We start from the raw sequence: 49,583 nt of genomic DNA, 5'->3' as shown, positions 1-49,583 counted from the left end.
GCTGGACATCGTCCCGCTCCCCGGAGTTGCATCGGCGTTCGAAGGACCTGGTGCAGGGAGTGGCGCCGGTTTCGGATACCTTTCCGGCGGATCTACCTTTGAATCGACTGGAGATTGGGGTTCAGGCAATTCAGCTTTCGCCGTATCGCGCGGGTCTCGCGGCGCACCGTCCCTGATATCTGGACCCGGTCACCGCTTCACTGGCATGCTACGGTCCCCTTAGTCTTTCGACGCCAGGTAAGCCATTGAACCCAGGAATAACCTCCGAATTCCTCCCGGCTATGCCGGGGATACAACCAGGCGCTTTCAGGGCGCACTCGAACCAGACGGACTTGCCGGTCTTGCGGGGCTCCGTGCCGAAACGGTGGGTGAGCGAGCGAACGAGGTGCAGGCCCCTGCCGGAGACGGCGAACGGGTCGGAGTCCTCGCGCGGGGAGGGGAGGACGGGGCTCCCGTCACTGACCGAGACGCGGAGCACCTCCCCGATGATGAGGACCACCACGATGGGCGCCGCACTGCCGCCGTGGCGCCAGGCGTTGACGAAGAGTTCGAGGAGCGCGAGCTCGGCGTCGGCGACCAGGCCGGGCTTCCACCCGGCGCGCGAGGTGGCCTCGCGCAACTCCTCGCGCGGGGCCGACCAGTCAGGGGGGAGTTCGAGGGAGAACACGAAGATACCTCCGTGGGAGTCGAGAGATACCTCCGAGCGGTTGATGGTCAATCAGAAGAGACCGCTCGGAGCGTGATCGTGATGCGAGAGCACAGCGAGACACCTGGCGATTGCCGTCTGTGTGCAGCTTGTCACGCTCAGCATGGAGCCAAAGGCTTGCTCTTGGCAACTCGTCTCAGAACTTTGGATATATCCAAATCGAACGCCAACCCAGGCTCCTACAGTGGTAGTTGCCGGTGGCGAATCTGACCGCCGGGAAGGCAGACTGATCCGCGAGGCTCAGAGAGGGCGGGGATGGCCGGAACAACAGGTCCAACGGTTCGACGGAGGCAACTCGGAGCCGAACTGCGCCGCAGGAGAGAGGAAGCCGGCCTCTCGCACGAGGAAGTCGCCGAAGCCCTGGGCGGCATGAGCCAGCCGAAGCTGTCCCGCATCGAGAATGGCCGTGGCGCCACCAAGGTCGATGACGTCAAGCGACTCCTCGCGCTGTACAAGTGCGAGGACCACGAGCTGATCTCCGCCCTCGTGGAGCTGGCCAAACGTGGATCACAGCGCGGGACCTGGTGGCAGAGCTACAGCGCTGACATCGGCGAGCCGCTCGGCAATCTCATCTCGCTGGAGGCAAGCGCCGCATCCATGCGGTCCTACGAGGGCTTCTTCATTCCCGGCCTTCTCCAGACGCCCGCCTACGCGCGCGAGATCATCAAGAAGCTCACTCTTCGCCCCGGAGTCAATGTCGAGGCGCTCGTCGACGTCCGCATGGCACGCCAGAGTGCGCTGACCAGGGCAGAACCACTCACGCTCTGGGCAGTGATCCACGAGGCGGCGATCCGGTCCGGAGTCGGCGGACCGAAGGTCATGGCGGAGCAACTTTCGAGGATCGCCGACCGCGCCAGTCAGCCCAACATCAACATCCAGGTGATGCCCATCGGCGCGCCTGCGCATCACGGCATGGGCGGCGCCTTCTCCATCCTCGGATTTCCGCAGCGGCAGGATCTCGATGTCGTCCTCGTAGAAGGAGCGTTGAACGACCTCTGGGTCGAAGATGCTGCCGCTGTGGCGCTCTACACGGCGAAGTTCGACGCCATTCGAGCAGACGCTCTGGGCCTCGACGACTCCCTCGCCCTGATCATCGAACAGAGAGACAAGCTCACATGACGCCCATCTGGCAGAAGTCATCCCATAGCAACGAGTCGACGAACTGCGTCGAGTTCGCGATCGACAATGGTCCGGTCACACTCGTCCGTGACAGCAAGGACCCTTCCGGCCCGGCCCTGGCCTTCGACCGGGCGGCACATGAGGCCTTCATCAGGGCCATCTCCGCCGGGGAGTTCGACTTCGGTCTCCTCTGAGCGCCCATGATCGCGGTGCCTCGCCCTTCCCGGGCGAGGCACCGCTCTCATCATCATTCCTCCCCGACCTCCACGATCAGCAGGGTTCCCCGGCTGCCCGCGCGCACCGCGTGCCGGGTGCCCGCCGGGACTCGACACAGCTCCCCTGCGCCGACCGTCAGCTCCTCGCCACCCAACTCCAGCTCCAGGACGCCGTCGGCGACCACCAACACCTCCGCCGTCCCGTGCACCTCCTCCGGCAGCTCCCGGCCGTCCATCCGCAGCACCTTCACCGCCGCCGTCCCGACCTGCGCCAGCACCACCGATCGCCACGCGTCCGGAAGTTGGGCTGCCTGCTCCTTCACGTCCACCAAGCTCATGACCAGGGACGTTACCCGCGCCGACCCTCATTTTGGTTGACCGTTCGGCAAAACCTGCCAGGATCGCCGGGGTGAACGCTCGCGCGCTGTACGAGGCGCTACTCGACACCGACGGCCCCTACGACGAGGTCATCGCGCCCTGGCTCGACCAGGCCGCCACCGCCGACTACCGCGCCCGCCTCCACCTCGCCGCCACCCCTGACACCCACTGGTGGACCGAGGACAAGGACCTCCTCCAGGAGCTCTACGCCCTCAGCCGGGTCAGCGACTACCTGCTCCTCGACCCCCAACTCCCACCCCACCTCCACCTCTTCACCACCCTCGGCATGACCCCGGTCGCCGAACAACACCCCTTCGACCCGTTCCTGCACGAGATCACCGAGGTCGAGCAGGCCGAGGACCGCGACTCCCCCATCGAGATCCTCGAGGTCCGTCACCCCGGCCTGATGCTCGGCGAGCTGCTGTTCAGCCGCGCCGGCGTACGGGTCCGGGCCGGCGCCGCGCACGCGGAACGCGGGGTGGCCGACCGCTGGCCGCTGTTCTGGACGCACCGCCGCGCCCACCGCCCCACCCGGGATCTCTCCCAGGGCTGGGGCGGCAACTCCCAGTGGCGCACCGACTTCCGTCTCGACTACCGCACCGCCGACGGCGACCTGCTCAACGTCGCCGAGGACGCCCCGATCGACGGCCGCCCCGACCTCGACCCCAACGCCTACGGCAACCTCGGCCCGGACGAGCGCCTGCTCACCCCCGCCGAGCGCCGCGAACTCCTCCGTCACCGCACCCTGCTGCGCACCCCCGCGACCCCCGCCGCAGCCGACCCCGCCTGGGCGGCCGAGCTATGGCCCTTCGAGTGGCGGCTGCCGCCGACCCCAGGTCAGGCCGGGTGAGTGCTGGATCACTGCACATGATCAAACCGCTTGATAGGTAGGGACCCATGGAAGAACTCATACGTCTCGACGACGTCGAGGAAGCCGCAGCCGGAGACGGGCACCTGCTGTGGGCAGCCCAGGGGCAGCACGACGGCCGACTCGGCCCGGGAGTGCGGGCCTGGCGCCACGGGACGGCCCTCGCGGTGGCGAGCCCCGACCTCTCCGCGCGGGACCGGCTGGCGGTCAAGGGCAGTGCCGATGACGCCGCACGGCTGGTGCGGCGCGTGCTGACCGAGGTTGGACCGACCTACCGCCCCGTCGGCCAGGCGTCGTTGATCGAGTCGCTGGCCGACGCGATCCCCGGTCTGTCGCTGTTCCCCCGGTTCTACTGGATGGAGACCTCGACCGTACCCGCCCCGCCCGCCATCGCGGTGGAGTGGCTGGACGAGGTGACGGTGAAGGAGGCGACCTCGCTGTTCGACCGCTTCTTCCCCGACTCGTTCGCGCAGCCGGGGGACGGCGGCGCGCACCGTTGGGCCGGGATCGTCGACTCCCTCGACAGCCGCACCCCACCGGAGCCCCTGGCCGTGGCAGCGGACGTCTGGTCGGCGGCCGGTTGCGGGTTCATGGCCGGCGTGTGCACCCACCCCGCCGCCCGTGGGCGCGGGCTGGCGCAGGCCGTCTGCGGTTTCGTCCTCGGGGAGTTGGTGCGCCGGCACGGGCGGGCCGCCCTCATGGTGTACGGAGGGAATCAGTCGGCGATAGCCGTGTACGAGCGCCTGGGCATGGCCAAGCGGCCCCTTGCGGGGGCTCAGGTCACCGCCTCCCCGTCGTAGCAGCCCGTCAAGCGTCCCCTCAGGCCGCCTCAGCGCTTCTCAGGGCTCCTCGGCGTTCCTCAGGGCCCCTCAGGCCTCCCCGCCGTGGTCGGCGAGCAGTTCGCCGAGCACGTGCCGGGCGGTGCGCGCCATCCGGGGGTTGCTAACGCGGTAGTAGTCCAGCTCCGCCAGCGCCACGGACAGCGCCCAGCCCCTCCCCCGCTCCCAGGCCGCGTCATCGGCGCCGACGGCCGTCCGGAAGGCGTCACGCGCCGAAGCCGGGAGCACGTACCAGGCGGGGAGCAGGTCCACGGCCGGGTCGCCGAGGCCGGCGCAGCCGAAGTCGATGACGGCGCTGAGCCGGCCGAGCTCGTCGACCAGCAGGTTGCCGGGCTGGAGGTCGGCGTGGATCCAGACCGGCGGCCCGGGGTGCTCGGGCGCGCCGAGTACCGCCTCCCACAGCCCGGTTGCCGCCGCCGCGTCCACCACGCCCGCCAGCGCCGCGATCGCCCGCCGGACCGCCGCGTCCCGCGCCGCCAGCGGCTCGCTGCGGTAGGAGGCCGGGGCGCCCGCCGGGTCGGCCCGGTGCAGCGCGGTCACGAACGCGGCCAAGTCGGCGGCCAGCAGGCCAGGTTGAGGGACGTCCCCGGCAGCCGGGTTGGCGCCGTCCAGCCAGCGCAGCACCGACCACTCCCACGGGCAGCCGTCGAGCGGCTCACCCAGGGCCACCGGAACCGGTACGGCGACGGGCAGTTCGGGTGCCAGTCGGCGCAGCCAGGTGTACTCCCTGCCGATGTCCTCGGCCGCCCCGGGGATGCGCGGGATCCGCACCACCAGCTCGGCGCCGAGCCGGAACATCGCGTTGCTGGTCCCGGCCGAGTCCACCCGCTCGACCGGCAGGCCGGCCCACTGCGGGAACCGTACGGCCACCATCCGGCGGACCAGCGCCTCGTCGAGGTCCACTTCGTCCGCGTGCATCTTCTGGGGCATGGCGCCCGACCCTGCCAGCGCCGCGAGCCCCCGGCAAGCGAATAACCAGGACACGACCTGCCCCAGGTGGTCCACGAAGTGCAGGCCGCCCTTGCCCCGGTGCCGCTCGATGGTCTCCGCCACCTTCGGGCCCCACCCCCGCCTCAGGCCCCGCCGCGCCAGACGCCGGTGCGGATCCACCGCCGGCTGACGCCACCCGCCACGAAGGGGCCGACCAGCATGGACAGCATCCACAGCCCCACGCTGGCGGGCGAGTAGATGTAGTAGTGCCACTGATCCGGAAGCAGCACCGGCAGCAGGAGCGACGTGACGAGCGCCCCCCAGGTCGCCATCCAGACGATCACCGCGCGCGCCACGACGTCCATGCGCCCGTGCCTCCTTGCCCCACCGACTACATTTGAACGCGTTCAATATAGCCGAGGGCGCGCCCGCTCAACCCCGCACCGCGAGATCCTGACCGCCCAGCACCTTGAGCAGCCGCAGCGCCGAGTGCGAGGGCGTGCCGGGCGCGGCGGTGAAGAAGATCGTCCACTGGTCCCGGTGCGGGTCGTGCAGCGCCTCGCAGTCGAGGTCGAGCGGACCGACCACCGGGTGCAGGATGCGCTTGTGGGTCGAGCTGCGGATCTCGACGTCCTGCTGCGCCCACAGCTCGCGGAACTCGGCGCTGGCCGCGAGCAGCCGCTCGACCAGGCGCCGCACGCCGCTGTCGGCGGGGTAGCGGGCGGCGGCGGCCCGCAGGTCGGCGACCACCCGGCGGGCGAACCGGGCCGCGCCGTCCGGTTCGTGGCGGGCACGGGACTCCGGGTCGGTGAAGAAGCGCCAGATGAGGTTGCGCTCGCCGGGCGGCTGGGCGGAGAAGTCGCCGAGCAACGCGGCCGCCATGGCGTTCCAGGCCAGGACGTCACGGGCGGCGCTGCAGACCATCGCCGGGGTGTCGTCCAGCCGGTCGAGCAGGTGCAGGATGCCGGGCCGCACGTCGCGGGACATGCCACTGGGCGGCAGCGGCGGTTCGCCGACCAGGTGGTGCAGGTGGGCCGTCTCGTCGTCGGACAGCCGCAGCGCCCGGCCGATCGCCCCGATCATCTGCCGGGACGGGCGCGGCCCCCGGCCCTGTTCGAGCCGGATGTAGTACTCCACCGACATGCCCGCCAGCTGCGCGACCTCCTGGCGGCGCAGGCCCGGGGTACGGCGCCGCCCACCGGCCGGCAGGCCGACGTCGGCGGGCTGGATGCGGGCGCGCCAGCGCCGCAGGAAGGCGGCCAGCTCCGCCCGGTCCACGTGTTCCACGCCCCCAGTCTGGCCCCGCCCCCGCACGCCGACCATGGCACTCCCGGTACCACCCTCGACAGTGCTCTCCCGGCCCGGCCGCCGCCCGGCCAGGGTCGAGGCATGACCACGAACCGCATCGTCCTGATCACCGGCGCCAACAAGGGCATCGGCCTCGCCACCGCCACCGAACTCGCCCGCGCCGGGCACACCCTGCTGCTCGGCGCCCGCGACCCCGAGCGCGGCGCCGCGGCCGCCGCCACCCTCACCGCCGAGGGCCTAACCGCCCGCGCCGTCCGCCTGGACGTCACCGACCCGGTAAGCGTCACCGCCGCGGCCGCACTGGTCGACGCCGAGTACGGCCGACTGGACACCCTCGTCAACAACGCCGGCATCACCCGGGACCTCGGCACCACCCCGGAGAGCCTGCCCCTGGACGACCTGCGCGCGACCTACGAGACCAACGTCTTCGGCGCCGTCACCGTCATCAACGCGATGCTGCCGCTGCTGCGCCGCTCCCCGGCCGCGCTGATCGGCAACGTCTCCAGCGGCCTCGGCAGCTCCTCCGTCCTCGCCGACCCGGACACCCCGGCCGGCCAGTACGCGGCGCTGCTCGGCTACAACACCTCCAAGGCCGCGCTCAACGCCGTCACCCTGGTCTACGCCCGCACCCTGCGCGCCGAGGGGATCAAGGTCAGCGCCCTGGAACCGGGCCACTGCGCGACCGACCTCAACCACCGCTCCGGCCCGTCCGACGTCCAGGAGGGCGGCCGCCGGATCGCCCACCAGCTCGGCGCGGCCCTGACCGGGCCGACCGGCCGGTTCTTCCACCCCGACGGCGGCTTCTACCCCTGGTGAACCGCCCCGGCGGCGATCAGCTCGGGCAGCTCCCGCATGTCCCGGAACACCACCGTGCCCGGCCCGGCCAGCCGCTCCGCCGCCGTGACGCCGCCCGCGTAGCCGAGCGCCCGCATCCCGGCGGCGCGGGCGGCCGTCACCCCGGGGCCGCTGTCCTCGACCACCACGCAGCGGGCCGGGTCGACGCCCATGCTGCGCGCGGCGTGCAGGAACAGGTCGGGCGCGGGCTTGCCGCGGTCGACCTCGGTGGCGCTGAAAATCCGGCCCTCGAAGCGCCCGTACAGCCCGGTCCGGCCCAGGGTGTGCCGCATCTTCTCGTGCGTACCGCTGGACGCCACGCACATCGGCAGCCCGAGCCCCGCCAGGGCGTCCAGCGCCTCCGGCAACCCGTCCACCGGCGTCAGCCCGGCATCCACGGCCTCGGCGTGCAGCTCACGGAACCGCTTGTCGAACAGCGTCGCGGCCTCCTCCCCGAACCGCTCCGCCACCATCGCGTGGTTGGCCGCCTCCGACCGCCCGACGAACCTCTCGACCACCTCGGCCTCGCCGAGCGGCCACCCAAGTTCGGCGGTCAGCCGCCCGACCACGCGCACGGCGATCACCTCGCTGTCCACCAGGACGCCGTCGCAGTCGAATATCACCAGGTCTATCGGCTCGATCATCCACTCAGCATAGGGCGGGCCAGGAACGGTCAGGGGCCCGGCGGCCGTGGCCGCCGGGCCCGTTCACGATTAACCGTCAGCTGGTCTGGACGGAGGTGTCGTCGATCACGAAGCTCGTCTGCAGCGAGGAGTCCTCGGTGCCGGTGAACTTCACGGTGACGCTCTGGCCCGCGTAGGCCGAGAGGTCGAAGGTGCGCTGCTGGTAGCCCGCCGCGGCGTCCACGTTCGAGTAGGTCTTGAGCGTGGTGCCGTTGACCGACACGGTCAGCTTGTCGTACGCGGTGCTGCCGGTCTCGGCGGTGTCGATGTGCAGCCAGAAGCTCAGCGTCGCCTTGCAGCCGGCCGGAATGCTCACCGTCTGGGACAGCGTGTCGGTGTGGGTGCTGCCGTAGCCGTCCAGGTACGCCTTCCAGCTACCGCCGTGGGACGGCTCCGAGGAGCCGTTGTCGATCACGCCGCTGGACGCGGTCCACGGCGAGGCCGTGCCGGTCTCGAAGCCCGGGTTGCCGAGCAGCTGGGCCGGGGTGCAGGAGCCGCCGCCACCACCCGTGACCGTCCAGGTGAAGCTGGCGGAGGCTGTCTTGCCGGCCGAGTCCTTCACCGTGACCGTCACGTTGGAGCTGCCTGCGGCGGAGACGGTGCCGGAGATCAGGCCGGTCGAGGAGTTGATCGACAGGCCGGCCGGCAGCCCGGTGGCCGAGTAGGACAGCGGGGCGGTGCCGCCCGAGGCGTTGATCTGGAGGTTGACCGAGCCGCCCACCGCGGTGGACTGGTTGCCCGGGTTGGCCACCGAGATGGCGGCGCCGGCCGGCTTGGTGAGCAGGCAGCCGGGCACGGTGAGGTCGACGGTCCGGGCGGAGTTGACGCAGGTGGTGAACCAGTAGGTCTCCTCGCCGTAACTCTGGCCCTTGAAGGCCTTGGTGGAGCCGTCGGCGGCGACCTCACAGGGGTTGTTGAGGGTGCACATCGCACCGTCGTCGTTGCCGGTGTTGTTGATGCCGACGATCCGCCCGCTCGCGGAGTCGATGATCGGCGAACCGGAGGTGCCGTGGGTGGTGTTGCAGCCGGAGCTGTAGCGCAGCGAGTCGTGCCAGGTCCACTCGTCCTCGCGCAGGGTGGGCACGAACCCGTTGACGGAGCAGTTCCACACCTGCTTCCAGTACGAGGACGGGATGTACATCGAGGAGCCGTCGACCGGGTGGGCGTCGTTGATGGTGAGGGCGGTGGCGCCGTACCGGGAGCTGATCGAGGCGAAGGTGTCGGTGAGTTCGTAGAGGGCGACGTCCGTGCCGGTCATCGTCGCGTAGATCACCTTGTCGGCCTGGACGGTGCCGAGGCTGTTGCCCGCGCCGTCCAGCAGGGTGCCGCTACGGCTGGCGCTGACGTTCTGGATGACCTGGCCGTAGGGGGGCATGGTCGGCAGGCAGTGCCCGTTGGTGAGCATCATGGCCCGGTCGCCGGAGGCCGAGGTGGGGAACCGGACCAGCGAGGCGGAGCAGTCGTCCAGGGCGATGGTCGACGTCAGGTCGGCGGCCTGGACGGCGTGGGCGGGGGCGGCGGCGAGGACCAGCCCTCCGGCGACGACGGCGCTCGCACCGGCCATCGCGACAAGTCTCTTGAACATGGCTCTCCTTGTGGGGGATCGCGGGCCGCCCGGCTGGTCGCCGAGGCCCACGCCCGCACGAAAGTGCCATGGTCACTTCAAACGGTCAACAGTTCCCGCACAACTCGCCACTGTGCAGGACGGGTTGTGCCACCGAATGGCAACAACCCGTCCTGGTATGCCCGTTACGGGCGGAAGCGGCGAAGGCTACGGCTGCGCGAGCGGATCGACGTTCATCCACTCGATGTCGCGCCGCTCCTTGTCGTCCGGCGCAAGGATGGTGAGGGTCCGGATCGTGCCGCCCCCGTCCGGCGTGAACTCGTGCGTACCGGTGAACCTGGCGAACGCGCAGCCCTGGGTGAATGCCTTCGCCCCGGAGTCCCAGTCCGCGCCGCTGGTGAAGTAGAACTCGTACACGCCGTCCGCGATGCCCTCGATGGTGGCCTGCTGCCCCTTGGCCGCGTACACCGAGGCCACCGCGGTGCCGTTGGCGGCGATCGTGAGGACCGCGTCCGTCGGCCCGGCGTTGTCGACCTTCACCACGCCCTTGCCGCCCTTGCCGCCCTCCCGGACCACGGTGCCGTTGTCCAGGCTGCGCGACCGCGTCTGCGGCTTGGGCAGCTCCGGTACCGCGAAGGCGGTCCGGTAGCCGGCCGCCCTCAGCTTGGCGAGCGCCGCCGAGACCCCGGCCACCCCCTGGCCGTCGCCGAACTGCGCCAGTCCGCCGTCGACGGAGCACACCCTGTGCTCCGAGATGTCCTTCCCGACGGCCTCGGTGTCGGTGGCGAGCGTGGTCAGGGCGGTCGCCAGGTCGGCCCGCGCCGCCGTGGCGCCGGCGGGCGCGGTGGCGGCGTTCACGTTCCGCGCGGCCCGGTTGGCGTCGGACGCCAGGTGGGTGAGCACGGTGTCGAGGTCGAAGGCGCTCTTGGCGGAGGTCGCCTTGTCGAAGTCGGCGCCGACCGGCGCCAGGGCCTGGTCGAGCGCCGTCCCGAACGGCGTCGCCCCGGCGGACGGCGCGGCCCCGCCGCCACCCCCGCCCGAGCAGGCCGCGAGCAGCAGCGCCGAACCAACAGCCAGACCGGCCTTGCCGATGGACTTCATGACCCCACCCCGAGGAAACCGTGCGCACACCCCGTACACACCACGCGACATGGTCCCGAGTACGAACCACCCCGGTCAATCCCTTTCCGGCGATCACCCGCAGGGGCCGCCCCGGTCCGCCCGTCGGGGTCAACTACGATCGGGCACGTGCTCAGCCTCACCGGACTCCCCCTCCAGATCATCACGTCGGTCATCGCGATCGTCGTCTTCGCCGCCACCATGTGGTTCTGGCCCAAGTTCGGCGGCAAGGGCTGGAAGTCCTGGCTGGGCCGGATCGGCGCCTTCCTGGCCACCCAGCTGTCGGTGCTGGCCGCGATGGGCCTGATCGCCAACAGCTACTTCGGGTTCTACAGCTCCTGGACCGACCTGCTCGGCACCAGCGGCGGCCTCGGCACGGTGGTCGACCACCAGCCGAACGCCTCCGGGGTGTCCGTCACCGGCGAGCAGAGGTTCTACTCGTCCCAGGGTTCGGAGCCGGACCGCTCCGGGCTGATCCAGAAGGTCGACGTCAAAGGGGCCGGCACCGGCCTGAGCACCGAGGCGTACGTCTACCTGCCGCCGCAGTACTTCCAGCCGGGCTTCGCCAAGCAGCGCTTCCCGATGGCTGTGGTGCTGACCGGCTACCCGGGCACCCCGGAGAAGCTGATCTCGCTGATGCAGTACCCGGCGTCCACCCTCGACGCCATCGAGCAGAAGAAGCTGCCGCCGACCATCCTGGTGATGACCCGCCCCACCCTCGTCGACAACCGGGACACCGAGTGCGTCGACGTGCCGAACGGCCCCCAGGTCGAGACCTTCTTCACCAGCGACCTGCCCAAGGCCCTCGCCACCACCTACCGGATCGGCACCGACCCGGCCAACCGGGCCGTGATCGGCAACTCCACCGGCGGCTACTGCGCGCTCAAGTTCGCCCTGCGCAAGCCCGACTCCTACCCGGCCGCGGTCGCGCTCTCCGGCTACTACAGCGCCGCCCACGACCCGACCACCGGCGACCTGTTCGGCGGCAGCGACAAGCTCAAGCAGGAGAACGACCTGCTGTGGCGGCTCAAGAACCAGCCGCCCGCCCCGGTCTCGCTGCTGCTGACCACCGCGTTCGACGAGAACAACTACGACGAGACCAAGGCCATGGTCGCCGCCTTCAAGGCGCCCACCAAGATGTCCACGATCACCCTGGACACGGCCGGCCACAACTTCCACACCTGGACCCGGGAGATCCCCCCGGCCCTGGAGTGGCTGGGCAAGCACATCACCATGCCGGCCGCCGCCTGAGCGACCCGACCGGAGGAGAGCCCCCTGAACCCGCCCGCCGCACAGGCGGAACCGGGCAGGCGGAACCGGGCAGATCACACCCGCCTCACAGCCGTATCTCACGGTTCTCTCAGCCGCACCACGCACGGTATGGCGCATGACCACGAGCAGCTACTCCCCTCCGGCCGGCGATCCGTGGCCCGAGGACGCGAACTACCCGCCGCCGGAGGTGCCGCACCCTGAGGCCGGACGGCCGGACCCGGCCCCGCTCTTCCCCGAGCAGCCCCTGCCGCCGACCGGCCCCAAGGGCCCGGCCTCCTGGTCCGGACGACTGCGCACCCTCCCGGCCCGCGCCTGGCGCGGGCGCGCGGACGACCCGCACTGGGTGCGCCCGGCCCTGCTGGCGCTGATGGCCGCGACGGTCGTGCTCTACCTGTGGGGCCTGGGCGCCTCCGGCTGGGCCAACGCCTTCTACTCGGCGGCCGTGCAGGCCGGCAGCCAGAGCTGGAAGGCCTTCTTCTTCGGCTCCTCCGACGCCGGCAACTTCATCACCGTCGACAAGCCCCCGGCGTCCCTGTGGCCGATGGCGCTGTCGGTACGGCTGTTCGGTCTCTCCTCCTGGTCGATCCTGGCCCCGCAGGCGCTGATGGGCGCGGCCACCGTGGGCGCGCTGTACGCGACGGTGCGCCGCCGCTTCTCCCCGCTCGGCGGCCTGCTGGCGGGCGCGGCGCTGGCGCTCACCCCGGTCGCGGCGCTGATGTTCCGCTTCAACAACCCGGACGCCCTGCTGGTGCTGCTGCTGACCCTGGCCGCGTACGGGATGGTGCGGGCGGTCGAGACGGCGAGCACCAGGTGGCTGCTGTTCACCGGCGCGATGTTCGGCTTCGCCTTCCTCACCAAGACGCTGGCGGCTTTCCTGATCCTGCCCGCGTTCGCGGTGATCTACCTGGTCGTGGCGCCCACCGGCTTCCGCCGGCGGCTGTGGCAGACCCTGCTCGCGGGCGTGGCCGTGGTGGTCTCCGGCGGCTGGTGGGTGGCGATCGTGGAACTGCTGCCCGCCTCGGCCCGACCGTACGTCGGCGGCTCGCAGGACAACGACTTCCTGTCACTGACCTTCGGCTACAACGGCCTCGGCCGGGTCGACGGCAACGAGCGCGGCAGCGTGGGCGGCGGCGGCCGGATGCCCGCCGGGCTCGACCTGCCGGGCGGCGCCGGACACAACCGCGGCTGGGGCCAGACCGGCATCACCCGGCTGTTCGGCAGCGACATCGGCGGGCAGATCGCCTGGCTGCTGCCGGCCGCGCTGATCCTGCTGGTGGTCGGCCTGTGGGCGACCCGCCGCTACGCCCGTCCGGACACGGCCCGCGCGGCCTTCCTGGTCTGGGGCGGCTGGCTGGTCTCGACCGCGCTGATCTTCAGCTTCATGTCCGGGATCTTCCACCAGTACTACACGGTGGCGCTGGCCCCGGCCGTCGCGGCCCTGTTCGGCATGGGCGTGGACGGCCTGTGGCGGGCCCGGCACCGGCTGCCGTACGCGCTGCTGCTGGCCGGCGTGCTCGCAGTGACGGCCGGGTGGGCGTTCGTCCTGCTCGGGCGCAGCTCCGACTTCCTGCCCTGGCTGCGCTGGGCGGTACTGGTCGGCGGACTGGCGGCCGCGGGGGCGCTGGTCGCCGGGCAGGTGGCGGGCCGGGTCTCCGGACGGACGGGCGCGCGGATCGCCTCGGTGGCGGGCCTGGTGGGCCTGGCGGCGGCGCTCGGCGGTCCGGCCGCGTACGCGGTGGACACCGTGGGCACCGCGCACAACGGCTCGATCATCACGGCCGGTCCGTCCGTGAAGGGCGCGGGCTTCGGGCCGGGCTCCTTCGGCAAGGGCGGCAAGGGCGGCCGGGGCTTCCCGGGCGGCTTCGGCGGCGGCCAGGGCGGTCAGGGTAGCCAGCCCGGCCAGGGCGGCTTCGGCGGCGGCCAGGGCGGCTTCGGCGGGCGGGGTGGTCAGGGCGGCCACGGCTTCCCGGGCGGTCAGAACGGCCAGAACGGCCAGGGCGGCTTCAACGGCGGCTCCGGCGGGGGCTCCGGCCGGAGCGCCGACGGCACCGCCCCCGGCGGCCGCCACGAGCGCGGCGCGGGCGGGTCCACCGGCTCCGGCGGCACCTCCGGCGCGCCCGGCTTCCCCGGGTTCCCGGGCGGCGGCCAGGACCCCGAGGGCGCGGGCGGCCCCGGCGGCTTCGGTGGCGGCATGGGCGGCATGGGCGGCCTGCTCGGCGGCACCAAGGTGAGCGAGGAGGCGAAGTCCCTGCTCTCGCAGGACGCCGGCCGGTACACCTGGATGGCTGCCACCACCGGTTCGCAGAACGCCGCGAGCTACCAACTCGCCACCGGCAAGCCGGTGATGGCGCTCGGCGGCTTCAACGGCACGGACCCCTCGCTCAGCCTGGCGGGCTTCCAGAAGTACGTCCAGGAGGGCAAGGTGCACTGGTTCATCGGCGGCGGCTCGCACCGCGGCTTCGGCGGCGCGGGCGGGGCCGGCGGGGCGGTCGGCGAGGGCGCCGAGGAGGGCCAGCAGACCGAGGCGGCGCAGATCGAGGCCTGGGTGACCGGCCACTTCACCGCCAAGACGGTCGGCGGCGCCACCTTCTACGACCTGACGGCCCCGAAGGCCTGATCCGGTCGGCCCGACCCGGGCTCCGGGAACCCTGATCCCGGAGCCCGAACTCCGAAGGGGGCGTGCCGCGTTCGCGCGGCACGCCCCCTGTACGCAGGCCCCTTCCGCGGGCCCCTTCGCAGGCCCCGTCCCGCGCCCCGTCAGTCGGAGCCGCAGCGCGCCCCGGCGGCCGGCAGCACCCCGTCCACCAGGTAGGCCTCGGCGGCGGCGCGCGCGCAGGAGCTGTGGTACCAGGACATGTGCCCGTCGCCGTCGCGAGTGAGCAGCACGCCGTGCTGCAACCCGGCCGCCATCCGCTGCGCCCAGACGTACGGGGTGATCGGGTCCTCCGTCCCGCCGATCACCAGGATCGGGGCGCTGCCGGGCGCCGTCACGGTGTGCGGCCGCTCGGTGGAGCGGTACGGCCAGGCACGGCAGTCGGGTTCGAGCAGGGCGAGCCGGGTGTCGTGGCGGCTGGTGAGCGGGGCCCGGGCGGCGAGGTCGGCGAGCGCGGTGCGCAGGTCGGCGTCGGTGGGGGCGAGCGGGGCGTCGGCGCAGTGGATGGCCGCGAAGGCGTCCGCGGAGTTCTCGTAGTGGCCGTCGTCGTCGCGGCCGGCGCTGCCGTCGGAGAAGCGGAGCAGTTCGTCGCCCTCGCCGCGGGTGAGGGCGGGATCGAGGGCGGAGCGCAGCCGGGACCAGCTGCCGTGGCCGTCGGCGAGCGTGTCGATGACGACGCCCCAGCCGAGGGCGGCGGTGACGGTGCGGCCGTCGCGGGTGGGCAGCGGGTGGTCCTTGAGGCCGTCGAGGAAGTCGGCGAGCCGCCCCGGAGCGGCGCCCGGGTCGGTACCGAGCGGGCAGTCGGCGCCCTCGGCGGAGCAGGCGGCGGCGAAGGCCCGGAAGCCGGCCTCGGTGGCGGCGGCCTGTTCGAGGTCGAGGTGCATCAGGTCCGTGCTGCGTTCGACGGCGCCGTCGAGGACGAGCCGGCCGGTGCGGTCGGGGAACTCCTCGGCGTACAGGGCGCCGAGGTAGGTGCCGTAGGAGAGGCCGAGGAAGTCGAGCTTGCGCTCGCCGAGGGCGCTGCGCAGCACGTCCATGTCGCGGGCGCTGTCGCGGGTGCCGAGGAACGGCAGGACGTCGGCGTACTTGGCCCGGCAGGCGTCGGCGAGGACCCGGCCGCGGTCGTAGGCCGGGTCGTCGGTGCGCATCCACTGCTCGCGGGTGCGGTCGTCCAGGCAGTCGACGGGCAGGGTGGCGCCGGAGCCGCGCGGGTCGAAGCCGACCACGTCGAAGCGGTCGCGGAGCGGGCCCTGGCCGTCCTTCCAGCCGCGGGCCATGTTGGCACCGGAGTTGCCGGGCCCACCGGGGTTGACCAGCAGGGCGCCGATCCGGTGGGCGGGGTCGGCGGCGGGCACCCGGACGACGGCGACGTCGATGCCGCGGCCGCCGGGGTCGGCGTAGTCCAACGGGGCCTTGAGGGTGGCGCACTGGACGACCGGTGCGGCCGCCGCCGCGCCGTCGGTGCCCGTGTCGCCGCCCCCGCCGTCGCAGGGTGCCCAGGTGAGCCGCTGGTCGTAGTACGCCCGCAGGGCCGGGGAGGCGCTGGCGGGCACCTGCTCGGCGAGCGGCGGGCGGCCGGTCGGCGCGGCCGCGGGGCGTGCGCCGCCGGGGCCGGAGCAGCCGGCGGCCAGGGTGAGGAGCAGGGCGGCGAGGGCGGGCAGGGCGCGTCGCCGCAGGCGGGGGGTCGTCGGGGGCACTGCCCACGAATACCATCCGGCGCACTGCCGGGGCACCTCGCCCTCTGCTCCCCGCCGTCTCCTTGTCACTTCCCTAGCGCGGCCGCGCAGCGCGGCCACTCGGTACGGGCCGCGCGGAAGAATCGTTTCCTCACCCACCGCACTGCTGGAGCATCACCTTCTTGTCCGCCTCGGTGACCGGCAGCTGGTACTTGAGCGAGACCTGGGCGAAGCGCACCGCGTACGAGCAGCGGATCTCGGTGGCGGCGGGCAGCCAGTCGGCCGGGCCGGAGTCGCCCTTGGAGGCGTTCTGCGAGCCGTCGGCGGGGATCAGGTTGAGCGGGTCGTTGGCGATCCGGACCCGCTTGGCCTTGTCCCACGTGGCGGCGCCCATCTGCCAGTCGTAGGAGAGCGGCATCACGTGGTCGATCTGGATCTTCGACGCCTGCTGCTTGGTCCACTCGACGGTCCGGCCGGTGTACGGGTCGTGGATGGTCATCGCGGTGACCACGCAGTCCGAGCCGTCCTTGCGCTCGACACCGCTGCCGTCGCGGGCCAGCAGGTCGTTGCGGGTGTCGCACTTGTTGCCGCCGTACGGGACGCCGTCGACGCTGTCCGTCCAGGCCGGGCCGAACTCGTTGCGATCGTAGCCGTCCTTGGGGCCGGTACGGGCGGTGGCCACCTTGGCGATCAGCTCCCGGCCCGCCTTCCGCTCCTCCGGGGTGGTCAGCGGTGCCAGGCCGGGCTTGGTGCCGTCCGGGTTCTCCAGCGGACTGGTGCCGGTCCCGGCGGCGGACGGTCCGGCCCCGCCCGGCGACTTCCCGCCGCGGCCCTCGACCAGCCAGCCGACCAGGGCGAGCAGGCATATCAGGAACACGGTGGCGGCGGACAGCCAGGTACGGCGGGCGGGCACGGAGAACTCCGGTGGTCAGGGGCGGGTTGACGGCGCACCAGCAGACCAGCCGCCCCAAGAGGAGGTCAAGCCGACGCCACGGGGAGCCCAAGAGCATGTCGAAGCTCACACTCCGTCGACTCCCTCGGCTCCGGCGACTCCCTCAGCCCGTCGGCTCCGTCGGCTCCGTCGGCTCCGTCGGCCTCTCCCCCCTCCCGCCCGCAGCCCGGCCCGGGAGTTCAGCCCCCGATCGCCGACATCGGCCGGTCCGGCCGGACGAACCCGGCGCTCCCGATGGCGTGCCCGGGCCCCTTGCCCGCCACCGAGGCCCGCCAGGCCTCCTCGATCCGCCCGTCGTCCGCGCCCCCGCGCAGCAGCGCGCGCAGGTCCGACTCCTCGGTCGCGAACAGGCAGTTGCGCAACTGCCCGTCGGCCGTCAGCCGGACCCGGTCGCAGCCCCCGCAGAACGGCCGGGTGACGGAGGCGATCACCCCGATCACCGTGTCCGTCCCGGCGACCCGCCACTCCTCCGCCGGGGCGTTGCCGCTGCGCCCCACCGGCACCAGGTCGAAGCGCTCGCCGAGCCGGGCCAGCACCTCCTCGGCCGTCACCATCGCGGCTCGGTCCCAACTCCCCTGCGCGTCAAGGGGCATGGACTCGATGAAGCGCATCCGGTAACCGTGCTCGACGGCGAAGGCCGCCAACTCCGGTATCTCGTCGTCGTTCACGCCGCGCACCGGCACGGCGTTGACCTTCACCGGGTCCAGCCCGGCCGCCTTCGCCGCCGCCAGGCCCGCGAACACGTCGGCGATCCGGTCCCGCCGGGTGAGCGCCGCGAACCGGTCCGCACGCAGCGTGTCCAGGCTGACGTTCACCCGCCCCAGCCCGGCCTCCCGCAGCGCGACCGCCGTCCGCGCCAGGCCGATCCCGTTGGTGGTCAGCGACAGCTCCACGCCCAGCGCGGCCAGCCGCCCGACCAGGCCCGGCAGCCCCCGCCGCAGCAGCGGCTCCCCGCCGGTCAGCCGCACCGAGCGCACCCCCAGGCGCTGCGCCGCGATCCGCACCAGCCGCACCACCTCGTCGTCCCCGAGCGCGTCCGCCCGGGGCAGCCAGTCCAGCCCCTCCGCCGGCATGCAGTACGTGCAGCGCAGGTTGCAGCGATCGGTCAGGGAGACCCGCAGATCGGTGTGGACCCGCCCGAAGCGGTCCACCAGCGGGCGCGGTGCGGTGTTCATCGCCCCAGTACAGGGGCAAGCGGGCCGCGGGACCAGCGGCCGAACCGCCGGGGACCACCCACGACCTGCGCCTTCGCCTTGTGGATTCGTACAAGCGCCGAACCGCTGCGCGACCGGGCCCGGACCGGGCAGGCTGGGCGCATGCAGACCACACCGCCCGCCGTCCCGGCCCTCGTCCTCGCCGCCGGGGGCGGGCGCCGGCTCGGCGGGCGGCCCAAGGCGCTGATCCGGTACGCGGGCCGGCCGCTGGTGGAGCACGCGGTGGCCACCGTCCGGGCCGGCGGCTGCCCGGACGTCACCGTGGTGCTGGGCGCGGACCGCGAGCGGGTGCGCTCCACCGCGCACCTGCCGGGCTGCCGGCTGGTCGCCAACCCGGACTGGGCCGAGGGCATGGGCTCCTCGCTGCGGGCCGGACTGGCCGCGCTGCCACCGCGGGCCCCGGCGGTGCTGGTGATGCTGGTGGACACCCCGGGCGTCACCCCGGCCGCGGTCGCCCGGCTGCTGACCGCGCACCGGGCCGGCGCCGAGCTGGCCGCCGCGGCGTACGGCGGGCGGCGCGGACACCCGGTGCTGATCGGCGCGCGGCACTTCACCGAGGCCGCCGAGGGCGCGGCCGGGGACGCCGGGGCCCGCGCCCTGCTGGCGGCGCACGCCGGGGAGCTCGTCCTGGTCGAGTGCGCGGACATCGCCGTCCCCGACGACCTGGACACCCCCGCCGACCTGGCCCGCTGGTCCGCGGACCGACCACCCCCCGGACGCAGGCCGCGCATCCTCCCCGAGGAGGGGCCGGGCCTCGCCCCTGGCGGCGACCGCTCCCTCAACCGTCCCTGATCCGTCCCTGATCCGTCCCTAAGGATTGCCCCATTCCGCGCCCGGAGCCGGAGGTTTCGGGGAGCATGGGAACCATCCACCCCGACCCGACACCGACGGACGGAGCCCGCGATGGCAGGACTGCCCGACGACTTCACCGGACACGACCCCGCGCGGTCGGGGCCCGGGGCGGGGGCGGGCGGTGGCGCCCGGGCGATCCGCTGCCCCGCCTGCCGCCGCGAGCACCTGTACGAGCCGCCGTCGCTGCCGTGTCCGTGCGGCGCCTCGCTGAAGGTCCCGCTGCTGCGCGGCGGGGTGCCGGTACAGGTGCGCTTCCGCTCCTGGGAGGACTCCTGGCTGAGCATGCGCTGCCCGCACTGCGGCCGCTCCGACCAGTGGCCGCAGCCCGAGTTCACCTGCAACTGCGGCGCCACCGTCCGCCTCCCGGTGGACCGCACCACCCGGCTGGGCAGCGGCACCGCCGGCCCGCTCGCCGCCCCCGGCCCGCAGGCCGTCCGCCCGCACCCGGCGCACCCGGTGAACGCCCCGGTGCCCGCCCCGCCCGCGCCGAGCGGCGGCTCCGCCGGCCGTCCCCGCCCGTTCCGCCACCGCGCCCCGTTCCGCCCCCACCCGGTGCGCACCTCCCAGGACGCGGTGTTCACCGCCGCCCGCTACCTGGAGTGGCTCGGCTTCGACGACCTGGAACTGACCGAGGCCCAGGAACGCGACGGGGTCACCCTGCTGGGCGGCCGGATGGTCGCCCAGGTCGACACCTGGACCGAGCCCGCCGACGTGAAGTCGGTCGAGTGCCTGTGGCTGCAGACCCTGCACGCCGAGGAGATGGCCGCCGCCATGTTCACCCTGGCCGGCTACTCCCACCAGGCCACCGTGCGCGGCGAACAACTGCTGGTCGCCCTGTTCAGCCTGGACCTGGCCGGGGTGCCCCAACCCGCCAACGGCGCCGCCGAGGCCCTGATGGAGACCGGCTGGACCTCCTGACCCGACCCGGCCCTGCTCCGGAACCCCGGAACCCCGGAACCTTGGTGCCCCGGTGCCCCGGAGCTCCCGGCACCCCTGGCACTCCAGGCGCCGGCGCCCCACTAGATCATCTCCCCGACAAAAGCAACAACCTCCGCTCGTGATCTGGTGCACAAGCTCACCCCCGTGTTGAATTGCCGCCACAGCGCGGGTCTTTCGCCGTGCCGTCGACCCTGCCGTCGCCATGCGAACGGGTCGTGGCGGCAGGGCTCCAAGGCAGGTCCGCGCCCTTGCTGGATGGCGCACACAAGGAGGTGGCGTTGTCGGAGCACGGATGGAGCCCGAGCGGCCCGGACGAACGGGGGCGGGCGGCAGCGGAGGAACCGGGCGACACCGTGTGGCGGCTGCGGTCCCGGGGGTGCTGGCAGGAGGCCGCCGAACTACTGCGACCCGCCGCCGAACACGACCCGGCCGCGGCCCTCGCACGGGCCGAACTCCTCATCGAACAGTGCCTGTTCACCGCCGCGCACTGGACCCAGGCGGAACAGGCGTTACGACTGGCCGAGGCCCTGGCGGAGGGCACCGAGCAACGCGCGGCCGCCGGCTGCGCCCGCGGCTTCCTCGCCTACCTGGCCAGCGTGCTCGGCCCACGCGACCGCCTCGACGAGGCCCAGGCCGCCCTCGGCCGCACCTCGGCGCTGCTGCCGCCGGACGCACCGGGCCGCCCCCTGCTGGACTTCCGGCGCGGACTGGTCGCCGAGAACCTGCTGGGCGACCGCGGCGCCGCCTGGATCGCCTACCGCCGGGCGCACGAGGGCGCCGGGGAACGCGGGGACGAACTGCTCCGCTCCTACACCTGGCGGCACCTGGCCGCGCTCGCGCTCTCCCGCGGCGACCGCGGCAACGCCCGGGAGGGCTTCGACGCCTCGCTGCGGCTGCGCGAGCAACTCGGCTTCACGGTGGGGGTGGCGCCGGCGCTCGCCGCGCTCGCCGAGGTGTCCGAACCCGCCGAGGCGGTGCGGCTGCGCGCCGAGGCCACCCGCCTGGTGCACGCCCTCGGCGGGGTGCCGGTCTGGCTCGCACGCCAGCTCGGACGTGCGCCGGGGCCTCCCCCGGACGGACGCATCGCCAGCGAGACCCGGGGAACAATCAGCTAAGGTGAGCCTAACCTGTCCGGGGTGAGCAGCGCCTCGGACAGGTCGCCTTGCTGTTCCCCGGGCACCGCCGCGCCCCGGACCGGCCGGGCCCGGCCGCGGCAGTACCGTCCGCGACCGGCCCCGCCGGGCGGTCCACCGGCGGCCCCGGTCGACCCGATGGGGCCCGCCCATGACCGCGAGCAGCACCCGGCCCGGCCCCGCGCCGCGCGCCCCCCGCACCACCCAGGCACACGACCACCCCTCGGCGCACGACCGCACCCAGCCGCACGGCCACGCGTGCGGCCGCGCCCAGGCGCACGACCGCACCCAGCCGCACGGCCACGCGTGCGGCCGCGCCCAGGCGCACGACCACACCGACGCGCCGGGCGCCCCCACTCCCTGCGCCCCCTCGTACCACCGGCTGACCGCGCTCGCCCCGATGCTGGACCTGCACTGCGCCCCGCCCCGGCACGGCGACGGCTGGCTGCCGGTCGACGCGCTCACCACCGACCCGGAGGCGCTGCGCGAACTGGTCGCCCACGACGCCCGGCAGGGCCTGACCCGCTACGGGCGGCCGCTGCGCCCGGACGTGGCGGCCGGTTTCGGACTGCACCGCTTCGTCTGGCCGGTCTCGCTGCTGTTCACCGTGCCGTGGTTCCTGGAGCGGCGCGTCCCGCTGCTCGGCCCCGGCGACGTCTCGGTGCACCGCGCCCCGGCCTCGATGGAGCTGACGGCGCGCCCGGAGGCCTTCGTCTGCCTGCCGGACGACCCGGCGGCCCGCACGGCCGGGGCCCGTACGGTGCCGGACGAGGACGCGCTCGCGGCCGAACTGCGGCGCGCGCTGGGCGAGTTCCTGACCCCGGTGCTGGCCGCCTTCGGACCGCAGGCACGGCGCGGGCCCCGGGTGCTGTGGGCGATGGCCACCGACGCGGTGGTGGAGGGGCTCTGGTACGCGGGCGGGCTGCTCGGGGAGCAGGAGCGGGCGCGCGCCGAACTGTCCGCCCTGCTGGCCCCCGGGGAGCCCGCCGAACCCGGCGAGCCCGCCGGGGCCGGGGCACCTCCCACGCGGTCCTCCCCCGGACCGGCGCGCACGCCCGGCGCGGACCGGGGCCCCGCTCCCGCCCCGGCCCCCTTCACCCCGGGCGCCGGTTTCGCACCCCCGGCGCCCGGGTGCAACGGTGCTTCGGGTACGGACCGGGCCCGGGCCAGCTGTTGCCTCGTCTACACCGTGGAATCGGCGGAAATGTGCAACGGCTGCCCCCGCGTCACGCGACGTTGACGAAAATCCGTACGCCCCGGGATTCGAAAAGCCCGTGATTCCGGGAATGTCCCGCGCCCAATTCATATGACAATGAGATTGGCGACGGGCCAGAAATCCCTCTCCTCAGCGCATTGACGGCGAATCCGCCTTTCCCCCGCCGAGCATCCGTCATGATGGTCCCCGCCGCGCTGCTGAACGCAGTGGGCGGCGCAGGAACGCGACGCAGAAAGCGAGGCTGGTTCCGGCAATGAAATTGTCCGACATACCGCTCGGCTGGGCCGTCACCGGGGTGGTGGGGCTGCTGGTCAGCGCCCTCCTGGTGGCCCTGGCCCGAAGCCGGGGATCCGCCGCCGGCGCGGATTCCTGGGAGCGTTCCGAGGAACGGCGCCGCAACAAGGAATCCCTGTACGGCGCGGCCTCCTACACGCTGCTGTTCTGCTGCGCCGGCGTCGCGGCCGCACTCTCCTTCCACGGCCTGGTCGGCTTCGGCGTGCAGAACCTCGGCCTGTCCGGCGGCTGGGAGTACCTCGTCCCGTTCGGCCTGGACGGCGCCGCGATGTTCTGCTCGGTGCTCGCCGTCCGCGAGGCCAGCCACGGCGACGCGGCGCTCGGCTCCCGCCTGCTGGTCTGGCTCTTCGCCGGTGCCTCGGCCTGGTTCAACTGGGTGCACGCCCCGCGCGGCTTCGGCCACGCCGGCGCCCCGCAGTTCTTCTCCGGCATGTCGCTGTCCGCCGCGATCCTGTTCGACCGCGCGCTCAAGCAGACCCGCCGGGCCGCGCTGCGCGAACAGGGCCTGGTGCCCCGTCCGCTGCCGCAGATCCGCATCGTCCGCTGGCTGCGCGCCCCGCGCGAGACCTACGCGGCCTGGTCGCTGATGCTCCTGGAGGGCGTGCGCAGCCTGGACGAGGCGGTGGACGAGGTCCGCGACGAGAAGCGGGAGCGCGCCATGGAGAAGGAGCGCCGCAAGCTCGCCGGGCGCCGCGAGCGGGCCGAGATCCGGGCGATCAACCGCAGCAGCGGCCACTGGCGCGGACGCGGCGGCGCCGCACGGCAGTTGGAGTCGGCCGCCCCGGAGTCCGCGATAGCCGGCGGGCCCGGGGCGGAACTCCCGGCGGGCGGCCGGGAGGCCGCGGCCGTCGGCTCCGCCGAGGCGGGCGCGCGCGAGGTCGAGGCCGGCACGCGCGGGGCCGAGGCGGCCGCGCGCGGGGTCGAGGCGGCCGGGGGCGCCGTCGTCCAGCCGGGCCTGCCGGCCCGTCCGGAGCGGCGCACCATCGACCTCACCGCCGACGAGGACACCGTCACGCTGCCCCGGCTGGACTCGCTGGAACGCAAACTGAAGGACCTGGAGCAGCAGTTCGGCTGACCCGTCCACGGGCCGGTCAGGCCACGCTCGTCCCGCTGAGCTCGAACCACATCCGCTTGCCGGACCCGCGCGGCTCCACGCCCCAGGCGTCCGCCAGCGCCTCGACCAGCATCAGCCCGCGCCCGGAGGAGGCCTGCTCCCCCGGGGTCCGGCGGGTCGGCCAGAGGTCCGACTCGTCCTCCACCTCGACCCGCAGCCGGGCCCGGCCGCCGTCCGAGACCGTCTCCCGGTAGAGCCGGGCGGTGAACATGGCGTCCCGGTCGGTGTGCCGGATCGCGTTGGTGACCAGCTCGGAGGAGAGCAGTTCGGCGGTGTCGATGAACTCGGCGACGCCCCAGCGGCGCAGCGCGTCGCGCAGCTCGGCGCGCACCTCGGCGACCCTGGCCAGGTCGGCCTGGCCGATCCGGCGGCGCAGCTGCTGGGCGGCCAGGCCGCCCTCGGGGCCGTCCCAGCGCAGCAGCAGGAGCGCTATGTCGTCCTCGCGCTCGCTGGAGTCGGCGGCCTGGGAGGTGATCCGGTCGGCCAGCTCCTCCAGCGGGTCGCGGGCCGCCTCGCCGGCCGTCGGCAGCGGACGGGCCATGGTCCGGGTGAGCCGGTCGATGCCCTCGTCCAGGTCGGTGCCGCGGGCCTCGACCAGGCCGTCGGTGCAGAGCAGCACCGTCTCGCCCGGGTCCAGGCTGAACCTGGTCACCCGGTACTCCTGGTCCGGGTCGATGCCCAGCGGCAGCCCGCCGGCCACCGGCAGCACGGCCGCGGTGCCGTCCGCGCGGCGCACCACCGGGTCCAGATGGCCGGCCCGGACGGCGTAGACCACGCCGTAGTCCACGTTGACCTCGGCGTAGGTGCAGGTCGCGAAGTGGTCGGTGTCCAGGTCGGCGAGGAAGCGGGAGGCGCGGGCCATCACCGCGGCGGGCGGGTGCCCCTCCGCGGCGTAGGCGCGCAGCGCGATCCGCAGCTGGCCCATGATCCCGGCGGCGTGCACGTCGTGGCCCTGGACGTCGCCGATCACCAGGCCGACGTGCCCGCCGGGCAGCGGGACCACGTCGTACCAGTCGCCGCCGATCTGCAGTCCGGAGCCGGCCGCCAGGTAGCGCACCGCGGTGGTCACCCCGGGCACGGACGGGACGGTGCGGGGCAGCATCACCCGTTGGAGGCCGGCCGCCAGCTCGTGCTCGGCGTCGTGCAGCCGGGCCCGGGCCAGCGACTGGGCCACCAGGCCGCCCAGGGTGGACAGCAGGGTGCGCTCGTCCGCGTCCAGCTCGCGCTCGTCGTCGAAGCTGACCACGCAGACGCCGATCGCCCGGCCGCTGGCCACCAGCGGCAGGTACGCCCAGGAGCCGCGGCCGGTGCGGCTGGTCCGCTCCCACGCGTCGGGGTGGCGGTCCCGGAAGTCCTCCCGGCTGGAGATGAAGACCGGGGCGCGGTGCCTGAGCGCCTCGCTGGCCGGGTGCCCGGCGGGCAGCACCGCGCGGTCCCAGACGGCGAGGGCCTGCGAGCGGTAGCCGGAGGCGCCGAGGATCCGGGTCCGGCCGGCTTCGAAGGAGGCCAGCACCAGACCGTCCGGCGGCAGTCCGGGCAGCGGCAGCTCGGTGAACACCCGGGCCACGTCACGCACGGTGACCGCCTCGGAGAGGGCGCGCGCGGCCTCCTTGATGAACCGGGAGCGCTCCTCGCGCAGCTGGGCCATCCGGTCGGCGCGGTCGCGCTTGTGCAGTTCGACGGTGGCGTCCCAGACGAAGCCCACCATCCGGGAGGCCCGGCCGAAGGCGTCCGCGAGCACCCGGCCGCGGAAGCGCACCGCGCGCATCGTGCCGTTCGGCCCGACGGTGCGGTAATAGGCGCCGCACTGGCCCAGCTCGGCCACCGCGCGCTCGACCCGGCGGCGCACCACGGGCGCGTCCTCCGGGTGCAGCAGGGAGAGGAAGGAGGCGGCGGTACGGTCGAACCGTTCCCGCTCGACGCCGTCCAGTCCGATGATCGTGCAGGCCCGCTGGTCGCCCTCCAGGACGTCGCGGCGGATGTCCCAGTCGAAGGAGCCGATGCCGTTGGCGGCCATCGCGGGCTCCAGCCAGTCCGGCATGGAGTCGGCGGAGGAGGGCGGCAGGCCGCCGGACAGCACGGGCGCCAGCCGCCCGGAGGCGAGCACCGGGGGCGTGCGGACGGAGTTACGGCGGGTGGCCTGCGCGGGCGGGCGGGGCGCGGGCGGCTGGGGAGCGGGCGGGTGCGGCTCCACGGCGGGCAGGGGTCGTTCCACGGCGGGCGCGCCGGGAGGAAACGCCGGCCCCGGCGACTCGGGCTCAGTGGGCATGCTGCTCCTGCCGCTGCCGTGGCGGACCGCGCCGACCGTCCGGACGGGCCGCGTGGCGGTGTGATGGGTCGTGCTGGATCGGGCGGTGTCGACGGGCGGTGGTCAGTCGAGGTTCGGTCTCCCCGCTGCTTCCCGCACGTGGACACACATTCCCACCATCCTGTCCAATGTTCGGCCGAGCGGCAATGGCAACGGGCCGGAAATCTTGCACTCAGCCTTGTGTTCAGGGCTTGCTTCGAGAACGGATCAATCGGGGGCGAACAATCGTACAGGTGTCGCGTCCGGATTCGCCGACCGGCCGCGGCGGGCCCGGCGGACCGCGGGTGACGGCCGCGGGTGACGGCCGCGGGCTACGGCCGTCGGTTACGGCAGCGGGCTTCGGCCTCGGGCTACGGCATCGCGGGTTACGGCATCGCGAGCTCGAACCAGGTGACCTTGCCGTCGCCGCGCAGCTGCACGCCCCAGGAGTCCGCCAGCGCCTCCACCAGCAGCAGCCCGCGCCCCGACGTCGCGTACTCGGCCTCCGGATCGCGCCGCCGCCCGGGCAGCCGGCTCGCGCCGTCCTGCACCTCGACCCGCAGCCGGCTGTCCGTGTCCAGCACCGCGTCGAAGACCGCGCCCTTGCCGGTGTGCTGCAACGCGTTGGTGACCAGCTCGGAGGAGAGCAGCTCGGCGGTGTCGGACAGCTCCGGCACCCCCCAGTGGCTCAGCGCCGTGCGCAGCCGGTGCCGCACCGCGCCCACCGCGACCAGGTCGGCCGGTTCGAGCGTCAGGTGCAGCCGGCGGTGCAGCGCGCACCCCGGGGCCGACGCACCCGGTAGGGCCGTTCCGGCGCCGACGACCGGGCCCTGGGCCGGCCCGGACCGGTAGGCGTCGCCCGAACTCGTCCGCTGCCGCGGGAATCGCGACTGACCGTCCATCAACAGATGCCCCCGCCCTCAAATCCGGGCCCCCGCCTCCGGATCCCCCGCCGGCCGGGTGGCCCCCTCGTACTGAACCACCATCCTCATGCCCAGTTGACGGCGTTTGCAACAGTGTGCGTCCGATCACGTGGGGTGAAAGGGGCACGGGGAGGTTCACGTGATCCAACTGCCCGCGCCGGACAGGTTTGCGAAGCGCAGAGGGTGTTTTCGAGACCGCCCCCACCCGATCCCGCGCACACCCGGCGCCCGTACGGACCGTGCGCGGGGCCGCGCGCCCCCACCCTCGCGACCGCCGCGCGCCGCCCGCTGGGGGGTCGGGACAGCCGACCACTCACCCCCGTCGCCCGCCCGGGAAGCCGAAGGCCCCGGGAGCGGCAACGCTGGACATGGAGCCCCGGTGCAGGTTCAATGAGCCGAGATGTTTGAACGTCGTTCTAACATCATCCGGAAGCCCAGGGCCCCGAACCCACCCCTCCCCGGCGACCGCGAGCGAGGAACCGTGCGACTGACCCCCACCGAGCGGGACCGGCTGCTGATCTTCACAGCAGCCGAACTGGCCCGCGCCCGCCGCGCCCGGGGCGTGCGCCTCAACGTCCCCGAGGCGACCGCCCTGATCGCGGACACCGTCTGCGAAGCCGCCCGCGACGGCCGGCGCCTCGCCGAGGCCATCGAGGCCGGCCGCTCCGTCCTCACCGCCGCCGACGTGCTGCCCGGCGTGCCCGACGTGGTCACCGTCGTCCAGGTCGAGGCCGTCTTCGAGGACGGCACCCGGCTCGCCGTCGTCAACGACCCCTTCAAGGGCGCCGGCTCGCTCGGCGACGAGGCCCCCGGCGGCGCGCTGATCGGCGCCGGCGCCGGCTACGACCCGGTCGAGGAGACCCTGCTCATCCCCGTCCACAACACCTCCCGGGTCCCCATCTCGGTCACCTCCCACTTCCACTTCTTCGAGGCCAACCCGCGCCTGGCCTTCGACCGCGCCGCCGCCTACGGCACCCACCTGGCCGTCCCGGCCGGCTCCTCGGTGCGCTTCGACCCCGGCGCCACCGTCGAGGTCGGCCTCGTCCCGATCGGCGGCGCACGCGTCGCGATCGGCTTCGCCGGACTCGTCGACGGCCCCCTGGACGCCCCCGGCGCCAAGGACGCCGCCCTCGCCAAGGCCCGCGCCACCGGCTACCTGACCGAGTTCGACGACCAGGAGGTGCCCTCGTGAGTTCCATCTCCGCCCACGACTACATCTCCGTGCACGGCCCCCGGGCCGGCGACCGGATCCGGCTCGGCGACAGCGGACTGATCGTCCGCGTCGAATCCGACTCCCAGGCCCCCGGCGACGAATTCCTGGCCGGCTTCGGCAAGACCGCCCGCGACGGCCTCCACCTCAAGCCCGCCGCCGTCCGCGACACCTGCGACGTGGTGATCAGCAACGTGCTGGTGATCGACGCCGTCCAGGGCATCCGCAAGACGTCCATCGGCCTGATCGGCGGCCGGATCGCCTCGATCGGACGGGCCGGCAACCCGGACACCCTGGACGGCGTCGACGTGGTCGTCGGCACCGGCACCACCATCGTCTCCGGCGAAGGCCTGATCGCCACCGCCGGCGCCGTCGACACCCACGTGCACCTGCTCTCGCCGCGGATCATGGAGGCCTCGCTCGCCTCCGGCGTCACCACCGTCATCGGCCAGGAGTTCGGCCCGGTCTGGGGCGTCGGCGTCAACTCGCCCTGGGCGCTGCGCCACGCCTTCAACGCCTTCGACGCCTGGCCCGTCAACATCGGCTTCCTGGGCCGCGGTTCGTCCTCCGACGAGGCCCCGCTGGTGGAGGCGCTGGCGGAGGGCGGCGCCTGCGGCTTCAAGGTGCACGAGGACATGGGCGCGCACACCCGCGCACTGGACACCGCGCTGCGCGTCGCCGAACAGTACGACGTCCAAGTCGCCCTGCACACCGACGGATTGAACGAATGTCTGGCGGTCGAGGACACCCTGCGCGTCCTGGAGGGCCGTACCGTCCACGCCTTCCACATCGAAGGCTGCGGCGGCGGACACGTCCCCAACGTGCTCAAGATGGCCGGCGTGCCGAACGTCATCGGCTCCTCCACCAACCCCACCCTGCCCTTCGGCCGGGACGCCCTCGGCGAACACTTCGGCATGATCGTCTCCGCGCACGACCTCAAGACCGACCTGCCCGGCGACGCCGCCATGGCCCGCGACCGCATCCGGGCCGGCACCATGGGCGCCGAGGACGTACTGCACGACCTCGGCGTCATCGGCATCACCTCCTCCGACGCCCAGGGCATGGGCCGGGCCGGCGAGACGGTGCGCCGCACCTTCGCCATGGCCGGCAAGATGAAGGCCGAACGCGGCCCGCTGGACGGCAACGGCTCGTACGGGACCACCGAGAGCGGCGACGACAACGAGCGTGTGCTGCGCTACATCGCCAAGCTCACCATCAACCCCGCCATCGCCCACGGACTCGCCCACGAGGTCGGCTCGATCGAGATCGGCAAGCTCGCCGACATCGTGCTCTGGCGCCCCGACCACTTCGGCGCCAAGCCGCAGCTCGTCCTCAAGGCCGGCTTCCCCGCGTACGGCGTCACCGGCGACCCCAACGCCTCCACCGACCGCTGCGAACCCCTCGTCCTGGGGCCCCAGTTCGGCGCCCACGGCGCCACCGCCGCCGACCTCTCGGTCGCCTTCGTCGCCCAGGCGGCCGCCGACGCGGCCCACCCCGACCGACCCGCCGACGGACTCCCCACCCGCCGACGCCGGGTCGGCGTCCGCGGCACCCGCGGCATCGGGCCGCGCGACCTGGTGCGCAACGCCCGCACCGGCCACGTCGACGTCACCGAAACCGGACTGGTCTCGCTCGACGGCGCACCCCTGCGCTCCGAACCCGCGGACAGCGTCTCGCTCAGCCGCCTCTACTTCCTCTGACTCCCCTGCCCCGCCCTTTCCCCCTCCTTTTCTCTTCCCCCCTCTTCCTCAAGGATCCGATGATGACCACCCCCACGCCCGCCTCCCTCGGCTACCGGATGCCCGCCGAGTGGCACCCCCACGAGCGCACCTGGATGGCCTTCCCCACCACCAACCCCACCTTCGAGACCCCCGAGCAGCTGCACGCCGGCCGCCAGGCCTGGGCCGCCGTCGCCGACACCATCGTCCGGTACGAGCCGGTCACGCTGATCGTCAACACCGGTGAGACCGCCGACGCCCGCCGGTACGTCTCCGAGGCCGTCGAGATCGTCGAACGCCCGCTCGACGACGCCTGGATGCGCGACATCGGCCCCTCGTTCGTGATCGACGGCAAGGGCTCACTGGCCGCCACCGACTGGATCTTCAACGGCTGGGGCGCCCAGTCCTGGGCCCGTTGGGACAAGGACCAGCACGTCGCCGAACACATCAGCGAACTGACCGGCGTCCAGCGCTTCGCCTCCCGGCTGATCAACGAAGGCGGCGGCATCCACGTCGACGGCGAGGGCACCGTCCTCGTCACCGAGACCGTCCAGCTCGGCGAGGGCCGCAACGCCGACTGGACCAAGGAGGACGTCGAGGCCGAACTGCACGCCCACCTCGGCACCACCAAGGCCATCTGGCTGCCCCGCGGACTCACCCGCGACTACGACGAGTTCGGCACCCGCGGCCACATCGACATCGTCGCCTCCTTCGTCCGCCCCGGCGTCGTGGTCGCCCACGTCCAGCCCGACCCGGCCCACCCCGACCACGAGGTCTGCCAGGAGCTCGTCGCCGTGCTGCGCGCCGCCACCGACGCGCAGGGCCGACAGCTGGAGGTCATCGAACTGCCCGCCCCCACCGTGCTGTTCGACGAGGACGGCGAGCCGGTCGACTACTCCTACATCAACCACTACGTGGCCAACGGCGCCGTCGTCCTGTGCGCCTTCGACGACCCGCGCGACCAGGAGGCCGCCGACATCCTCGCCAAGGCCTACCCCGGCCGCACCGTCGAACTCGTCGACGCCCGCGAGATCTTCGCCAACGGGGGCGGCATCCACTGCATCACCCAGCAGCAGCCCAAGGCCTGACGCCGGGGGTGCCGGAGCGGGGGCGACTCCCCCGCTCCGGTACCGTTCGGACCTCCACCACCACCCGTCCCGCCTGTCAGGAAGCAGCCCCCCATGGCCGACCCCCGCCCGCGCCGCCCTGCGCGCCCCCGCGAGGAGGTCTACGCCACCGCCCGGGCCGCGATCGCCGAACACGGACTCGCCAAACTCACCATGGCCGGGCTCGGCAAACAGCTCCAGATGAGCGCCGGACACCTGCTCTACTACTTCGGCAGCAAGGACCAGCTGCTGCTCGAAACCCTCCGCTGGAGCGAGGACCAGCTGGGGGCCCGCCGCCGCGAAGCCCTCGCCGACCCGGCCCTCGACCCCTGGCAGCGCCTCGACGCCTACCTGCGGCTCTACCTGGCCGAAGGCCCCGGCGACCCGCGCTGGATCCTCTGGGTCGAAGTCTGGGGCCGCTCCCCCGCCAGCGCCGAACTCCGCCAGGGGCAGCAGGAGATCGAGGCCCCCTGGCAGGCCGACCTGGTCGCCCTCATCGAGCAGGGCACCAGCACCGGCCACTTCACCCCCGGGCCGGCCGCCGACCGCGCCGGCCAACTCCGCGCCCTCCTCGACGGCCTGGCCGTCCCCATCGCCATCGGCCTCCCCGGCGCCCACCACCCCGCCGCCCTCACCCAGGCCACCGCCGTCGCCACCATCCTGCTCCGCGCCTGACACAGCCAGCCCGCCTGCCACTGCGGCCCACCGGCCTCCCTGCACCGGAAGTCGGCCGGGCCGACTTCCGGTGCAGCACTCGCCGGCCCGCCCGGGCACCCCGCACGGCGCGCGCCCCTTCGGGAAAATATGTAGACCGATCTACTGGTTGGGCGGCCTGCCAAGCCCCCCGTTCCCGCGCAGCACACGCCGCGTGAATCTGCAGATCGGTCTACTGATTCACTGACCTCTCGGCCCCGCCGCCATCCCGCCCGCGGCAAAAGTCGACCCCGCCGACTTCCCATGCAGCACGCCCAGGAATAGACCGACCGGTCTGTAGATTTTTGCCGGCCGCGCTCGCCGCTCCTGCACCGGAAGTCGGCCCAGCCGACTTCTGGTGCCCAGAGCGCCAGGGCCGGGACGAACTGAGCCGCGGCCATCGGCACGACGCTCGCCCGTCGACCCCTCGACCCCTTGGCCCCTTGGCCCCTCGACCCCTCGGCCCCTCGGCCTCTGCCCGACCTGATGTGAGAGGGCTGCGGCATCCGATGCACCGGGGACTACGGAAGTGGTTTGGGGTGGGGGTGAGTCGGCAAATGGCTCGGCTAGCCTGAGGGCGCCTGCGGCCAGGCTGCGGGAACTCTTTGCTACTCGTCTGGGGGACAACCATGTCGGATCCTGCGTCGGTTTCTGCTCGTTGGACGCGCTTGCCCGAGGGGCCAGACGTCTATGTGGCCACGCCACTGGCGCGGGAGCCTCGGGCGACCGTGGTCGTTGGCATGGAACTGTTCGGTGTTACACCCTGGGTGGAGAGGGTGTGCGAGCGGCTGGCAGCAGCCGGTTACTTGGCGATCGCCCCGGACTTCTACTGGCGTCAGTCACGCCGGGCCGAACTCGGCTACGACGATGCCGGGCGCAAGGAGGGTTTCCGGCTGCTCGGTCATCTGACACGCGAGGGTGTCGCGGACGATACCGAAGCGTCCCTCGCGGCTGGTGCGGAATTGGGTGCCGGGGCTGGCCGCGCGTTCGTCGGGTTCTCCCTTGGTGGTCACCTCGGTGTCCTCGCGGCCACGCGTCTGCCGCTGGACGTGGTCGTCAGCTGCTACGGCGGCTGGACCCTGGACGGCGGGATTCCGCTGGCCGAGCCGCAACCGCCTCTGACTCCCCAGGGCGCGGCATCGGTGGCCGCACACGGCACGATGCTGCTCGGTCTCGTGGGTGGACAGGACTTCCTGATCTCCATGGTCGAGTGGCAGCGTATGGGGCAGCGTCTTGAGCAGGCCGGCGTGCGTCATGAGCTGATCGACTATCCGGATGCCCAGCATGGCTTTCTGTGTGAGGACCGTCCCGAGAGCTACGACGCGGACGCGTCCGGCGACGCCTGGAAGCGCATCCTCAAGGCCCTGGCCCAGCTGCCTCACCAGGGCTGATCGTCCGGCGGTGATCACTCTGGCCATCGGCTTCTGCCCTTGTTCGACGGCCAGGTGCGGCTTGGTGGTCAGACCGCCGCGCGAACGGCCCAGACCGTGGTCGTCAGGCTCGATGCCGACCAGGCGGTTCCTGCCCCAGGTGATGAGCCCCTTGTCATCGGCCTGGGCCTGCGGTGCGGCGAAGATCCGCTGCCACGTGGAACCTTATGCCGTCGATCAACTGCCGCCTGGTCCATATGAGCGGCCGCCCCGGCTTCGTACCCTTGGGCAACAACGGTTCCAGCCGGGCCCACTGCGTATCCGTCAGATCTCCACGCGCTACGAAGCAAGATCATCTCACCTTGAGATCCGCTTCCGAAGCGCGCCCCAGCACGGAGCTGGTTGAGCCAGAAGTCGACTGGGTCGACTTCTGGTGCACGGGCGCTGGTCTCTCAGCCCGGCTGCCCGCCGAGAAAGTCATGCCCCCACTGGGCAGCGGGCTCCGTAGGGGGCTGCACTGGAAGTCGGGTGGGCCGACTTTTGGTGCGTCGGGGTTGGTCATTCGGTCCAGATGGCGGCGGCGGTGCGGTCGTCGGCGTAGCCCTTGGCGCGGACCTGGACCTGGCGGAGGAAGTCGACGGTGCCCGGGGGGTGGGGGTGGGCCCAGTGGGAGGAGAGGAAGTGGGCGACGGCCGGTTCGTCGGCGATCGGGCGGGACAGGCCCGGGGTGCAGAGGAGCAGGGTGTCGCCCGGGGTGGCGGGGACGAGGCGGAAGCGGAACGGGCGCGGGTCCGGCTCGGGGGCCTCCGGGACGGGCGGCTGACCGTCCGGGTGGTGGAGCAGCCGGGCCGCGTAGGCGTCGATCCAGTGGCCCGAACGCAGCAGGTAGAGCCCACCGGGACCGACGCCGAAGGCGGCGCGGTAGCCGGCCGCCGGGTCGAGCGACACCAGCAGGCAGTGCAGCGAGGCCGGGGACGGGCTGTCGTCCCCCTCCGCCCGGGGGGCGAGGGCCCGCAGTGGGGCGGCCGCGCCGGTGGCCAGGCGCTGGAGGCCGTAGCGAAGCCGGTCTCGGGCACCGTCGCGCAGGTCGGCGGCGAGGCCGGCCCGGCTGCGCCCGATGGCGGCGGCGAGCTGGCGGCAGGCCTCGCCCGCCCCGGCGGCGACGGCCTGCGGGGTGAGTGACTCGTCCTCGGCGCCGCCGGTGCGCTCGTAGCCGGCGAGGACGGCGACCAGCAGCCCGTCGGGCCCGTCGCCGAACCTGGTGACCAGCAGGCCGTCCCGGCGCGGCTCGCCGCGGTAGCGGGCGGAGTCGCCGCGGACGGAGACCGCGCGCAGCACGGTCGTCCCGTACTGGGCGCCTTCGAGCGCGGTGTCCGGCACGACGGAGTCGAGGGTGTCGGGGTCGGCCTCCGGTACGGCGGTCGGCTCGGGGCCGTAGGTCGGGGGGCGTTCGCCGACGTGGGGGACGGTGGGAGGGGTCTCGGCGAGCGGGGTGCGGATGGCGAGGCGCGGGTCGGGGACGGGGGCGGGGACGGGGGCCACGGGTTCGGGTTCGGGGGCGGGGTCGGGCTGCGGCGCGTGGGCGGGTTCGGGCTCGGGGGTTGGGGCGGGGGCGGGGGCGGGTTCGGGGGCGGGCTTTTCCAGGGAGACCGGGGTGGGCGGTTCCTCGGGCTCGGGCTCGGGCTCGGGCTCCAGCTCGAGCTCCGGCTCGGGTTCCGCCGCGCGGGGCTCGTCGGCCGCGGAGGAGGGCTCGTGGGGCTGCTCGGTCTCGGTCGAGCTGCGCTGGCGCCCGATGCCGCCGGCGCCCTCGATGACGCCGAGCGCGTCGTCGAACCAGTCGTCGATGCTGTCCCGTTCGGCCGCGGGCTCCTCCACGGCTGCTGCCCCGGGTTCCGCCTCCGGTGGTGCGGTGCGCTGCGGCCCGATCAGTCCGGCCGCCGTGTCGAACCAGTCGTCGACGCTGCCGGCGCCCGGGTCGGCGTGCGGGGTGTCGGGGAGGGTGCCCGCCGGACCGTCGTAGACGGTGTCCCACCAGCCGTCGTCGGGCCGGGGCGGCTGTGCGGGTGCACCCTGCTTGCTCATCTGGCGGCTCCTGGTCGGTCCGTGGTCGCGCCGCCCCCGGCGGGGCCGGACTGGCGTCATTGTCTCCAAGTGCAACGACCGTGTCCGGGTTTCGGCGACAACCGGTCACCGATCGGATCTTCCCGGCCACCGCGCTCACCTGCCGGTTCGTGACCGTCCGGGCGGCCGGGCGGGGCGGGTGTCACCGACTCGTTCGCTCCCGTTCCGTCCCTGCTTGCCGGTTGTGCCCCGAGCAGGGCGTTTCCTGGACATTGCGGGGTGTTGGGGGTCGAAAATGAGGGCCGAGGAGGGGCACCGCTTCACCCGTTCGGCTGATTAAATGTGCGCATGACCGCGTCGGCCCCGAGCTCACCCCGACCGGGGAGGGCCGCACCGACGGGCCGCCCGGCGGGTGTGCTGTTGGTCCTGTTGCTGGTCGCGCTGTTGTCCGCGCTGCCGTGTTCGGGCCTGGCGAAGGCGGACGCCCCCGTCCGCTCCGGCCCGGCCCCGGTGAGCGCCGTGTCGCTGGTGAGCGCGGCGGACGCCGTCGCACCGGCGCCGCACGGCCGCGACGCCGTCCGGGCGTCCGACCACCAACGGTTCGGGGAGCCGCAGGAGCACTGGATCCTGTGCACCGCCGACGGCCAGCCGCCGCGCAACAACGGCTGCTCCAGCCACCCGTTCTGCCCGCAGGACGCCCAGTTGCCGAACCCGCCGCCGCATCCGCAGCCCGCCGTGCTGCCGTTGGCGGTGCCGACGCCCGAGGCGCTGCCCCGGGCGGTGCCCGCGGGTCTGCTGGACGGTCCGCGTCCCGCGCCGGATCTGCACGAACTCCAGGTCCACCGGTCCTGAGCGGAACCCACCGCCGACGCTCCCGCCGGCGGGTCCGCCCCTCCCCCACTACAGCCGACCGCCGCCACAGCCGTGCGCGGCGGGGACAAGGACGACCATCATGGGTTCCGCCTCCAAGCAGTCCAACAAGCCCGGTGCCAAGGGCAACGCCGACCGCCGCACCCGGATCGCCGAGCTGCGCGCCGCCGAGCAGCGGCGCGACCGCCGTAACAAGGTGATCGCCTCGGTGGCCGCCGGTGTGCTGGTGATCGGTGCGATCGGCACCGCCACCTGGTTCGTCATGGACCAGAACCAGAAGAAGAAGGACCGCGTGGCCGCCGCCAACGCGGACATCCCCGGCGTGAAGACCTTCGGCGACCTGAGCCGCAACCACGTCAAGGACAAGGTCAACTACCCGATGACCCCGCCGGTCGGCGGCGACCACAACGCGGTCTGGCTGGACTGCATGGGCCACGTCTACGACCAGCCGGTCGAGAACGAGCGCGCCGTCCACTCGCTGGAGCACGGCGCGGTCTGGGTGACGTACAACGGCAAGGCCACCCCGGACGACATCAAGACCCTGTCCGACAAGGTCAAGAACACCCCGTACTCGCTGATGAGCCCGTACCCGGACGAGCAGGGCACCATCACCCTGAACGCCTGGAGCACCCAGCTGGTCGTGGACAGCGCCAGCGACCCGCGGGTCAGCCAGTTCTTCACCAAGTACGTCCAGGGCAAGCAGACCCAGGAGCCCGGTGCCTCCTGCACGATGGGGCAGATGTGACCGCCGAGGGGGCCCGCCCCGAGGACGTCCCGGGGGCGGGGGCCGAACCGGCCGGAACTGCGAACGCGAACGGGGCCGCGGCCGGGGCGGCGGAGACGGCCGCCCGTCCGGGCCGTCGGCGGATGTGGTGGCCGGCCGCGCTGGCCGCCGCGGTGGCGCTGGCGCTCGGGGTGCCGGCCCTGGTGGCGGGTTCGACCACGGCCTCCGGCTCCTCCTCGGTGGCCGTCCCGGCCGACGACTCGCCCGAGGCCGGGTTCGCCCGCGACATGGCGACCCACCACCAGCAGGCGGTCGACCTGTCGTTCATCGTCCGGGACCGCACCAGCGACGAACCGACCCGCACCCTGGCCTTCGACATCATCAACACCCAGGCCAACCAGCGCGGGATGATGATGGGCTGGATCGACCAGTGGGGGCTGTCGCAGCACTCGCCGGCCAAGCCGATGGCGTGGATGGGCCACGACTACCAGGCCCACGACGGTTCGCTGATGCCCGGCATGGCCACCAACACCCAGATGGCGAAGCTGCGTTCGCTCAGCGGGCGGGACGCCGAGGTGTACTACCTGCAGCTGATGATCGAGCACCACAAGGGCGGCGTCGAGATGGCCCAGGGGTACGTCGACATGGCGAAGAACGACGTCGAGAAGCGGCTCGCCCAGTCGATGGTGGTCGCCCAGACCTCCGAGGTGGAGCTGATGACCGGCATGCTCAAGGAGCGCGGCGCCGCCCCCGGCGTTCCCGCGTCCTGACACCTGCTGTTCCGCTGTTCCCGCTGTTCCTGCTGTTCCTGCTGTTCCCCCGTTGTCACGTTCCCCCCGTTCTCCCGGACGGCCGGGGCGCGCGGGCGGTCCCGTACCGACCCGCACCGCGCCCCGGCCGTCCGCCGTTCCACAACACCTGGAGATCCCGGATGACCCCTCAAGCGCCCTGGCTGATCGTCGGGCTGGGCAACCCCGGCCCCTGGTTCCGGACGACCCGGCACAACGCCGGCTTCCTGGCCGTGGACCGGCTGGCCGAACGGCACGGCGCCCGGTTCCGGCGGCGCGGGATCGGCGGCACGGTCGCGGAGATCGAGCTGGACGGGCGGCGGGTGCTGCTGGCCAAGCCGCAGTGGTTCATCAACCTGTCCGGCCGTCCGGTGTCCGGACTGATGCGCCGCTACGGGGTGCCGGTGGAGCACCTGGTGATCGTCCAGGACGACCTGGACTTCGCTTACGGCTCCGGCAAGTTGAAGCGCGGCGGCGGGCCGGGCGGGCACAACGGGGTCCGTTCGGTGGGCGACGTGCTCGGCACCCGGGAGTTCATCCGGCTGCGCTTCGGCATCGGCCGCCCGCCGAAGGGGCAGAGCGTCGGCGACTACGTGCTCAAGAGGTTTACGGACGAGGAACTGGCCGCGATGCCGGGGGTGTTGGAGCGCTGCGCGGACGCCCTGGAGACGCTGGTGCGGCTCGGCCTGAGCCGGGCCCAGGACGCCCTGAACGTCAGCGCGCCCTGAGGCCCTTCGGGCCGCCGCCGAGGCCCGTACGGTCGGGGCCTGATCGATCGGGGCCCGTCCGGTCGGGGCCGTTCCGGCGCCCGGTCGGGCGGCTCAGGGCGATGGCCGCCACCGCGACCGCCGCGAGGGCGACCAGCACCGTCCGCCCACCGGACGCCGCGCCCGCCAGGTGGACACCGAGGACGGACAGCGCCATGCCGAGCGCCGTACCGAGGCTGCGCGCCATGTTCACCATGCCGCCGCCGACGGCCGAGCACTCCGCCGGGACCGCCCGCATCACCAGGGCGTTGTTGGCCGGCAACAGCAGCCCCAGCCCGTACCCGGCGACCAGCAGCGGGACCGCCACCGCCGCGCCCGAGACCGGCAGCACGGCGAACAGCAGCAGTCCGGCGGCGGCGAGGCCGGCCCCGAAGCGGCACCGGGCGACGTCCGACCAGCCCCGGGGCAGCAGCCCGCCGCCGACCGTCGCGGCGACCGCGAACGCGGCGGGCAGCAGGGTGACCACCAGGCCCGCGGCCGCCGTCGAGACGCCCGCGCCGGTGAGCAGCACCGGGCCCAGCACGAGCGGGCAGAACAGCAGCAGGTAGCCGATCAGCGCGACCGTCAGCCCGGACCGCACGCCCGGGGTGTTGACCAGCCCGGGTGCCAGGACCGGCCGGGCCGCCCGCCGCTCCTGGCGCACCAGTGCCAGGGTGAGCAGGGCGGCGGCGGCCAGCAGGACGGCGACGGCCCAACCGGGCAGCGGCAGGCCGGAGGCGGTGGAGAGGGCGAGCAGCAGCGAGGTGGTCGCCCCGGTGAGCAGCAGCATCCCGGGCAGGTCGAAGCGGGGCTCGGAGCGCGTGTGATGCCCGGGCCCGCCGGGTACAGAGCCGTGGCGTGCGGAGCTGCGGGGTGCGGGGACGGCAGCGGGAACGGTGGTCGGCCCGTCGGCCCCGGCCCGGGCCCCGGTCCGGGCGCGGGTGCGCGTGCGGGTGCGGGGCAGCAGGTACCAGCCGGCCACGATGCCGAACACCGCGATCGGCACGTTGACCCAGAACACCCACTGCCAGGAGGCGTGCTCCACCAGCAGCCCGCCGACCGTCGGCCCCAGCGCCAGCCCGAGCCCCTGGGCGGCGGCCTGGATGCCGAGCGCGCGCCGCATCGCGTGCTCGGGGACGCCGCGGGCGACCAGGGCGACGCTGTTGGCCTGCATCATCGCGGCGCCGGCGGCCTGTACGGCGCGGCAGCCGACCAGGATCCAGAGGCTGCCGGCGAGTCCGGCGCCGAGGGAGGAGAGGCCGAAGACGGCGAAGCCGCCGATGTACATGGTCTTGCGGCCGACCAGGTCGGACAGCCAGCCGATCGGGGCCAGCAGGGCGACCAGGACGAGCAGGTAGGCGAGGGCGACCCATTCGACGGCGGCGAAGCCCGCGCCGAAGTGGCGGCCGAGGGCGGGGAAGACCAGGGCGATGACGCTGGCGTCGAGCTGGCCGAGGAAGGCGCCGAGGCAGACCGTGCCGACGGCCAGCCAGTGGGCGTGGCGCCAGCCGGCTATGCCTCGGGGCCGGGGCCGCTCGGTGAGCAGGCGTGCAGTGAGGGCCGTGGCGTTCATGTCACCAATATATCGGATACAGATATGTTCTTTCTACGAGCTGCTCGCCCTGCGATACGAAACATCTCGCGGTGCGCCCGCCCCGCGTCCGAGGACCGGACGGCGCCCCGGGAACGCCCCGTACCAGGCGATACGCTGTCCGCCATGCCGTCGTCACCACACGTTCCCGACTCCGCCACCGAAAGCCCCGACCCGGCGGTCGAGCACGCCCGGCGGCTGACCGACACCGTCACCCGGCTGCGCCGCGCCCTGCGCAGCAGCATCCGCACCGACTACCCCTGGGAGTCCCTGCCGATGGCGCAGGTCGAACTCCTCCAGACGCTCGCCGCCGCCCCGCTCCGGGTCGGCGAACTCGCCGCCCGCCAGCGGCTCGCCCCCAACACCGTGAGCGGACTGGTCGGCAAGCTCCTGGAAGCCGGGTTCGTCGACCGCCAGGCCGACCCGGGCGACCGGCGCACCGCCCGCATCGCCCTCACCCCCGCCGGACGGCGCCAGCTCGACGACTGGCAGCACGCCCACGAACGCCGCATCGCCACCGCCCTCGGCACCCTCGACCCGGCCGACCGCGCGACCGTCGTCCACGCCTTGCCCGCGCTGGAACGGCTCGCCCGCGCGCTCGCCCAGCCGGGAGCCGGACCCGAAGGGCCCGCCGTCGGCTGAAAACCCCTGGAGCACGGGGTGTCGCGGGCGCTAGCGTCCCGGCATGACCATCGCGGAGGTACAGCTCGAACCCTGGACGGACGCCGACCTCGCGCTGCTGCGCCGGGTGAACACCCCGGAGATGAAGAAGCACGTCGGCGGGCCGGAGACGGAGGAGCAGCTGCTCGTCCGGCACGGGCGGTACCTGGACTTCGTCCCGTCCGGACTGGGCTGCATGTACCGGATCGTGCTGCTGCCCGAGGGCGAGGCCGTCGGCACGGTCGGCTACGGCACCCGCGACTGGGCCGGCGGGACGGTGCACGAGATGGGGTGGAACGTGCTGCCCGAGCACCAGGGGCGCGGCATCGCCGTGACCGCCGCCCGGGCCGCCGTCGCCGCCGCCCGGCGCGAGGGGGCGCACCGCTTTCTGCACGCCTTCCCCTCGGTGGACAACCCCGCCTCCAACGCGGTCTGCGCGAAGGCTGGGTTCACGCTGCTCGGTGAGACGGAGTTCGAGTTCCCGCCCGGGCGGTTCATGCGCAGCAACAACTGGCGGGTGGACCTGCGGGGTTGAGGGCCGAGACCTTCGGGCACAGGTGCCTCGGGAACGGGTGCCTCGGGAACGGGTGTCTCGGGCACGGGCGCCTCCTCGGGCACGGGTGCCTCAGAAGAGGGTGCCGCTCTCCAGCTCCAGCAGCCAGCGCTTGCGGTCCACGCCCGCGGCGAAGCCGGTGAGCGCGCCGTTGGCGCCGAGCACCCGGTGGCAGGGGCGCACGATCAGCAGCGGGTTGGCGCCCACCGCGCCGCCGACCGCCCGTACCATCCGCGGCGACTGCCCGGCCAGTTCGGCGAGTTGGCCGTAGGTCACGGTCGTGCCGTACGGGATCTCGTCCAGCGCGGCCCAGATCCGGCGGCGGAACTCGGTGCCCTCGGGAGCGAGCGGGAAGTCGAAGGTGGTGCGGTCACCCTTGAAGTAGGCGGTCAACTGGGCGACCGGCTCGGCCAGGGCCTCGGGGTCGTACTCCCAGTCGTCGGCGGGCTCGGCCAGCGCGTACTTCTGCCCGGGCGCGGTGACCGTGGCCAGGGCCGCGGGGCCGCCGTCCTCGGGCAGCACGCCGCTGAGCAGCAGCGGGCCGAACGGGCTCTCCATGGTGGTGTAGACGGTGGTGCTCATGCCGGGTCGTTCTCCGTTCCGGTGTTTGTCCTGGTGCTCGTGCTGAGGATGGTGCTGCTGGTGCTGCCGGTGTCGGTGCTCGCGGGGCCCGCCCAGAGGCGGTGGACGGCGTAGGAGCGCCACGGGGCCCAGGCCTCGGCGGCGCGGGCGGCGGCCCTGGCGTCACCGGGGGCGCCGAGCCGGAGGAGCCCGTGCTTGACGCCGATGTCGGTCGGGAGGAAGACGTCGGGGTCGGCGAGGGCGCGCATCCGCAGGTAGCCGACCGTCCAGGGACCGATGCCGGGCAGCGCCAGCAGCCGGGCGGCGGCCTCCTCCCGGTCGACCCCGCCGTCCAGGCGCACCACGCCCTCCGCCAGCGCTGCGCACAGGCCGGTGAGCGCCCGGCGGCGGGCCGCGGGCATCGCGAAGTCCTCCGGGTCGGCGGTGGCCAGCACCGCCGCCGAGGGGAAGAGCAGCCGCAGCCCGCCGCTCGGCTCGGGCAGCGCGACGCCGTACTTCTCCGCGAGCCGGCCCGCCAGGGTACGGGCGGCGCCGACGGTGATCTGCTGGCCGAGCACGGCGCGGACGGCGAGCTCGTGCGGCTCCACGTGGCCGGGCGAGCGCAGGCCGGGGCGCTCACGGACCAGCGGGCCCAGCACCGGGTCGGCGCCGAGCTGCTCGTCCACGGTGTCCGGGTCGGCGTCCAGGTCGAAGAGGACGCGCAGCCGCTGGACGGCGGTCGGCAGGTCGCGCAGGTCGGCGAGCAGCAGGCGGCAGTCGAGCCAGCCGCGGGTGCGTGGGTCCTGCGGCGCCAGGCCGTCGACCTCGGCGATGCCGTGCCCGTACGGGAGCGCGAGGGTGCGCCGGTAGGTGCGCACGCCGGGGCGCGCGCCGGGCACCACCTCCTCCACGCCGGGGACGGCGCGCAGCTCCAGGAAGTCGATCAGGTGGTCGCTGTCCAGCGCGCCGCGGTAGGCCAGGCGCAGGGTGAGCCCGCCGGCCGGGGTCGCCGTGCGGCGGCCGGACACCACCTCGGCGCGCAGGCCGCTGGGGGTGCGGTCGTAGACCTCGCGCACGGTGTCGTTGAACTGGCGGACGGAGGCGAAGCCGGCCGCGAACGCGATGTCGGTGACGGGGAGTTCGGTGGTCTGCAGGAGCAGCCGGGCGGTCTGGGCGCGGCGGGCCCGGGCCAGCGCGATCGGGCCGGCGCCGAGCTCGGCGGTGAGCTGGCGCTGGAGCTGCCGGGCGCTGTAGCCGAGGCGGTCGGCCAGGCCCGCGACGCCCTCGCGGTCCACCACGCCGTCGCCGATCAGGCGCATCGCGCGGCCGACCAGGTCGGCGCGGTGGTTCCACTCCGGGGAGCCCGGAACCGAGTCCGGGCGGCAGCGGCGGCAGGCGCGGAAGCCGGCGCCCTGGGCGGCCGCGGCGCTGGGGTAGAAGCGGCAGTTGGCACGTTTGGGGGTCACGGCGGGGCAGCTCGGTCGGCAGTAGATGCCGGTGGAGGTGACCGCCGTGAAGAAGACGCCGTCGAAGCGGGCGTCGCGGCTGTCCACGGCTCGGTACCGGATGTCGTCGTCGATCACGTTGTCCAGTTTGCGGGATGGGACGAGGGGTGACTGGCGGGAATCGGACATTGCCGTCGGGGGCTTCCCCCCTCCCCCTCCCCCCGCCCACCCTCCCGCCTCCACCACCCACCCACCCACCGCCGCGCGCGGCCCACCCACCCACCACCTGCCCACCCACCTGGCGGCCTTCTGCGCCCACCCACCCGCCGCACCCGCCGCGCCCACCCACCTACCCGCCGTGCCTGCTGCACCCGCCGCGCCTGTTGCACGTACCGCAGCCACCGGGCGCCTCGCGCGCACCGCGCCTGTCCAGAGCTCGCTCGGCCTGTGCCGCCAGCGTCATCGCCCTGCCGCGAACCGCATGTCCTCCCTCCTCCGTGCCGGGCCCCGCCCGGCTCCGCCTCGGCCCGCCCCCGCACTGGCCGGCCGCCGGCCGACCGGTCAGTGCGGGTCGTCACACCCGGGCTCCCCGGGCAGACGCTGGGCCATCGAGCTGCTGAACCACTGCGCCGAGGACGGATCCGGTCAGCGCTTCACCGGACCGCCTGCCGCGCGCATCGACTTGGTGATCGCCTTCCACTTGTTCAGCCGGGCCTTGGCGACCCGGGCGTCGGTGCGCGAGGCGATCCACTCGTTCTCGCGCTGGAGCTTGAGATAGCTGTCCATCCGGCGCTGCGGCAGGGTGCCGTCCTCCAGCGCCGCGCGGACCGCGCAGCCGGGCTCGGTGTGGTGGTTGCAGTCGTGGAAGCGGCAACCCTCGGCCAGCTCGGCTATGTCGGCGAAGGCCAGGTCCACCCCCTCGCCACCGTAGAGGCCGACCTCGCGCAGCCCGGGGGTGTCGATGAGCACGCCCCCGCCGGGCAGCGGTATCAGCTCGCGGGTGGTCGTGGTGTGGCGCCCCTTCTGGTCGACCTCGCGGGCCTCCTGGACGGTCATCACGTCGGCGCCGACCAGCGCGTTGGTGAGCGTGGACTTGCCCACGCCGGACTGGCCGATCAGCACCGTGGTGCCGGGGGCGCAGGCGCGGAGCACGTCGATGCCCTCGCCCGTCTCCGCGCTGACCACCAGCACGGTGACGCCCGGTGCGACGGCTTCGACATCGGCCCGGATGAACTCGGCGTCGTCGACCAGGTCGGCCTTGGTGAGGACGACCAGCGGTTCGGCGCCGGACTCCCAGGCCAGGGCCAGGAAGCGCTCGATCCGCCCGAGGTCGGGATCGGCCGCGAGCGAGGCGGTGATCAGCACGGTGTCGACGTTGGCCGCCAGCACCTGACCGTCGGAGCGCTTGCCGGCCACCTTGCGGATGATCGCGGTGGAGCGCGGCAGCAGCGCGGAGACGGCGGCCATCGGCTGGGCGTGCAGGTCGACGGCGGCCCAGTCGCCCGTGCAGGGGCAGTTGATCATGTCGGCGTCACCCACCGGCCGGGTGTCGAGCCGGACGGTGCGCAGCTCGCCCGTCTCCGGGTCGGCCAGGACGGCGTCGCACTGGCCGCGGTCGACCCGGGTGATACGGGCGGGGAGCAGGCCGGCCTCGGCCAGCGGGACGAAGAGCTCGTCGAGCTCGGGCGTCCAGCCGTAGCGGGCCAGCGGGGAGCTCTCGGTGGAGAGGGAGGAGGAGAACAGCGAAGTGGAGGCAGCGTTGAACAACGCAGTGGCCCTTCGGGAGGAGATGGTCCCGGCGGGCTACGGCTGGCGCGGAAGGCTCAGCCGGCGGCCGGGAAGAGGAGGTGAACGCGCATGCTGCCCAGGGCAGCTATCGGGGCGACAACGACCACGGGGTTCACCTCCTGCTCTCTACTCCTCGAGCGGCCCAATGGCCCCCGAACCGATGTGTCACACGCTAGCGGGGCGGGCGGTTGGGGCCAACCTATTTTTGACCTGCGGAAATGCGGTGGGGAGGGGTCGCGGCGGGCCAACATTGGCCCCCACCGAGCGGCGCCGGGCCACACGCCGCCGCGCCAGGGGACGGAACCGCCGCTACCCCCCGTAGCGGTGCTTGAGGTTCGGGTCGTCCAGCCACCACGGCCGCATCCCGCCCTCGTCCTCCTCCGGCCGCCCCGCCACCCTGGCCTCCGCGGCCTGCGCCTCGAAGCGGGCGTCCAACTCGGCGTCCACGGCCTTGATCTCCTCGCGCCCCTGCACCACCATCCGCCGCACCAGCGCGGCCAGGAACGGCAGGCCGACGAGGTCGCCCAGCACCCAGAAGGCGTTGCCGCCCCAGGTCTGGTCCTGCGCCAGGCTCGGCCCCCAGGGCCGCCCGAGCGCCAGGTAGTAGTGCTCGGCGACGAGGTGCCCGCCGTAGATCAGCACGATCCCGAGCCCCGCGTCGAAGATCACCTCGGCGAAGGTGATGAACAGCCCGACCAGGTGCGGGTACTCGTGCCCGACCGGATCGAGCTGCAGCCGCGGCCAGAAGTAGGCGAGGCCCAGCAGCACCAGCGCCAGGTGCAGCACCAGGTTGCCGACACCGCTGGAGACCGACCACTCGTACCAGGGCGTGAAGTAGAGGAGCCACGGCGGCGCCATCAGCAGCACGGTGGAGACCGCGGGGAACATCAGCACCTTGGAGGGCCGGCTGCGCAGCGCCCGCAGGATCCGCTCCCGCCGGCCCTCCGGAGAGGAAAGGACCAGCAGCGAGACGGGGGCGCCGAGCGCGAGCAGCAGCGGGACGACCATGAGCAGCAGCACGACCTGTACGGCCCGGTCGGTGAACAGGACGCGCTCGTACACCCCGAGGCCGGAGCAGGTGCACCAGATCCACAGCAGCAGCCCCCCGAGGAAGGCCGCGGTGCGGGTGGGCTGCCAGCGGGCGCCGTCGCCGCGGTTCACGGTGCGCACCGCGGTCAGGTACCAGCCGCCGAGCAGCAGCGACAGGGCGAGCACCACCGGTTCGAAGGTCCAGGAGGTGGCCAGGTCGGACCACTGCCACGCGGGCGGTCCGCTGTACGCGAGCACCCGGGCCGCGCCGTCCAACGCGCCGTCCACCACGCCGCTCATCCGTCCGCCCACCTCATCCGTACCGCCGTACCGGCCGTGCCGACGTACCCGCCGTGCCGACGTACCGGCTGTGCCGGCGCACCGGCCGTACCGGCGTACCGGCCGTGTGCCCGCCGTACCCACTGTGCCCGCCGGGCGCAGGGGCCGCGGCGCCCGGCCATGATGGCCCTCCCGACGCGGTCCGCCGCAGCCGGGGCCCACCTCTATACCCGGGCCTGAACAAAGCTTTACCAAAGCCGAACAAAGCTTTGCCCAGGCAAAGTTCTGCCCTTGCCGGCCCCGGAGGCGCAACCGGCGCGAGCCCGCTGTCGTCTGGCAGGATGCACCGTCGGCGATACCGGCCACGTGGGTGACAGCAAGGGGACGACAAGAGGTGCAAAGCACTGCACGCGGCGAAGGCCGACGGCTGGCCGCGCGCCACCGCAACATCGAGCTGGGCCTGCTGGCGCTCGCGGTGGCCGTCTGCCTGGCCGGACACATCGACGCCTCGCTGGCGATGACCGACAAGCTGCCGCCCGGGCTCCTCGTCCACGGCCTGTCCCTCGGGGCGCTGGTCGCGGTGGCGCACCTGGCGGTGCGCCGGTTCGCGCCGTACGCGGACCCGCTGATCCTGCCGCTGGGCGTCTTCCTGACCGGCTTCGGGCTGATGCTGCTGGACCGGCTGGACTTCAGCTACAAGGCCGCGCACGCCGCCAAGGGCGACTACCAGAAGCTCCCGGCCGCGCCGGGCCAGCTGATGTGGACGTTCATCGCGGTGGCGGCGGCGCTCGCGCTGATCGTCTTCGTCAAGCACCACCGGTTCTTCCAGCGCTACGTCTACGTGCTGATGGCGGGCGCGCTGATCCTGCTGACCGCGCCGATCTTCTCGCCGACCGACAGCTTCGGCGCCAAGCGCTGGATCAAGCTCCCCGGACTGCCCTCCTTCGAGCCGGACGAGTTCGTGAAGGTCGCGATCACGATCTTCTTCGCGGGCTACCTGATGGCCTCCCGGGACGCCCTGGCCCTGGCCGGGCGGAAGGTCTGGGGGATGACCCTCCCGCGCGGGCGGCACGCCGGACCGGTGCTGGCGATCTGGGCGGTCAGCCTGATGGTGCTGATCTTCGAGCGCGACCTGGGCACCTCGCTGATCTTCTTCGGCGTCTTCGTCGTGATGCTGTACGTGGCGACCGAGCGCACCAGCTGGGTGGTGCTCGGCCTGCTGATGGCGGTCGGCGGCGCGGCCGTGGTCGGCACCGTGGAGCCGCACGTGCACGGGCGCGTCGAGGCCTGGCTGCACCCGCTCGACTACTTCCCTCCGGTCAACAACCAGGCGATCTCCGCGCAGCCCGCCGAGGCCCTGTTCAGCCTCGGCACCGGACACATGACCGGGACCGGCCTGGGCTCCGGCCGGCCGTGGCTGATCGGCTTCGCCGGGCGCAGCGACTTCATCTTCACCACCATCGGCGAGGAACTGGGCCTGGCCGGGGTGACCGCGATCCTGCTGGTGTACGTGCTGCTGATCCAGCGCGGGCTGCGCACCGCGGTCGGACTGACCGACCCGTTCGGCAAGCTGCTGGCCACCGGCCTGTCGGCGGCGCTCGCGCTGCAGGTGTTCGTGGTGGTCGGCGGCGTGAGCGGGCTGGTCCCGCTGACCGGCAAGGCGTTGCCCTTCCTGGCGGCCGGTGGTTCCTCCCTGCTGGCGAACTGGCTGATGGTCGCCCTGCTGATCAAGCTGAGCGACTCCTCGGGGCGCACCGCCCTGGACCCGGCCCCGACCAGCCCGGAGCCGCTCCCGGCGCAGGCCGGCCCGGCCTCCCCCGGCCCGGGCCGGACCCTGGGGGCGGGCGAGCCGCTGGCCGCGGGCCTGGACCCGCTGCCGGGCGCCGGGCCCGACCCGGCGGGCCCGTCAGCCGCGTCGTCCGGCCCCATCCACACGGACCCGGGCGCCCCCACCGAGCTGCGCCCCTCCTTCGGCCACGCGCCCGGCACGCCCCGGCCCGACGGACCGCTGCCCGGCGGCCCCCAGCACGCCGGTCCGCAGCACAGTGGCCCGCAGGCGTCGTACGGCTACCCGCCGAGCAACGACCAGTCCGCCCACGGCTACGGCCCCCCGCAGCAGTCCCGGTACCCGCAGGACCCGACGGTCGGCTGACCCCACCGGCGCACCCCGCCGACCGGCCGTCAACCGACCACCGACCGCCGATCGGTCGTCAACCGACCGCGACCACCCCGGGCCGGGACCCGACACGAACCGCACACGAGTCGACCACCACCCGGCCGGACCCCGACAACGCAGAGGGCCTCCCCCGCACCCGCGAGGGAGGCCCTGTCCGTACAAAGTCACCACCGCCACTACCGCGCCACTACCGCGGCCACCACCGCGCCGCTACCGCTGCTCCCACGGCGGCCGCGGCGGCCTGGGCGGGTACCCCGGCACCTGCTGCCCCGGCCCGACCCCCGGCCCCGGCCCTGCCTCCGGCGGCCCCGGCCGCTCCGGCGGCGGCCCGGCCGGCCGGTCGCTGTCCGGCGGCGGCGGGGACGGCCGGTGGTGCGGCCCGGGCCGGGCGGTGAGCCGCGCGCGCACGTTGTCGGCGGCCAGCACGTCGGCCCACCGCTCGGGGTACTCGGCGGGCACGTCGACGTCGTCGGCGTCCTCCTCGCCCCACTCCTCCTCGACGCCCTCGGCCAGGCCCAGTTCGCGGGCGCGCCGGGCCCGTTCGACGGCCCGGCGGGCGGCGACCTCGCGGACCACCGCGGCGGCCGCCTCCTCGTGGGCGCGCTCGTTCTCGGCCCGGGCGTCGGCGGTCTCCAGGGTGGGCCAGCGGCGGTCTATGGCGGCGTTCATGGCAGCGCCGATGAGCACCGCGAGGGCCACCACGAAGATCCACAGCAGTACGGCCACCGGCGCGGCCAGCGAGCCGTACACCGAGGGGCCCTCGACCGAGCTGACCAGGTAGAGCCGCAGGCCGACACTGCAGAAGACGAGCACCACCAGGGCGACCAGCGCGCCGGGGATGTCCTCGCGCCAGGGCGTGGAGACCGGTACGGCCAGGTGGTAGAGAGTGGTCAGGGAGACGATCAGCAGCAGGATCGCGACCGGCCAGTAGGCGGCGCCGACGAGCCCCGCGATGCCGTGCACGGCGTTCTCGACCAGTCCGGGCCCGGCCATCAGCAGCGGCAGCACCAGCGAGCTGATCACCAGGGCACCCAGGTAGAGGCCGAGTGACATCAGCCGGGTCTTGACGATGCCGCGCTTGCCGTCCAGCCCGTACATGACGGTGATGGTGTCGATGAAGATGTAGA

The 49,583-nt window shown here is 73.6% G+C and carries 44 protein-coding genes and 2 pseudogenes (1 of these 46 running past the window's edge); 24 read left to right on the top strand and 22 right to left on the bottom strand.

Annotation, left to right across the window (positions count from 1 at the left end; genetic code table 11):
* Positions 1-208 precede the first annotated feature (208 nt).
* Positions 209-667 carry an ATP-binding protein gene (locus AB0F71_RS18265; RefSeq protein ID WP_360234879.1) on the bottom strand — a complete coding sequence of 153 codons (459 nt, stop codon included), beginning with the start codon at positions 665-667 and terminating at the stop codon, positions 209-211.
* 294 nt (positions 668-961) lie between these two features.
* Between AB0F71_RS18265 and AB0F71_RS18260 the strand changes: the two genes are divergently transcribed.
* Both AB0F71_RS18260 and AB0F71_RS18255 read left to right on the top strand, forming a co-directional pair.
* A complete protein-coding gene (locus tag AB0F71_RS18260; protein WP_360234877.1) occupies positions 962-1,825 on the top strand; it encodes a helix-turn-helix transcriptional regulator in 864 nt (287 codons plus the stop codon).
* The gene (locus tag AB0F71_RS18255) at positions 1,822-2,019 is read left to right on the top strand and encodes a DUF397 domain-containing protein (RefSeq protein WP_360234874.1); all 198 of its coding nucleotides are present in this window, start codon (positions 1,822-1,824) and stop codon (positions 2,017-2,019) included. The genes AB0F71_RS18260 and AB0F71_RS18255 overlap by 4 nt, the downstream gene beginning before the upstream one ends.
* Before the next feature lie 53 nt (positions 2,020-2,072).
* On the opposite strand, the gene AB0F71_RS18250 is transcribed toward AB0F71_RS18255, so the two are convergent.
* Positions 2,073-2,378, bottom strand: a complete 306-nt coding sequence (locus AB0F71_RS18250; protein WP_360234871.1) for a cupin domain-containing protein — start codon at positions 2,376-2,378, stop codon at positions 2,073-2,075.
* A 71-nt stretch (positions 2,379-2,449) separates the two neighbouring features.
* On the opposite strand from AB0F71_RS18250, the gene AB0F71_RS18245 reads away from it, so the two are divergent.
* Together AB0F71_RS18245 and AB0F71_RS18240 are read left to right on the top strand one after the other, a co-directional pair.
* Complete coding sequence (locus tag AB0F71_RS18245; protein ID WP_360234868.1) at positions 2,450-3,268, top strand: hypothetical protein; 819 nt, start codon at positions 2,450-2,452, stop codon at positions 3,266-3,268.
* Positions 3,269-3,315: 47 nt separating this feature from the next.
* Positions 3,316-4,086, top strand: coding sequence for a GNAT family N-acetyltransferase (locus AB0F71_RS18240; protein ID WP_360234865.1), 771 nt, complete (start codon positions 3,316-3,318; stop codon positions 4,084-4,086).
* Positions 4,087-4,155: 69 nt separating this feature from the next.
* Here AB0F71_RS18240 and AB0F71_RS18235 read toward each other — a convergent pair whose 3' ends face one another.
* The 3 genes from AB0F71_RS18235 to AB0F71_RS18225 form a co-directional block, all read right to left on the bottom strand.
* Positions 4,156-5,043 (bottom strand): aminoglycoside phosphotransferase family protein, encoded by an 888-nt coding sequence (locus AB0F71_RS18235; protein WP_360234919.1) that lies wholly within the window; start codon positions 5,041-5,043, stop codon positions 4,156-4,158.
* A 155-nt stretch (positions 5,044-5,198) separates the two neighbouring features.
* A complete protein-coding gene (locus AB0F71_RS18230) occupies positions 5,199-5,420 on the bottom strand; it encodes a hypothetical protein (protein ID WP_360234862.1) in 222 nt (73 codons plus the stop codon).
* 67 nt (positions 5,421-5,487) lie between these two features.
* Positions 5,488-6,342, bottom strand: a complete 855-nt coding sequence (locus AB0F71_RS18225) for a helix-turn-helix transcriptional regulator (protein ID WP_360234859.1) — start codon at positions 6,340-6,342, stop codon at positions 5,488-5,490.
* A gap of 102 nt (positions 6,343-6,444) precedes the next feature.
* Between AB0F71_RS18225 and AB0F71_RS18220 the strand changes: the two genes are divergently transcribed.
* Entirely contained in the window at positions 6,445-7,179 is a 735-nt protein-coding gene (locus tag AB0F71_RS18220; RefSeq protein WP_360234856.1) for an SDR family NAD(P)-dependent oxidoreductase, read from the top strand.
* On the opposite strand, the gene AB0F71_RS18215 is transcribed toward AB0F71_RS18220, so the two are convergent.
* The 4 genes and pseudogenes from AB0F71_RS18215 to AB0F71_RS18200 all read right to left on the bottom strand — a co-directional run bounded on the left by AB0F71_RS18215 (position 7,167) and on the right by AB0F71_RS18200 (position 10,545).
* Positions 7,167-7,841, bottom strand: a complete 675-nt coding sequence (locus tag AB0F71_RS18215; RefSeq protein WP_360234853.1) for an HAD family hydrolase — start codon at positions 7,839-7,841, stop codon at positions 7,167-7,169. The genes AB0F71_RS18220 and AB0F71_RS18215 overlap by 13 nt on opposite strands.
* Positions 7,842-7,917: 76 nt before the next feature.
* Positions 7,918-8,637: pseudogene (locus AB0F71_RS18210) on the bottom strand (putative Ig domain-containing protein); the annotation flags it as partial.
* Between the two features lie 210 nt (positions 8,638-8,847).
* Positions 8,848-9,285: pseudogene (locus AB0F71_RS18205) on the bottom strand (trypsin-like peptidase domain-containing protein); the annotation flags it as partial.
* A gap of 366 nt (positions 9,286-9,651) precedes the next feature.
* On the bottom strand, positions 9,652-10,545 hold the full coding sequence (locus tag AB0F71_RS18200) for a hypothetical protein (RefSeq protein ID WP_360234850.1): 894 nt from the start codon (positions 10,543-10,545) through the stop codon (positions 9,652-9,654).
* 147 nt (positions 10,546-10,692) lie between these two features.
* Between AB0F71_RS18200 and AB0F71_RS18195 the strand changes: the two genes are divergently transcribed.
* Both AB0F71_RS18195 and AB0F71_RS18190 read left to right on the top strand, forming a co-directional pair.
* Positions 10,693-11,814, top strand: a complete 1,122-nt coding sequence (locus AB0F71_RS18195) for an alpha/beta hydrolase-fold protein (RefSeq protein WP_360234847.1) — start codon at positions 10,693-10,695, stop codon at positions 11,812-11,814.
* Between the two features lie 136 nt (positions 11,815-11,950).
* Positions 11,951-14,452 carry a glycosyltransferase family 39 protein gene (locus AB0F71_RS18190; protein ID WP_360234844.1) on the top strand — a complete coding sequence of 834 codons (2,502 nt, stop codon included), beginning with the start codon at positions 11,951-11,953 and terminating at the stop codon, positions 14,450-14,452.
* A 140-nt stretch (positions 14,453-14,592) separates the two neighbouring features.
* On the opposite strand, the gene AB0F71_RS18185 is transcribed toward AB0F71_RS18190, so the two are convergent.
* The 3 genes from AB0F71_RS18185 to moaA all read right to left on the bottom strand — a co-directional run bounded on the left by AB0F71_RS18185 (position 14,593) and on the right by moaA (position 18,291).
* On the bottom strand, positions 14,593-16,185 hold the full coding sequence (locus AB0F71_RS18185; RefSeq protein ID WP_360234841.1) for an alpha/beta hydrolase: 1,593 nt from the start codon (positions 16,183-16,185) through the stop codon (positions 14,593-14,595).
* 130 nt (positions 16,186-16,315) lie between these two features.
* Positions 16,316-17,005, bottom strand: coding sequence for an HNH endonuclease family protein (locus tag AB0F71_RS18180; protein WP_360234916.1), 690 nt, complete (start codon positions 17,003-17,005; stop codon positions 16,316-16,318).
* Between the two features lie 290 nt (positions 17,006-17,295).
* Entirely contained in the window at positions 17,296-18,291 is a 996-nt protein-coding gene (gene moaA / locus AB0F71_RS18175; RefSeq protein ID WP_360234838.1) for a GTP 3',8-cyclase MoaA, read from the bottom strand.
* A 141-nt stretch (positions 18,292-18,432) separates the two neighbouring features.
* On the opposite strand from moaA, the gene AB0F71_RS18170 reads away from it, so the two are divergent.
* From AB0F71_RS18170 to AB0F71_RS18150, 5 genes are all read left to right on the top strand, one after another.
* On the top strand, positions 18,433-19,122 hold the full coding sequence (locus tag AB0F71_RS18170; protein ID WP_360234835.1) for a nucleotidyltransferase family protein: 690 nt from the start codon (positions 18,433-18,435) through the stop codon (positions 19,120-19,122).
* A 111-nt stretch (positions 19,123-19,233) separates the two neighbouring features.
* Positions 19,234-20,100, top strand: a complete 867-nt coding sequence (locus tag AB0F71_RS18165; protein ID WP_360234832.1) for a hypothetical protein — start codon at positions 19,234-19,236, stop codon at positions 20,098-20,100.
* Between the two features lie 374 nt (positions 20,101-20,474).
* On the top strand, positions 20,475-21,236 hold the full coding sequence (locus AB0F71_RS18160; RefSeq protein WP_360234913.1) for a hypothetical protein: 762 nt from the start codon (positions 20,475-20,477) through the stop codon (positions 21,234-21,236).
* 169 nt (positions 21,237-21,405) lie between these two features.
* Complete coding sequence (locus AB0F71_RS18155; RefSeq protein ID WP_360234829.1) at positions 21,406-22,494, top strand: (2Fe-2S)-binding protein; 1,089 nt, start codon at positions 21,406-21,408, stop codon at positions 22,492-22,494.
* A 229-nt stretch (positions 22,495-22,723) separates the two neighbouring features.
* Positions 22,724-23,839, top strand: coding sequence for a DUF2637 domain-containing protein (locus AB0F71_RS18150; RefSeq protein WP_360234826.1), 1,116 nt, complete (start codon positions 22,724-22,726; stop codon positions 23,837-23,839).
* A gap of 16 nt (positions 23,840-23,855) precedes the next feature.
* On the opposite strand, the gene AB0F71_RS18145 is transcribed toward AB0F71_RS18150, so the two are convergent.
* The gene (locus AB0F71_RS18145; protein WP_360234823.1) at positions 23,856-26,147 is read right to left on the bottom strand and encodes a SpoIIE family protein phosphatase; all 2,292 of its coding nucleotides are present in this window, start codon (positions 26,145-26,147) and stop codon (positions 23,856-23,858) included.
* A 404-nt stretch (positions 26,148-26,551) separates the two neighbouring features.
* A complete protein-coding gene (locus tag AB0F71_RS18140; RefSeq protein ID WP_360234820.1) occupies positions 26,552-27,067 on the bottom strand; it encodes an ATP-binding protein in 516 nt (171 codons plus the stop codon).
* Between the two features lie 502 nt (positions 27,068-27,569).
* Here AB0F71_RS18140 and ureA point away from each other — a divergent pair.
* The 5 genes from ureA to AB0F71_RS18115 all read left to right on the top strand — a co-directional run bounded on the left by ureA (position 27,570) and on the right by AB0F71_RS18115 (position 33,206).
* Complete coding sequence (gene ureA, locus AB0F71_RS18135) at positions 27,570-28,280, top strand: urease subunit gamma (RefSeq protein WP_360234817.1); 711 nt, start codon at positions 27,570-27,572, stop codon at positions 28,278-28,280.
* 5 nt (positions 28,281-28,285) lie between these two features.
* A complete protein-coding gene (locus tag AB0F71_RS18130) occupies positions 28,286-29,998 on the top strand; it encodes an urease subunit alpha (protein ID WP_360234910.1) in 1,713 nt (570 codons plus the stop codon).
* Between the two features lie 59 nt (positions 29,999-30,057).
* A complete protein-coding gene (locus tag AB0F71_RS18125; protein WP_360234814.1) occupies positions 30,058-31,104 on the top strand; it encodes an agmatine deiminase family protein in 1,047 nt (348 codons plus the stop codon).
* Positions 31,105-31,197: 93 nt separating this feature from the next.
* Positions 31,198-31,797 carry a TetR/AcrR family transcriptional regulator gene (locus AB0F71_RS18120; RefSeq protein ID WP_360234811.1) on the top strand — a complete coding sequence of 200 codons (600 nt, stop codon included), beginning with the start codon at positions 31,198-31,200 and terminating at the stop codon, positions 31,795-31,797.
* 647 nt (positions 31,798-32,444) lie between these two features.
* A complete protein-coding gene (locus tag AB0F71_RS18115; protein ID WP_360234808.1) occupies positions 32,445-33,206 on the top strand; it encodes a dienelactone hydrolase family protein in 762 nt (253 codons plus the stop codon).
* Positions 33,207-33,360: 154 nt separating this feature from the next.
* On the opposite strand, the gene AB0F71_RS18110 is transcribed toward AB0F71_RS18115, so the two are convergent.
* Complete coding sequence (locus tag AB0F71_RS18110) at positions 33,361-33,477, bottom strand: hypothetical protein (RefSeq protein WP_360234805.1); 117 nt, start codon at positions 33,475-33,477, stop codon at positions 33,361-33,363.
* A gap of 266 nt (positions 33,478-33,743) precedes the next feature.
* Positions 33,744-35,267, bottom strand: coding sequence for a hypothetical protein (locus tag AB0F71_RS18105; protein ID WP_360234802.1), 1,524 nt, complete (start codon positions 35,265-35,267; stop codon positions 33,744-33,746).
* A 399-nt stretch (positions 35,268-35,666) separates the two neighbouring features.
* On the opposite strand from AB0F71_RS18105, the gene AB0F71_RS18100 reads away from it, so the two are divergent.
* The 4 genes from AB0F71_RS18100 (at position 35,667) to pth (ending at position 38,356) form a co-directional block, all read left to right on the top strand.
* Positions 35,667-36,098: a hypothetical protein gene (locus tag AB0F71_RS18100; protein WP_360234799.1), complete on the top strand. Its 432-nt coding sequence runs from the start codon at positions 35,667-35,669 to the stop codon at positions 36,096-36,098.
* Positions 36,099-36,198: 100 nt separating this feature from the next.
* Positions 36,199-36,861, top strand: coding sequence for a DUF3105 domain-containing protein (locus tag AB0F71_RS18095; RefSeq protein ID WP_360234796.1), 663 nt, complete (start codon positions 36,199-36,201; stop codon positions 36,859-36,861).
* 122 nt (positions 36,862-36,983) lie between these two features.
* Positions 36,984-37,610, top strand: a complete 627-nt coding sequence (locus AB0F71_RS18090) for a DUF305 domain-containing protein (RefSeq protein ID WP_360234906.1) — start codon at positions 36,984-36,986, stop codon at positions 37,608-37,610.
* 161 nt (positions 37,611-37,771) lie between these two features.
* The gene (gene pth / locus AB0F71_RS18085) at positions 37,772-38,356 is read left to right on the top strand and encodes an aminoacyl-tRNA hydrolase (protein ID WP_360234793.1); all 585 of its coding nucleotides are present in this window, start codon (positions 37,772-37,774) and stop codon (positions 38,354-38,356) included.
* Here the strand turns inward: pth and AB0F71_RS18080 are convergent.
* A complete protein-coding gene (locus tag AB0F71_RS18080; RefSeq protein ID WP_360234790.1) occupies positions 38,343-39,947 on the bottom strand; it encodes an MFS transporter in 1,605 nt (534 codons plus the stop codon). The two genes, pth and AB0F71_RS18080, sit on opposite strands and share 14 nt — an antisense overlap.
* 144 nt (positions 39,948-40,091) lie before the next feature.
* Here AB0F71_RS18080 and AB0F71_RS18075 point away from each other — a divergent pair, with 144 nt between their 5' ends.
* Positions 40,092-40,607: a MarR family winged helix-turn-helix transcriptional regulator gene (locus AB0F71_RS18075; RefSeq protein ID WP_360234787.1), complete on the top strand. Its 516-nt coding sequence runs from the start codon at positions 40,092-40,094 to the stop codon at positions 40,605-40,607.
* Between the two features lie 43 nt (positions 40,608-40,650).
* A complete protein-coding gene (locus AB0F71_RS18070; protein WP_360234784.1) occupies positions 40,651-41,160 on the top strand; it encodes a GNAT family N-acetyltransferase in 510 nt (169 codons plus the stop codon).
* Positions 41,161-41,250: 90 nt separating this feature from the next.
* Here AB0F71_RS18070 and AB0F71_RS18065 read toward each other — a convergent pair whose 3' ends face one another.
* From AB0F71_RS18065 to AB0F71_RS18050, 4 genes are all read right to left on the bottom strand, one after another.
* The gene (locus tag AB0F71_RS18065; RefSeq protein ID WP_360234782.1) at positions 41,251-41,760 is read right to left on the bottom strand and encodes a methylated-DNA--[protein]-cysteine S-methyltransferase; all 510 of its coding nucleotides are present in this window, start codon (positions 41,758-41,760) and stop codon (positions 41,251-41,253) included.
* Positions 41,757-43,373, bottom strand: coding sequence for an AlkA N-terminal domain-containing protein (locus AB0F71_RS18060; protein ID WP_360234779.1), 1,617 nt, complete (start codon positions 43,371-43,373; stop codon positions 41,757-41,759). The genes AB0F71_RS18065 and AB0F71_RS18060 overlap by 4 nt, the downstream gene beginning before the upstream one ends.
* A gap of 456 nt (positions 43,374-43,829) precedes the next feature.
* Positions 43,830-44,951 carry a ribosome small subunit-dependent GTPase A gene (gene rsgA / locus AB0F71_RS18055; RefSeq protein ID WP_360234776.1) on the bottom strand — a complete coding sequence of 374 codons (1,122 nt, stop codon included), beginning with the start codon at positions 44,949-44,951 and terminating at the stop codon, positions 43,830-43,832.
* 330 nt (positions 44,952-45,281) lie between these two features.
* The gene (locus tag AB0F71_RS18050; RefSeq protein ID WP_360234773.1) at positions 45,282-46,301 is read right to left on the bottom strand and encodes a cytochrome c oxidase assembly protein; all 1,020 of its coding nucleotides are present in this window, start codon (positions 46,299-46,301) and stop codon (positions 45,282-45,284) included.
* 373 nt (positions 46,302-46,674) lie between these two features.
* Between AB0F71_RS18050 and AB0F71_RS18045 the strand changes: the two genes are divergently transcribed.
* Positions 46,675-48,432 carry an FtsW/RodA/SpoVE family cell cycle protein gene (locus tag AB0F71_RS18045; protein WP_360234770.1) on the top strand — a complete coding sequence of 586 codons (1,758 nt, stop codon included), beginning with the start codon at positions 46,675-46,677 and terminating at the stop codon, positions 48,430-48,432.
* Positions 48,433-48,666: 234 nt separating this feature from the next.
* Here AB0F71_RS18045 and AB0F71_RS18040 read toward each other — a convergent pair whose 3' ends face one another.
* Positions 48,667-49,583, bottom strand: the 3' portion of a protein-coding gene (locus tag AB0F71_RS18040) for a YihY/virulence factor BrkB family protein (RefSeq protein ID WP_360234767.1). Its footprint extends 433 nt past the window's final position; only the last 917 of its 1,350 coding nucleotides appear in the window; its start codon lies off the right edge, out of view; it ends in the stop codon at positions 48,667-48,669.

The organism is Kitasatospora sp. NPDC028055, from assembly GCF_040637885.1.
In the GTDB taxonomy this organism is placed as follows: Bacteria; Actinomycetota; Actinomycetes; order Streptomycetales; family Streptomycetaceae; genus Kitasatospora.
This window is presented reverse-complemented; position numbering and strand designations above follow the sequence as displayed.

Excerpts from the sequence above, each read along its gene's own strand:
- AB0F71_RS18260 (WP_360234877.1), top strand. The coding sequence starts at position 962 with ATGGCCGGAACAACAGGTCCAACGGTTCGACGGAGGCAACTCGGAGCC.
- AB0F71_RS18255 (WP_360234874.1), top strand. The coding sequence starts at position 1,822 with ATGACGCCCATCTGGCAGAAGTCATCCCATAGCAACGAGTCGACGAAC.
- AB0F71_RS18250 (WP_360234871.1), bottom strand. The coding sequence starts at position 2,378 with ATGAGCTTGGTGGACGTGAAGGAGCAGGCAGCCCAACTTCCGGACGCG.
- AB0F71_RS18240 (WP_360234865.1), top strand. The coding sequence starts at position 3,316 with ATGGAAGAACTCATACGTCTCGACGACGTCGAGGAAGCCGCAGCCGGA.
- AB0F71_RS18235 (WP_360234919.1), bottom strand. The coding sequence starts at position 5,043 with ATGCACGCGGACGAAGTGGACCTCGACGAGGCGCTGGTCCGCCGGATG.
- AB0F71_RS18230 (WP_360234862.1), bottom strand. The coding sequence starts at position 5,420 with ATGGACGTCGTGGCGCGCGCGGTGATCGTCTGGATGGCGACCTGGGGG.
- AB0F71_RS18220 (WP_360234856.1), top strand. The coding sequence starts at position 6,445 with ATGACCACGAACCGCATCGTCCTGATCACCGGCGCCAACAAGGGCATC.
- AB0F71_RS18215 (WP_360234853.1), bottom strand. The coding sequence starts at position 7,841 with ATGATCGAGCCGATAGACCTGGTGATATTCGACTGCGACGGCGTCCTG.
- AB0F71_RS18200 (WP_360234850.1), bottom strand. The coding sequence starts at position 10,545 with ATGAAGTCCATCGGCAAGGCCGGTCTGGCTGTTGGTTCGGCGCTGCTG.
- AB0F71_RS18190 (WP_360234844.1), top strand. The coding sequence starts at position 11,951 with ATGACCACGAGCAGCTACTCCCCTCCGGCCGGCGATCCGTGGCCCGAG.
- moaA (WP_360234838.1), bottom strand. The coding sequence starts at position 18,291 with ATGAACACCGCACCGCGCCCGCTGGTGGACCGCTTCGGGCGGGTCCAC.
- AB0F71_RS18170 (WP_360234835.1), top strand. The coding sequence starts at position 18,433 with ATGCAGACCACACCGCCCGCCGTCCCGGCCCTCGTCCTCGCCGCCGGG.
- AB0F71_RS18165 (WP_360234832.1), top strand. The coding sequence starts at position 19,234 with ATGGCAGGACTGCCCGACGACTTCACCGGACACGACCCCGCGCGGTCG.
- AB0F71_RS18155 (WP_360234829.1), top strand. The coding sequence starts at position 21,406 with ATGACCGCGAGCAGCACCCGGCCCGGCCCCGCGCCGCGCGCCCCCCGC.
- AB0F71_RS18150 (WP_360234826.1), top strand. The coding sequence starts at position 22,724 with ATGAAATTGTCCGACATACCGCTCGGCTGGGCCGTCACCGGGGTGGTG.
- AB0F71_RS18145 (WP_360234823.1), bottom strand. The coding sequence starts at position 26,147 with ATGCCCACTGAGCCCGAGTCGCCGGGGCCGGCGTTTCCTCCCGGCGCG.
- AB0F71_RS18140 (WP_360234820.1), bottom strand. The coding sequence starts at position 27,067 with ATGGACGGTCAGTCGCGATTCCCGCGGCAGCGGACGAGTTCGGGCGAC.
- AB0F71_RS18125 (WP_360234814.1), top strand. The coding sequence starts at position 30,058 with ATGATGACCACCCCCACGCCCGCCTCCCTCGGCTACCGGATGCCCGCC.
- AB0F71_RS18120 (WP_360234811.1), top strand. The coding sequence starts at position 31,198 with ATGGCCGACCCCCGCCCGCGCCGCCCTGCGCGCCCCCGCGAGGAGGTC.
- AB0F71_RS18115 (WP_360234808.1), top strand. The coding sequence starts at position 32,445 with ATGTCGGATCCTGCGTCGGTTTCTGCTCGTTGGACGCGCTTGCCCGAG.
- AB0F71_RS18105 (WP_360234802.1), bottom strand. The coding sequence starts at position 35,267 with ATGAGCAAGCAGGGTGCACCCGCACAGCCGCCCCGGCCCGACGACGGC.
- AB0F71_RS18095 (WP_360234796.1), top strand. The coding sequence starts at position 36,199 with ATGGGTTCCGCCTCCAAGCAGTCCAACAAGCCCGGTGCCAAGGGCAAC.
- AB0F71_RS18090 (WP_360234906.1), top strand. The coding sequence starts at position 36,984 with ATGTGGTGGCCGGCCGCGCTGGCCGCCGCGGTGGCGCTGGCGCTCGGG.
- pth (WP_360234793.1), top strand. The coding sequence starts at position 37,772 with ATGACCCCTCAAGCGCCCTGGCTGATCGTCGGGCTGGGCAACCCCGGC.
- AB0F71_RS18080 (WP_360234790.1), bottom strand. The coding sequence starts at position 39,947 with ATGAACGCCACGGCCCTCACTGCACGCCTGCTCACCGAGCGGCCCCGG.
- AB0F71_RS18075 (WP_360234787.1), top strand. The coding sequence starts at position 40,092 with ATGCCGTCGTCACCACACGTTCCCGACTCCGCCACCGAAAGCCCCGAC.
- AB0F71_RS18070 (WP_360234784.1), top strand. The coding sequence starts at position 40,651 with ATGACCATCGCGGAGGTACAGCTCGAACCCTGGACGGACGCCGACCTC.
- AB0F71_RS18065 (WP_360234782.1), bottom strand. The coding sequence starts at position 41,760 with ATGAGCACCACCGTCTACACCACCATGGAGAGCCCGTTCGGCCCGCTG.
- AB0F71_RS18060 (WP_360234779.1), bottom strand. The coding sequence starts at position 43,373 with ATGTCCGATTCCCGCCAGTCACCCCTCGTCCCATCCCGCAAACTGGAC.
- AB0F71_RS18050 (WP_360234773.1), bottom strand. The coding sequence starts at position 46,301 with ATGAGCGGCGTGGTGGACGGCGCGTTGGACGGCGCGGCCCGGGTGCTC.